The sequence below is a fragment of the Bacillus cereus group sp. MYBK195-1 genome, from assembly GCF_051916605.1.
GTDB classification, from domain to species: Bacteria; Bacillota; Bacilli; order Bacillales; family Bacillaceae_G; genus Bacillus_A; species Bacillus_A cereus.
Map to the genome: position 1 here is coordinate 807,402 of NZ_JBQAGZ010000002.1, position 57,671 is coordinate 865,072.

A 57,671-nucleotide genomic window follows, 5' to 3' on the forward strand; every position below is an offset into this window, starting at 1 on the left:
TTGATATAATTTTGTAAGGTGAGTATGTACGGGTTTTAGAATGGGGATTTATCCCGCATTAACGGGCAGTAACACCCCTACCTCAAAATTCAGCGAAAGCAAAGAAGTTAGGTGGGGATCAACTGCCCGTAAAAGCCCGATTGGTGAAGGCTAATAATCAGTGGGGATGAACAAAATCCTCACTGATTAAAGTTTCACTTTATATATGAACCGTTGATTTATAAACTGGAGAAATGACAAAATAGGTAAATTGAGTGGCAGTTGCATAATGCTATTGTGAAATATAATAAAAAATTATTTTGAAAATAGTTAGTAAAAATAGGCTTGCTTTTTAAAAATTTGATAACTATAATAAGTTAACAAATAGACATGAACGAAAAAGTAATGATAAGGACACGAAATCATTTTTACGGTTTACAGAGAGGGAAGCCAAGGGTGTGAGCTTCCTAACACGAGAAATGATTTTACCACCTTTGAACTTCAATAGTGAACGAGTAATCTAGTAATTATTGGCGGTATCAGCCGTTATCTGAACTTGAGCAATCTAGAAGGAGATACGTCTAGATTGGAACAAGGGTGGAACCACGAAAACACATTCGTCCCTTTCCTAGGGATGAGTGTGTTTTTTATGGTATAAGAGATTGAAAATTTAAAATAATTAAAAAATAGTATTGATTTTGTTTTTTATGCGAGTATAATGAGTTAACAAATAAACATGAACGAAAAAGTAACGATAAGGACACGAAATCATTTTTACGGTTTACAGAGAGGGAAGCCAAGGGTGTGAGCTTCCTAACACGAGAAATGATTTTACCACCTTTGAACTTCAATAGTGAACGAGTAATCTAGTAATTATTGGCGGTATCAGCCGTTATCTGAACTTGAGCAATCTAGGAGGAAATACGTCTAGATTGGAACAAGGGTGGAACCACGAAAACACATTCGTCCCTTTCCTAGGGATGGGTGTGTTTTTTTACTTTGAAAGGAGGTGCGGTAATATGAAACGATTTATAAGTACGGAAATAACCACCACCTGCATGACAAAAAAGCAGAGTAAGGTGATTTATAGATGTAACAATTAAACTTTTAGGAGGAGATTAGAAGATGAATAACGTTATAAATGTTGGGGTATTAGGTTTAGGTACGGTCGGAAGTGGTGTTGTTCATATTTTGAAAGAACATTATAAAAAAATCGCACTTGATACAGGATACGAAGTGAAAGTGAAAACAGTCGTTGTACGTGATTTGGAAAAAGAACGCGATGTTTGTATTGATGGAATTGCAGTAACAAGTCATGCAGATGAAGTTCTAAATGATTCAAATATTGATATTGTAGTAGAGGTAATGGGCGGAATTGAAGAAGCAAAACAGCATATTGTTAAGGCTTTACGAAATAAAAAACATGTCGTAACAGCAAATAAAGATTTAATGGCTGTATATGGTGCAGAGCTTCTTCAACTGGCGAACGATAATGATTGTGATTTATGTTACGAAGCGAGTGTAGCGGGCGGTATTCCAGTGTTAAGAGGACTAACTGATGGGTTAGCATCAGATCAAATTGAAAAAATAATGGGAATTGTAAATGGTACAACAAATTATATGTTAACAAAAATGAGTCAAAATGGATGGTCTTATGAAGAGGCTTTACAGGAAGCACAAAAATTAGGCTTTGCAGAGTCGGATCCGACAGCAGATGTAGATGGACTAGATGCGGCGAGAAAGGTAGCAATACTTGCAAACTTAGGTTTTTCGATGAATGTTTCATTAGATGATGTGCAAGTAAGAGGGATTCGAAAGGTCGAAAAAGAAGATTTACAAATGGCTGAAAAGTTAGGATTTACTATGAAGTTAATTGGTAAAGCTGAAAAACAAGGACCAGCCATTCATTTAAGTGTAGAACCGACGCTTTTACCGAGCCAGCATCCATTATCAAATGTGAATAATGAATTTAATGCGGTGTATGTCCATGGCCAAGCGGTAGGAGAAGTGATGTTTTATGGACCCGGAGCTGGGAAGTTACCGACTGGTTCTGCTGTAGTAAGTGATATTATTTCAATCGTTAAAAATATGAATCAAGTTCCGAAAAATAAAAGTGCGTTAAAAGAAGCAGTTCCTTATGAATTACAAGGTGATGAAGAAGTAGTTTCGAAATATTTCTTACGCATTTCATTACGAGATGAGCCTGGGATGTTGCAAAAAATAACAGAATGTTTCGTTAATTATTCTGTAAGTTTAAAAGAGGTTATTCAATTACCTTTAAACCGTGAACTGGCAGAAGTCGTTGTTGTGACACATCGAACTTCCAAGTATCAATTTGAACGAGTTTTAGAAGCGATAGAAGCTGTCGCAAGTGAAATAAACAGTTACTACATTATTGAGGAGGAAAAACAATATGTATAAAGGACTATTAAAACAATATGCGTCTTATTTACCGGTGAATGAAAATACACCTGATGTCAGCTTAATGGAAGGAAACACGCCACTTATTCCATTATTAAATATATCAAAACAATTAGGGATTCAGCTATATGGTAAGTACGAAGGAGCGAATCCGACAGGTTCTTTTAAAGATCGTGGTATGGTCATGGCAGTTGCTAAGGCGAAAGAAGAAGGTTCAGAAGCAATCATTTGTGCATCAACAGGTAATACATCAGCGTCAGCTGCAGCATATGCGGCACGTCTTGGGATGAAATGCATTATCGTAATACCAGAAGGAAAGATTGCACATGGAAAATTAGCGCAAGCGGTCGCTTATGGAGCTGAAATTATTTCAATAGAAGGGAATTTCGATGATGCGCTTAAGGCTGTAAGAAATATTGCTGCAGAAGAGCCGATTACGTTAGTAAACTCAGTAAATCCTTATCGAATTGAAGGGCAAAAAACAGCAGCGTTTGAAATTTGTGACCAATTGCAAAATGCACCAGATGTTCTAGCTATCCCTGTTGGGAATGCAGGGAATATTACAGCGTATTGGAAAGGCTTCTGTGAATATGAGAAAGAAAAAGGTTATAAAAAGCCAAGAATTCATGGCTTTGAAGCGGAAGGAGCAGCTGCAATTGTAAAAGGGCATGTAATTGAAGAGCCTGAAACAATTGCAACAGCGATTCGCATCGGTAACCCGGCAAGTTGGTCGTATGCAGTAGAGGCTGCCGAGCAGTCTCGTGGTGAAATAGATATGGTATCAGATGAAGAAATTTTACATGCGTATAGGTTATTGGCAAAAACTGAAGGAGTTTTCGCTGAACCAGGATCAAATGCTTCATTAGCCGGCGTAATTAAACATGTTCAATCTGGGAAAATCAAAAAGGGAGAAACAGTTGTTGCGGTATTAACTGGAAATGGTTTGAAGGATCCTGATATCGCTATTTCTTCAAATCAACTAGACATCGCAAGTGTGTCAAATGATATAGAACAAATTAAAGATCATATTAAAGGGGTGATTATGTCGTGATACCATTTAGCGTTCGTGTCCCTGCTAGTACGGCGAATGTTGGTCCTGGATTTGATTCAGTTGGAATAGCTTTGTCATTGTATTTAGGTGTGGTGGTTAAAGAAAAAGCTGATAAATGGCAAGTAATCCATTCCTTTGAAGAATCAATTCCGACAGACGATAAAAATTTAATCGTTAGCACGGCATGTAAAGTATGTCCTTCTATATCACCCCATATAATAGAAGTTACTAGTAATATCCCATTAACGAGAGGGCTAGGAAGTAGTGCATCAGCGATTGTAGCTGGGATAGAGCTTGCGAATCAACTAGGCAATTTGAACTTAACTGCTGATCAAAAAGTTCAAATTGCTACAAATTTTGAAGGACATCCTGATAATGTTGCTGCTTCTATATTAGGTGGAACTGTAATTGGAGCACTTGATGGAAAGGATGTTTCCGTCGTAAGAATTGAGAGCAAGGAATTGGGTGTAATTTCTCTCATTCCGAATGCAGAATTAAATACAGATGAAAGTCGATCTGTATTACCAAAGATGTTTCCGTTTCATGAGGCAGTTAAAGCTAGTGCGATAAGTAACGTATTAGTAGCTGCATTATGTCAAAAGCGGTGGGAAGTTGTAGGTGAAATGATGGAGAGAGACCATTTTCACGAACCATATCGTTTAGAACTCGTACCATTATTACCATCTATTCGTAAATGCGCAAAAGAATTTGGTGCGTACGGCACAGCACTTAGTGGTGCGGGGCCATCTATTTTTATATTAACGCCATATGAGAAGCGTCAAGAAATCGCTGAGCAATTAGCGAGAGTATTTACAGATATGAAAGTATGTGAGCTTGAAATCGACCATAAAGGTATTATTGTAAATAAGGAAGAGCATATTGGATCGTAAAGAAAGCTGGCATGGCTAGCTTTCTTTACGTTGCAAACCTATTTTAAATTAGGTTTTTTCGGAAAAATATAAAACAAATGTTGATTTTGAATAATGTAAGTAAAGAGTGCATTCATTTTGGAGGTGATTAAATGAATAAAGAGTCACCAGAAGAAAAAAGAGAGCGTATGAGACAAAGTGAATTAAAAAGTAATCCTACGGGTTCTTTACGTGACGGACTCAATAGAGCGGAAACGGGTAGTCCAGTTGATATAGCAGGCGGTATGAATTGGAAAGGTACAGGAATAATCATTTTAGTACTACTTTTAGGATACATTGTATACACTTATTTTTTCAGTTGAAGAATGCTTGTTAAAATTTTGATTTGTTTAGTTTCATAATTGTTGAGAAAAAATGTAGTTACTGTATTACATATCTTCTAAGCGAATTATAGTTGTTCATATCAACTTTTAATACTCCAAACAGAGCTAGCAAAATGCTAGCTCTATTATTTTTTGCCACATTCCTGTAACAAAGCATCTGTATATTCATTGGTGGAGGTGCAGAGGATGAAAAAAATGATAGCGATATGTCTTCTTACAACTATGTCGTTTTCGACTTTAGTCGGTTGTGACGTAAAAGGTAGTAATGCTGTACAAGAGTCTAAAATAAAGAAAGCGACGTATAAAGATTTTACTTATGATGTAAATCCAGAAACATTCACATTAACTGTAGAACATGAGGGGGCAAAGGAACAGGCATCACAACCCCTACCGAAAATGAAGGTATCGAATGTAAAAAAAGAAAAGGATCGTACATCGTGGGAATATCCAGATCAAAAAGTAAAAATAAAATTAGAAAAGAAAAAAGACCACTTAAACATTGAAGTGGAATCGACTGGTGCAGAAAGCTTTACATGGCCGAAAGTAGAAGCTGAGAATTATACACTTCCGTTATGGGAGGGTAAGCAAATTCCGAGCAATGATGAGAATTGGAAGAAGTTTTTAAAGGATGATGCATATTCATTTGCTGAATCATTTTCTATGAAGTTTTTCGCATTAAATGGTTCGAAATATTCAATTGTATATATTGCAAAGAATATGTTTAATAATGAATTGAAATTTCATTCGGATCCGAAAATAGGGTTTGATTTTACACATGAATTTCCGAGCATAAATAAAAATAAAACATATGGATTTCAATTATATGTGACAAATAATGATGCGGTAAGTATTGCTAAACTATATAAGGATGATATTGTTCGAAAAGGTGAATTTAAAACATTACAAGAAAAGGCTAGAAAAAATAAAGAAATCGAAAAGTTATATGGAGCGGCGCATTTTTATTTTTGGAATCAAAATGGTTTATCAGAAAATAATATAAATTGGCCAAAACTAAGGGAGCAAATAAATAGCCCGCTGTTTAGTCATATAAAAGAACTTATTCAAAAGAATAGTTCAGAGCCTGGGGAACTGAATGTATTAGATCAAGTAAGTAAACAAGATTTCATTGATAAGTATCAAAAAAATGTTATTTTACGTTATATAAACGAAGTATTATCGATGAAGGAATTTTATAAAGAGGATATTTTCCAAAACGTTGATCAGGAAGCTGGTGCGCTAATAAAGAAAGGTGTAGGTCACTTAACGAAGACAGAATTGTATAGCTTAAATAAGCATTTATTAAAGTCGCTACTTGGTGATGCGGTTGAAGAGGTAAGTAAATGGGGTAATGCAGATGGAACGGACATATTAAAGGAAATGAAAGAGACAGGAATAGAAAAAGCGTGGATTGGTCTGCCGAACTGGGAACAAGGATTTATGCAACCTAATTTTGTGACAAAAGCTAAGGAAATGGGATATTTAGTTGGTCCGTATGACTCATATCATTCCATTCACGAAAAAAGTGATAAAAATTGGAACACAGCATTCTTTAATGACCCATCATTATACGAAGAGGCTACTGTAACGAAGAAAAACGGAGAAAAGGTGCAAGGCTTTTTAGGTAGAGGTCGCAAGTTAAACCCGACTTTATCGCTACCTAGTGTAAAGGAACGCATGAATGATATATTACAAAATGGCCCTAAATATAATTCATGGTTTATTGATTGTGATGCGACAGGTGAAATTTACGATGACTATTCAGCGAAACATATAACGACACAAGAGCAAGATTTAAAAGCACGTTTAAAACGAATGGACTACATTGCGCAAGAAAAGGGTATGGTCGTTGGTTCTGAAGGCGGAAATGATTTTGCTAGTAGTACGATTGCATTTGCACATGGAATTGAAACACCTGTTATTAAATGGGACGATGAAGATATGCGGAAAAATAAAACAAGTCCGTATTATGTCGGTGGATATTGGTCACCAAATCAAAATGTGCCTGAAAAATATGCAAAACAAGTACCATTGAAAGAAGAATATAAACAAGTATATTTAAACCCAGTATATTCGGTACCATTATATAAATTAGTATACAATGATTCCGTTATTACAACGCATCATTGGGAATGGGGAAGTTTAAAGGTAAAAGATGAAGTTGGAAATCGAATGCTGTCTGAATTATTGTATAATGTTCCTCCGTTATACCATTTAGATGAAGTAGAGTGGAATAAGCATAAAAAAGAAATTACAGAGCATCTAAAAGTTTGGAATGAAGTTCATGAAAAAGCAGTAAAAGAAGAGATGACGAATTTTGCGTATTTGTCAGAAGATAAGCTAGTACAATCTGTTTCTTATGGAAAAGATATTAAAATCATTGTGAACTTCTCAAATGAAGACATGGAAGTAGAAAAAACGAAAATAAAAGCAAAGTCGGCTTACATTGATAATCAGGGGAAGAAAAGCGTGTATACGCCGTTTGAGAAATAATAAAGTCAAATATACTGTATTCATAGAGATTTTATAATTAGCTGGATTCTTTATTCATATCGTTTGTTAAGAAAAAGACATCCTAATTTAAAATGAAAGAGTTAATAAATTTGTAAATTCATATGTTGCGAAGTGCTAAATTTTTGAAATTGGTAAATAGTGACTTGCCAAAAATAAGTACGAGAGTATAATGTGAAATGGAATACGTATTGGGTTTAAGTAGTAACCTTACAAAATTGTAAGGTTAGTGAAAGGAAATTCAATATGAAGATAAATAGACTTACATTATACTTGGTAAAGAGAAAGAGAGGCGAATGGGTATGAGCTCTGAATTAGAACAAAATACGAGAAGTAATAAAAAGCGTTCTAAAAGAAAGTCAATAAAATGGTTCATATTAATTCCATTTTTCCTACTTATTTTTGGAGGAGTAGGATATGGTTCGTTTATATATAATAAAGCAAAAGCTGTTGTAAATGATGCGTATGCAAAAATTGATAAGTCATCAAAGCGTGATAAAGAAGTCGAACCTTTAAAGGATAATATTTCAATATTAATCATGGGTGTAGATGGAAGTGAAATGAGAAAAAGCCAATATGGCGAAGCAGTTCGAACAGATGCACTTTTATTAGCAACAATTAATAAAGATGATAAGTCTGTTAAGCTAGTAAGTATTCCACGTGATTCACGTGTTTACATTCCAACTAGAAAAAAATTAGATAAAATTACTCATGCTCACGTATTTGGTGGCGTAGAAAGCACACGCGATACGGTGGAAAGATTTTTGAATGTACCTGTTGATTATTATGTGAAGTTTAACTTTGAATCATTCGTACAAATTGTCGATTCAATTGGTGGTATTGATATTGATGTACCAGTTACTTTCACTGAACAAGATAGTAAAGACCAAGCTGGTATGATCCATTTAGAAAAAGGTTACCAACATTTAAATGGAGAACAAGCTCTTGCACTTGCAAGAACGCGTAAAATTGATAGTGACGCAATGCGTGGACAGAGACAGCAACTTGTAATAGAAGCAATTGCTAAAAAAGCGATGTCTGTTCAATCAATTAGCAAAATGGGCTCTTTACTAGATGCGGTTGATAAAAATATGAAAACGAACTTAACATTTGACGATATGCTTGCCATTACAAAAAATATGGCAGGATCTAATTTGGAAATGGAAAAATTGCAAATAGAAGGTACAGATAAACGTATCGGTGGTATTTATTATTACATTCCAAATGAAAAAAATGTAAAAGATATTTCAAAAAAATTAAATGATCATTTAGGTGTAACGCCAAAATCAGTCCGAAACGAATAATAAAAAAAGATTGGCTTTTGCCAATCTTTTTTTTTGGAATGTATTTGTAACTTTTCTGTAACGATTTTTTAGTTTAGAAAAATTATACTCATATGTATGAGTATAATGGATAGGTAAAAAAGTAAAAGGACATATTCAAAATTTGTGGTAAGGAAAGATATCATATGCAGAAATGGTTAAGCATGATGGGAATTATCTTTATATTGACTGGATGTAAAATGTCTGAAGCTCCAACAAGTCTAATGGAAGCTCCTACAAATGAAAAATGGATTAATGAATTAAAGGAACAAATTGATAAAGATTTACCTGTTAATTATCGCTTACTTACTCCAATGTCTAATAGAGATAAACAGACGACATGGTCAATGAATTTCGAACGAGATAATAAAAAAGAAGCTGTCATCGTATATAAAATACCTAATGAAGATTATCATATATATTTAGCCGTATATGAGAAGAAAAATAATGGATGGAATATGAAGTCAACCTATACATTTGATGGGGAAGAAGTAGATATTGTTGAGGTAGGAGATTTCACAGGGAGTGGGAAAAGGGAACTATTGATAGGAATAACTACCAATCGTGATTTATTAGAAAACACAATGTATGTTTTTTCCGATGAGAGTGACGATATAAAGGAATTTTATAGACAGAAGTATACAAAGTTATTTATAGATGATTTAAACAAAAATGGTTTTAAAGACATAAGCCTTGTTTCGTATATGAAAGATGAACAGTTGAAGGTTCAGTTCATTGAAAAGTTTAAGGTATTGTCAGAGGTTACATTTGATCCGTATATAAATAGTATTCAAAGAATACAAATGGGCCGTATTTCTAAATCATTAAAGGCAGTTGTAATCGATGCGGGAACAGGGGCTCATTCAGGTATAACTTATGTAGCAAAATTTGATCAGGATCATTATGAAGTATTACCTATAGATGGGAAAGAAGATTTATTTAATGAATATGTTGTAGAAAGTAAAGATGTTAATGAAGACGGCATTATTGAATTTGTTCGTACTGTACGTCCAAAAGGTTGGGAGGATAAATCACATGGTGATAGTCCGCTTTTTGAACGTTACATACAGTGGAGTGAATCTGGAATTAAACCAATTGAAGAACGATATATAGATATAGAAAAAGGGTATTATGTGAAAATTCCTAAAGAGTTAATAGGGAAAATTACAATACCAGATCAGCAAAAAGAATCAAATTCTCAAAAGTTTTTGGATACAAGAACAAATAAAATATGGCTTGAAGTTCATATTTTTAAGCGGAAAGAATGGTTCAATATAAAAGGCTACAGCGCAGCAATTAAAACGGCTTCTCACGTATATGCAGTACCGAAGCAATCGGAATTTGAAAAAGTGAAAGCATATATAAAACCGCTAGCGGATTATCAACAAGAGTAGGAGGTGGGAATTATGTCAAAAATTTTAGTTTTAGAAGATGAATTAACGATCCGTAGCTTTATTGTTTTAAATTTAAAACGTGCTGGATTTTATGTAATAGAAGCTACTACTGGAGAAGAAGCGTTACAGATTTTGAGTGAACAAACTGTTGATATAGCACTGCTGGATGTAATGTTACCGGGGATTGATGGTTTAGAAGTTTGTAAGGCTATCAGGAAAGAAAATAAAAAAATGGGTATTATTATGTTAACCGCACGTGTACAAGATGAAGATAAGGTGCAAGGACTAGGAATAGGTGCAGATGATTATATTGCAAAACCGTTTAGTCCAGTAGTATTAACTGCACGTATACAGTCTTTATTAAGAAGAATAGAAGTACATGAAGAAAAAACGAATATTGTTACGTCAGGTCCATTTTCGTTAAATATTATAGAAGAAAGATTGTATAAAGATGGACAATTAGTCGATTTAACACCTACAGAGTATATGATATTACAGTATTTAATGAATCAGGCTTCAAAGCCAGTTTCGCGTGATGAAATTTTAAATATGATTTGGGGAACCAATTACGTAGGTGAGACGAAAGTAGTAGATGTAAATATGAGACGGTTACGTCAAAAAATAGAATGTAATCCATCAGAACCTGAATTTATTCTTACGGTGTGGGGAAAAGGATATGTGTGGAAGGAAAGTATGAGATGAAACGGAAAGTGACTTTATATTTTATGACGGTCATTACACTTATGCTTGTATTATTTGAAGTTGTATTTTCAGTCTCAATTTATCGATACTATTATAATGGGATTGTGCAATATATAGAGTCTCATGCGAAAACGAGTACACGTTTTTTTTCAGAATACAATTCACTATACTTTATTCGATTACAAGAATATAGTGGTGACATAATTAGTAGCTTTCAATTAGAAGGAACAGAATTACAGTTAATTGATCGTCACGGCTCGGTTATACAATCTTCAAGTGGTGAAAAGGTAGAAGGTAAAGTGAATATTCCACAATCATTATTAGAAGGTGAAATGTATAATCAAGTTACTACGAAAGGTAATAAAAAACAACTAGAGGTGCTAAGCCCACTTATACATCAAGGACAAACTATTGGTGTTTTAAAATATACGACTGTTTTAACAAATGTAAATAAAAAGATTATTGAAATTATTACGTTTACTATTTCTGTAGGTATTGTTATTTCGGGAGTCGCCTTCTTAATTAGTAGACGTTTGGCAAATTCATTTGTTGAGCCAATTGAATCCATTATTCAAGCCTCTTCACAAATTGCAGAAGGCACATTAAAGCAAAAAATTAAAGAAGATTATCCTGGAGAATTAGGTGACTTGGCACATAGTTTAAATTATATGGCCTATAAAATAGATAAGGCTGAGCAGATGAAAAATGAATTCATTGCTTCTATTTCGCACGAAATACGAACGCCTTTAACAGGAATTAAAGGTTGGAGTGAGACGTTAAAAACAGTAGATCATTTAACAGAAGAAGAAATAAAGCAAGGTATGGGCATTATTTCAGGTGAGACAGATAGGTTGATTCATTTAGTAGAAGAATTGCTAGATTTTTCAAGATTACAATCAAATCATTTTAATTTATATAAACAAAAGGTGCAATTGTACGATATACTAGAGGAGACGATTTGGCAATTAACTCCTAAATCGGAAGAGAAGGAAATTCAATTTATTACTACTATAGACCGAATTGAATTGATGGGAGATCGAAATAGGCTAAAGCAAGTTTTCTTGAATATTGTTCAAAATGCAATTAAGTATTCACATGAAAAAAGCACAATACACATTGAAGCAACTAAAATAGAAGGACAAGCAGTGATTAAGGTAAGAGACGAAGGGATTGGAATTGCTAAAGAACATTTACCATATATTGAGCAATCATTTTACCAAATTAATAATCATGCTGCAGGTGCAGGTATTGGTTTAGCTATCGTTAAAAAAATGGTAGAGCTTCATGGCGGTGCGCTTAGTGTTACAAGCAAAGAAGGAATAGGAACAACAATTTTGATAAAACTCCCATTATAATACAAATAAAATCTATTTATATGGTGAAATAAAAATAAATAGATGTATAATTATATTGGGCGATTTATATATAAGATTAATAGGGAGAGGAATTCGATAGAATGGAAAAAGCTTTAAAAATTAAACAAATAGTAGTCGTTTTAATAGCGATTGCCGCAGTAGCTATTGGGTATTACATGTTTCAATCAATTACTTCACCAGCAAAAGCTGTTGCGAAACAAGAAAATGTAGTGCAGCTTGCAAGTGAACAGCCGAAAGTTGAAATGAATAAAACGGCACCAAGTCGTTTTAATGGAAAAGAAAGAAAAGTTGCTTATCTTACATTTGACGATGGGCCAGGGAAATATACGGCTGAATTATTAAATACGCTAAAACAACATGATGCGAAGGCGACGTTCTTTTTAATTGGAGCGAATGTAAAAGAATTTCCTGATTTAGTGAAACGTGAAAATGCTGAGGGTCATTATGTAGGCATGCATAGTATGACACATAATTTCGCAAAGTTATATAAAAATGGCGAGTATGTAAATGAGATGAAAGAAGATCAAGGTTTAATCGCTAATATTATTGGGAAATCACCTAAATTAACACGTCCTCCATATGGTTCGATGCCTGGATTGAATGAAGGTCTTCGAAATAAAGTGGTAGAAGGCGGATTTAAAGTATGGGATTGGACAATTGATTCATTAGATTGGAGATACAATAAAATGCCAGTTGATGCAGCTGCAGCACAAATTGCTCAAAACGTATTAACAAACGCAACAAAACCACAAGAAGTAATTTTAATGCATGATATTCACCCGCAATCAGTTGCTGCTGTGCCAGCAATTTTAAAGGGGCTAAAAGAAAAAGGTTATGAGTTTGAAGCTTATCATGAAGAGAGTCACTTCCCAGTGAACTTCTGGCATGATAACCGTATGTAATGGAGGAATTGACGTTGAAGTATGGAAAAGTAGCAGTAGTTGGAGCGTTATCAGTAGGGTTGTTAACAGGTTGTTTCGGTGAAAAGCCAGAAGAAAATTTATATACAGCTTTTGAAACAGCAGCAACACAAGAAAAATCTTTAGTGGATGAAGCAAAAAAATTAGAGCAGTTAGAGAAACAAGGCCAAGAATTATATTCTCAAATTTTGCAAGAAGGCAAAGATCATAATGAAGCAGTTGTGAAGAAACTAGAGCAAGCTACTGCAAATGTAGATGATCGTGAAAAAGTATTGAAAAATGAAAAAGAAATGCTAGAAAAAGCTCAGAAAGAAACAAAATCTGTACAAGGAAATATAGAGAAGCTTGAAGATAAAAAGTTACAAAAACAAGCAAAAGCAGTAGAAGAGTCGTATAAGAATCGTTATGATGCATTCCAAAAGATGAATGAAAATTACACGAAAGTGTTAGCGACTGAAAAAGAACTGTATGAAAAATTAAAAGTAAAAGAAACGAAATTAAAAGAAATCGGTGAAAAAGTTAAAACTGTTAATGAATTAAATGTGGAAGCACAAAAGTCGAAAGAGCAGTTTAACAAATTTACAAAAGAGTATAATGACAGTAAATTAGCATTCTACAAAGATGCAGAAATTAAGATTAAAGATCAGAAATAAAGAAGAATCTAAAGTGTAATAAAAAGCCGGAGAAACATCGTTATAAATGTTTTTTCGGTTTTTTACGTTAAATGAATAGAAAAGACTGGAATTGATATCATAAAAGAGTTATAGTGAGTTATTCTAAGGGAAACATTGTAAAGTAAGGAGAATGGGAATATGTCATATGAATTTTTACTCAAATTAGGTTTAGCACTCTTTTTAGGATTATTCATCGGGATAGATAGGCAGCTAAAGAATAAACCACTTGGTGTGAAAACAAGTATGGTTATTTCTGTAGCAAGTTGTTTAATTACGATGGTTTCAATTGAATCTGTGCATGTATATTCTGTTCCAGGACATACAAATATGGATCCGATGCGACTGGCCGCTCAAATTGTTAGTGGAATTGGTTTTCTTGGCGCAGGTGTCATTTTACGAAGAAGTAATGACGTTATTTCTGGATTAACAACAGCTTCTATGGTGTGGGCTGCTTCAGCTTTAGGAATCGCAATTGGTGCAGGATTTTATTTACAAGCGACAGTTGCTATGGTTTTAATTATTTTAGCGATTAATGTACTTCCGCAACTTGTGAAAATTGCAGGACCGTATTCATTAAGACAAAAGGATTTATCTATAAAAATTACTGTTAAAGAGCATCATGAATTAGATGGTATATTTAAGCAAATTAAAAATTTAGGCATGCATGTGAAACGCGTGAAAATTAAAGATATAGATAGTGGAGCATTTCAGCAACTGGAGATGGTTATTTTAGCTCCAGAAGATTTATATACAACAGAGTTATATAGTTCCCTGAAAGAGATTGATCGAGTAGTTTCAGTTGAAGTGGAAAGTAGATAATTGTGATAAAAAAGAGTGAAGTGAATTCACTCTTTTTTATTTGGATTTTTAAGGAATGAAATTGATATAATGATGAGTAATAAGGGGAGAGAAATGATGGGAATACATATTAGAAGAGCAATAAAGGATGATATACAAGGTATAGCAAAGGTGCATGTCGATAGTTGGAAGACAGCGTATAAAGGGATATTTGCTGACGAAATTCTAGATAATATAGCATATGAGAAACGAGAAAAACAATGGGAAGATATTTTTCAAAAAGAAGGTAATCATCAATTTAGATTTGTAGCAGAGAATTTAAATGGAGAAATAGTTGGATTCATCGATGGGGGGATAGAAAGAACTGATACATATAATTGTGATGGAGAATTATATGCAATCTACCTTTTACAACAGTATCAAGGAATGAAAATAGGACAAAAGTTATTTCAAGCGTTACTATCAGAATGTGTAAAGAATGATATGCAATCACTTTTAGTTTGGGTTGTTACGAATAATCCTTCTAAAAAGTTTTATGAAAAATTTAACCCAGAAAAAATTGATACAAAATTTTTAGAGCGATTACAGGTAGAAGAGACAGCATATTGCTGGAGAGATATAAATAATATTATTATGTAAACTTTATGTTTGAAAGAGGTATACCAATTAAGGTATACCTCTTTTGTTTAACCATTTTGGATAGATTACTAATGAAAAATAGTAAGTATGTAGTTTGAAGCTGAGTATTTTTTTTGTGTATTTTTAACTAGATTAAAGAAAAGGGGGAAAACAAGGAAAATTAAATCAGATAAAAAAATTCTGAAATATACTCTTGAATTGAATATTATTATCAATTAGAATCATAATTGATAACGACATTCAATTATCGTTTATTATATAAAATTTCGATAGCTTTAATATAAAGAGGAGGACCAACATGCAGCTTGCGAAACAAATCGCAGAACATGCAACATTACAAAGCTTTTTAAACTGTTATTTAAGAGAAACAGGGAGTGGAGAATGGATTACAGAGGATGAAAGAATGAAAAGTATCTTCAGTAATACGTTGAATAGAGATACAGTCCCCACATATTTATGTTGTCGGCTATCGGCACAGAACGTTACTTTGTATGGAGAAGTTATATATAAATCACCAACAGATCGCCATTTGTTTGGAGAACAATTTTATTATCAAATTGGAGATAGTAATTCTGTTATTACAGCAGATTACGTTACAGTTATTACGTTTTTAATAAAAGAGATGTCGATCAACTACGGAGAAGGAACGAATCCTGCGGAACTTATGCTTCGAGTTATCCGTAGTTGTCAAAATATTGAGGAATTTACAAAAGAGAGAATAGAAGATACATCCGCATTATACGGTTTCCATACAACTTTTATAGAAGCGGAGCAGTCTTTATTATTTGGGCATTTAACTCATCCTACACCAAAGAGTAGACAGGGGATATTGGATTGGAAAAGTGCAATGTATTCTCCAGAATTAAAAGGGGAATGTCAGCTTCATTATTTTCGGGCACATAAAAGTATAGTAAATGAAAAATCATTATTATCAGATTCTACAACAACGATTATAAAAGAAGAATTAAGTAATGATGAGATGGTTAGTAAGGAATTTATAGCGAAGTACTGTAAGGAAGATCAATATGCATTAATTCCAATTCATCCGCTTCAGGCAGAATGGCTCTTGCATCAAGCTTACGTACAAGATTGGATAATTCAAGAATTGCTTGAGTATATTGGTCCTGTAGGTAAGTATTATATGGCAACATCATCACTAAGGACGCTATATCATCCCAATTCGAAGTATATGCTTAAGTTTTCATTTCCGGTGAAAGTAACGAATTCAATGCGTATTAATAAACTGAAAGAACTTGAGAGTGGTCTTGAAGGGAAGGAAATGTTAAATACGGCTATTGGTGAAGTACGAGAAAGATTTCCAGGATTTGATTTTATTTGTGATCCAGCCTTTATTACATTAAATTATGGAACACAAGAATCTGGATTTGAAGTGATTATTCGTGAGAATCCTTTTTATAGCGAACATGCAAACGACGCAACATTAATTGCTGGGCTAGTTCAAGACGCTATACCTGGGGAGCGTACGCGGTTATCGAATATTATTCATCGCCTAGCAGATTTAGAAAGTAAAAGCTGTGAAGAAGTAAGCTTAGAGTGGTTTAGACGATATATGAATATTTCTTTAAAGCCAATGGTATGGATGTATTTACAGTATGGTGTTGCATTAGAAGCTCATCAGCAAAATAGCGTTGTTCAGCTAAAAGATGGTTATCCGGTCAAATATTATTTCCGTGATAATCAAGGATTTTATTTCTGTAATTCAATGAAAGAGATGCTTAATAATGAATTAGCTGGTATTGGAGAACGTACTGGAAATTTATATGACGACTATATTGTGGATGAGAGATTTCGTTACTACTTAATTTTCAATCATATGTTTGGCCTCATTAATGGTTTTGGCACAGCAGGATTAATTAAGGAGGAAATTCTTCTCTCGGAATTAAGGTCTGTACTTGAATCATTCCTTCCATATAACCGGGAACCTTCTACATTTTTAAGAGAATTATTGGACGAAGATAAGTTAGTGTGTAAAGCAAATTTACTAACGAGATTTTTCGATGTCGATGAGTTAAGTAATCCATTGGAGCAAGCTATTTATGTGCAAGTACATAATCCACTCGTTAGAGAAGTGGCTGTTCGTTCATAAATAACGTTAAAATTTCACGTAATACAAATAATGGTATTTTGTCATAAGGTGGAGGGTTTTATGAGAGTGGACATGTATCATACGAAAGTATTGAAGGCGCTCGAATCAGAAGATTACATTTCAGTACGAAGAAGAGTGCTACGTCAATTAGTAGAATCGTTAATTTATGAGGGGATTATTACACCGGTTCGCATAGAAAAAGAAGAACAACTTCTTTTTCTAATACAAGGACTTGATGAAGAAGGCAAAAGTGTCACGTACAAATGCTATGGCAGGGAACGGATGACATTTGGACGTATTTCGTTAGGCTCATTAATAGTAAGAGTTCAAGATGAACAGCAAGAAATACAATCTGTCTCGCAATTTCTAGAAGAAGTTTTTCGGGTTACTAGTGTAGAACAAGCTAAATTAGATTCTTTTATACACGAATTAGAACAAACAATATTTAAAGACACGATTGCACAATATGAAAGAAATAATAAGAGAGAATATACTCAAAAATCTTACGATGAGTTTGAAAGCCATTTAATAGACGGCCATCCATATCATCCTAGTTATAAAGCACGTGTTGGATTTCAATATCGTGACAATTTTCAATATGGTTATGAATTTATGCAGCCAATAAAACTCATATGGATTGCAGCGCATAAGAATTATGCGACTGTAGGTTATGAGAATGAAGTGATGTATAACAACCTTTTAAAAGAGGAGATTGGCGATCGTAAATTAGAAGAGTTTATGGAACGAATTCGTAATAAGGGATGTAATCCAAAACAGTACGTGTTTATACCTGTTCACCCATGGCAGTGGGAGAATTTCATCATTTCAAATTATGCGGATCATATACAGGGTAAATTTATTGTTTATTTAGGAACATCAGAGGACGATTATTGCGCGCAACAGTCAATGAGAACGTTAAGAAATATTACGAGTCCAAAGAAACCGTACGTTAAATTATCGATGAATTTACTCAACACTTCAACACTTCGTACGCTGAAACCATACTCTGTTGTGAGTGCACCAGCAATATCAAATTGGTTAAATGATGTTGTAAGTAATGACGCCTATTTAATGGATGAAGCACGTTTAATCTTGTTAAATGAGTTTTCAAGTGTAACGTATGACACGAATAAGAAAGCTATATATGGTTCATTAGGATGTATTTGGCGCGAAAGCATTCATAAGTATTTAGATGCAAAAGAGGATGCAATTCCTTTTAATGGTTTATACGCTAAAGAGAAAGATGGTACACCAATTATTGATGCGTGGTTGAACAAATATGGAATGAAGGATTGGCTACAATTACTTATTCAAAAAGCGATAATACCAGTTATACATCTTGTTGTAGAGCATGGTATCGCACTGGAATCACATGGACAAAATATGATTCTAGTCCATAAAGAAGGGGTGCCTGTTCGTATTGCGTTAAAGGATTTTCATGAAGGGCTTGAGTTTTATCGTCCATATTTGAGAGAAGTTGACAAATGTCCCGACTTTACTAAAATGCATAAAACATATGCGAATGGAAAAATGAATGATTTCTTTGAAATGGATCGCATCGAATGTTTGCAAGAGATGGTGTTAGATGCACTATTCCTGTTTAATTTAGGAGAATTAGCATTCGTACTTGCGGATGAATATGGATTGAAAGAAGAACATTTTTGGATGATGGTTGTTGAAGAAATTGAAGATCATTTAAGAATATATCCACATTTGAAAGGTAGATTTGAAAATATTCAATTATATGCACCTACATTCTATGCTGAACAATTAACGAAACGTCGATTATATATGGATCTGGAATCGCTTGTTCATGAAGTTCCAAATCCATTGTATAGAGTAAGACAACTTATGAAACAAAAATCAGCTGTTACAGGGGGAAATTATGCTAATCGTTAATAAACAAGAGTATAGCAAAAGTGATTTTGAATTGAGATTACAAGTTTATGAGGAAATGGAAAAATTTAAAGAAGCAGAAGGAAATAGATTTGCACTTTGTCTGAAAGATCCATTCGATATTATTACGATTGTGTTTTTCTTAAAAGAAAAGAAATCATCAGTATTACTTATACATGAAGATACACCAAAAGAAACAGCTATTGAAATGGCAAAGCGTGCAAATTGTGTAGGAATTTTATATGGAGAATATGGCGATTTTACAAAATTAGAAGTAGGGAACTTTTTACTAGAAGAGCCTTCTTTATTGCAATATAGTTCTGGAACTACAGGGGAACCGAAACTAATTCGTAGAGCATGGACGGAAGTTGATACGGAAATTACCGCTTATAATGAAGCTTTAAACTGTGAAGTAGATGAAGTGCCAATCGTTATGGCTCCTGTTTCACATTCATACGGACTAATATGTGGTACTTTATCAGCAATTAAGAGGGGGAGCCAGCCTGTAATCATTACGAATAAAAATCCTAAATTCGCATTAAATATAGTTCGCAATACAGAAAAACATATTATATATGCAGTACCACTTATGTTACACATTATGGGGAGTTTTCCATTAGGGACGTTCCAGTTTCATAAAATTATGACATCAGGATCGCCTTTGCCAGAAGCACTATTTTATAAACTAAAAGAAATGACAACATATATGATGCAGCAATACGGTTGTTCTGAAGCAGGTTGTATTAGTATATGTCATGATATGAAGAGCCATTTAGATTTAGGAAACCCTCTACCTCATGCGAGTATAAGCATAGGTTCAGATGAAAATGCACCGGAAGAAATCGTCGTGAAAATGAATGATAAGGAAATCTTCACGAAAGATTTAGGGTATAAATCTGAGCGTGGCATTCATTTTATGGGGCGTATGGACGATGTAATTAATGTTTCGGGATTAAAAGTCTTTCCTATAGAGGTAGAAGAAACGATGCTTCGATTGGAAGGTGTTCAAGAGGCAATTGTATATCGAGGGAAACATCCTGTCATGGGCGAAATAGTTAAAGCGAAAGTGATCTCTCATGTTGATCCAGTACAAATAAGAGAATGGTGTATTCAGCACTTACCTTCTTATAAAGTTCCCCATGAAATTGAAAGTGTAAATGAAATTCCTAAAAATAAAACTGGAAAAGTAAGTAGAAAGTTACTAGAGATGGGAGAGGTTACAACATGAGACGGGAAGCGTTAAAGAATGCCGTGTTAAAAATTATGATTGAAAAAATGGAACTGAAAAATGTAACGCATTTAGAAGAAACGATGCGCTTAAATCAAGATTTATATATAGATTCGGTAATGATGTTACAGCTTATTGTATACATAGAAATGGATGTAAAGCTATGCGTTCCAGAGGATGAGGTAGATCCAAAGGCATTTCTTACTGTAGGATCTTTGCTTGATTTTATGGAGGAGTTACAAGAAGTAAATGTGAATAACTAACCTTTAGGAAAGTGGATGAGAGTATGACTTCAATTAAAGTGCACTGTTTAGTGAGTTGTTTTTGTGAAATTATAAAAAGGCGTAGCGACATTGATTTTCGTCCATTTTATTTTGGACTATGGGATGGAGATTTTGATATAACAGAAGGCGGAATTATTTCATATCACTCTGAAAACATTAACCATGATCATTATTTACTTTGGTTTGAAAAATTGTACGGTATTAAAGTAAACGAATGGTATGATCATGCAAAAGATAAAGATAGCAATGTAGAAACGTTTTTAGAATTAGTAGAAAACAAGCCGGAAAATCGTTATGTCATTGTAATGGTTGATATGTCTCTATTACCAGAGAGGGAAAATAAATTTCATCAAAAACCGTTTCCACATTATTTAATGATATCAAAAACAGAGAAAGAAGAAGAGTGGTTCATGCTAGATCCTGATTTTCGTTGGGAAGGAAATATGGAAAGAGAAAAAGTACTTCACTCTATTCAAGATAACCCATTTGGTGGAGGGTATTTTATTGATATAGAAGGAATTGGGGAGCCAACGCAAGAAACAGTAGCTAGTTATTTCACAAAAACATTCAAAAAGAACGACAATGAACTGACTATGGAGCTGAAAAATTTAATTGTAAAAATGGCAAATGAGGAAGAAGGATATGCGCTTTCTGGACTTGTAGCAGCAGTAAAACAAATACCAGTACTTGCAATTCGTAAATATAGTTATGAGCATGCCTTTGCATACTTCCGTGAAACGTTGCAATATTCGGAGCAAGAATTTGATTATTGGTGTGATCGGGTAGAGGATATTGTACAAGGATTTACAAATGTACAGTATCGTGCAATTAAAATGGCAATGACGAATAATAAAGGTATGCTAGTATCGATTATTGAAAAACTGGATGAAATGAATGCAATTGAACTGCAAATTAAGAAGGAATTAGAGAGACAGTTTCTATCATGGAAAGGTATGAAAACAAATCAGTCTGTCGCAACTTTTTAATAAGCTAACTGAATTTAAGATAGGGGAGTTTAATGCTATGAAATATTCGCTATGTACCATTTCATTTCGTCATCAATTAATTTCATTTACTGATATTGTTCAATTTGCATATGAAAACGGTTTTGAAGGAATTGAATTGTGGGGGACTCATGCACAAAATTTGTATATACAAGAACGCGAAACGACAGAACGAGAATTGACTTTTCTAAAGGATAAAAACTTAGAAATTACGATGATAAGTGATTACTTAGATATATCATTATCAGCAGATTTTGAAAAAACGATAGAGAAAAGTGAACAACTTGTAGTACTAGCTAATTGGTTTAATACGAATAAAATTCGCACGTTTGCTGGGCAAAAAGGGAGCAAGGACTTCTCGGAACAAGGGAGAAAAGAGTATGTGAAGCGAATACGTAAGATTTGTGATGTGTTTGCTCAGCACAATATGTATGTGCTGTTAGAAACACATCCCAATACACTAACGGACACATTGCCTTCTACTATAGAACTATTAGAAGAAGTAAATCATCCGAATTTAAAAATAAATCTTGATTTTCTTCATATATGGGAGTCTGGCGCAGATCCAATAGACAGTTTCCATCGATTAAAGCCGTGGACACTACATTACCATTTTAAGAATATATCTTCAGCGGATTATTTGCATGTGTTTGAACCTAACAATGTATATGCTGCAGCAGGAAGTCGTATTGGTATGGTTCCGTTATTTGAAGGTATTGTAAATTATGATGAGATTATTCAGGAAGTGAGAGGTACGGATCTTTTTGCTTCCTTAGAATGGTTTGGACATAATTCAAAAGAGATATTAAAAGAAGAAATGAAAGTATTAATAAATAGAAAATTAGAAGTAGTAACTTCGTAATGTGAAATGATGTGAGAGTCTCGTTTTAGAGGCTCTTTTTTTATGGTAAAAAATAACCAAAAATTTCCATGTATTTTAATTTGAATTTAACACAATTTATATATAAATAAGGAGGTGATTGGTAATGGCTAGAAATCGTAATTCTAATCAATTAGCATCACATGGAGCACAAGCAGCTTTAGATCAAATGAAATATGAAATTGCACAAGAGTTTGGTGTACAACTTGGCGCTGATACTTCTTCACGTGCAAACGGTTCTGTAGGCGGTGAAATTACAAAACGCCTTGTAGCGATGGCAGAACAACAACTTGGTGGCGGATATACTCGCTAATTGTAGAAGGTTATAGGAGAAAGGAAGGATTCTTCCTTTCTTTTTTTTTCAATTAATTGGTATGGATATATTGTGAACTGGATTCAAAGAATAGGAATAATACTATAATTTCCCCAATTTCTTTTGTTGTGAATGGGAAGTAGTAAAGATGTAATAGCCCTGGTGGAATGAAAAGTTACGTTCCAGCGGGGCTATTATATGGTAAGAAATATATGATGAAAGGTTTCGAAGCCAACATGTTAAAAAAAGAAAACTGTTGTTTAATTGCGCTTGCATCAGTTCCACTTGTTATGACATTAGGGAATTCAATGCTCATCCCAATTCTGCCGACTATTGAAAAGAAATTACATATTTCATCGTTTCAAGTATCCATGATTATTACAATTTACTCTATCGTAGCTATTCTACTTATACCGATTGCTGGTTATTTATCAGATAGATGGGGACGAAAGATGGTAATGGTTCCGAGTTTGCTGATTGCAGCTATAGGAGGAGCGATAACTGGTTGGGTATCTTGGAAAGTTGATAATCCCTACAATTGGATATTGATTGGTAGAGCGATTCAAGGTATTGGTGCTGCTGGTGCAATGCCAGTTGTTATACCGTGTGTTGGTGATTTATACAAAGACGAAAAACAAGTTAGTACAGGTTTAGGAATCATAGAAACATCCAATACATTTGGGAAAGTACTGAGCCCTATTTTAGGGTCTGCTCTTGCTGCCGTTGTATGGTTCTTACCATTTTGGGCGATTCCAATTTTATGCGTAGTATCAATTGTTTTATTACTTGTTCTAGTAAAGGCAAAGAAACAAGAAGGAGAAGTCCCACCACTTAAAGAGTTTATAAAATCTATTCTGTCTACGTTTCGAGAAAAAGGAAGATGGTTAATTGCCATTTTTGCATTAGGTGCAATTATTATGCTTATTTTATTCGGAATTCTCTTTTATTTGTCGACTATACTGGAATCAAAGTATGACATTCATGGTATATGGAAAGGGTGTGTGCTTGCTATTCCGTTACTTGTACTGTCACTTAGTTCATATATGGCCGGTAAAAAAATTGGAGATAATCAAAATGTTATGAAGAAGTGTATTTATATTGGTTTTTTAATGGCAGCTGCATCAGTCATCATTCCTTTATTTATAAAAGGGATTTATTTACTACTTCTTTGTCTCGTTATTATGGGGATAGGGATTGGTATGGCACTCCCATGTTTAGATGCCCTCATTACACAAGGAATTGAAAAGGAGCAAAGGGGAACGGTTACGTCATTTTACAGTTCAATGCGATTTATCGGTGTAGCAGCTGGACCACCTTTATATTCTTTTTTCATGAAAGGGGCGGACCATGAAGTGTTTTATTTGACAAGTATTTTCGCTGCCATTGGTGCTGTCATAGCAATCATTTGGATTAAACCAGCAAAGGATGCAAAGGCGGTAAAACAGAAACCGGAACCTACTTCATAATTTGTAAGAGAATTGCATGATGTTTTGAGAAACATGCAATTCTCTTTCGTTCATTAAGAATAAATAACTTGTTTTAACATATAAAGTGCGACACCCCATATGATGAGGCCAGAAAATTTATTTAATAATAAAATTGTCTTTCCGGTTGAGTCTAGTCTTTTTAGAAATTTCCCCGCTAAAGCTAAGCTTATAAACCAAATCCAAGAAACGATAATAGTTGCAAGTGTGAAAGCCCATTTTTCACTTCCTATGTATTGAATAGAATTTGTTCCAATTACACCGATTGTGTCTAAAATAGCATGTGGATTTAATAACGAAACTGATGCTGCGAAAAGGATTTGCTTTTTTAAGGGCATACTTTTTTCTTGTTTTACATCGTTGGAAGGATTACTTCTCCAAATAACAAAGCCCATATATAGGAGAAAGAAAAATCCAATTATATATAATGAGTTAGTTAGCCAAGAAAAAGTAAGGAGTACAAGGGAGACACCTTGCACTGCAATCAATATGAGTAACGTATCACATATAGAGGCAGTTAATACTACAGGGGCTGCCCTCCAAATGTTTGGTTGGCTCGCACCTTGGTTAAAGACAAAAACATTTTGTACACCTAATGGAATGATAAGTCCAAATGCAAGAATGATACCATGAATAATTGCTTCACTCATCATATTACCTCCTATTTTAATTCATTATGATAGTGTATATTGTATAGAAGAAATGAAAATTTGTATCCATCCATATGGTTGGGGAGGTTACCAACCAAAAAGAATATAAGGTGATATGATGGAAAGATTCGTTTGGAAACCGGATATGTCTCTAGCGACGCCGCTGTATAAACAAATAGAAACGTATATAAAAGAAAAGATCGTTAATGGAGAATGGACCGTTGGAACGAAATTACCTTCACAAAGAGATTTGGCCCATACATTTGGTGTGAATCGAAGCACAATTGTAATGGCTTTCGATGAACTAGTTGCAAAGGGATACATTGAAGGGAATGGCAGGAAAGGAACAATTGTTGTAAATAATAATGAGAATGTTTCAACTTACGCACCCCCGCCTAATTGGCAGTCTTATGTAGAAACAGGACTTCATTATCCGAATCTCCCAGCTATTCAAGAGATTAATCAAGCTGAATTTTACCCACATGTAATTCGGTTAGGAACAGGTGAGCTCGCGCCGAGTCTCTTACCTGAGAAAAAGATGAAAGAAATTATGAATAATCTTTTAAAGTCAAATGTGACGCTTGGGTATGAAGAGCCGAAAGGAAATTTTTATTTAAGGGAAAAGATTTCCGAATACTTAAAGGAGCATGGCGTATATGTATCTCCTGACTCTATATTAATTGTTTCAGGAGCAATTCAAGCGCTGCAACTTATTTCTATGGGGCTTCTTTCGAAAGGGGCATCAATCTTATTAGAGAAACCATCCTATTTATATTCGCTTAATGTTTTTCAATCAGCAGGAGTACGTTTAATTGGAATCCCAATGGATGAAAGCGGGTTACATACATCATATATTAAGAAATATAAGAAGCAATTTAATGCCTCTATTTTATATACAATCCCGTCTTTTCATAATCCAACGAACTTTAGTATGAATGCGAAGAAACGAATAGAAGTGATGGAAATATGTAATGAAATTGGATTACCTATTATAGAGGACGCAGTGTATCAAGACTTATGGTTTGATGCACCTAGTTCGAAACCTTTAAAAGCCTATGATAAAAATGGAATCGTACTACATATTGGAAGCATGTCCAAAGTAATTAGTCCAGGTTTAAGAATTGGATGGATTGTTGGACCTGAGCCAGTAATTCAAAGATTGTCAGACATAAAGATGCAAACAGATTATGGTTCAAGCACTATATCCCAGCAAATTGCAGCAGAGTGGTTTACAAATGGTCTATATGATAAGCATTTGCGATTTGTAAGAAGTGAATTGAAAAAACGAAGAGATTTTATGCTACTAATGTTAGATAAATATCTTCGTGAAATAGCAACTTGGCATGAGCCAACAGGCGGATTTTATATATGGGTACATATAAAAGTACCCATTTCATATCGCAGTTTATTTGATAAAGCTCTGCAAGAAAAGGTTTTATTAAACCCAGGTACTTTATATGATAGAAGTGCAAATCAATTTTTGCGCCTATCGTATTCATACGCAACGTTAGAAGAAATTGAAATAGGTATAAAAAAACTTGCACAACTAATGAAAAAGTAAGAGGAGAAAGTAATGAAACAATATGTAATTTGCCAAATGATCAATGGAGAAAAATATTTAGCTACTTATGCGGAGACGAAGCAAGAGGCGATTGAAAAAGCAGAACTGTTAGGATTAAGAACGGGAAATCGTTACATAGTTATAACTGCAGAAGAAGCCGAAGGCTTAACGTATCCTTAAACAATGTATGAGATTATATAGGAAGTAAATAAGTCTAGTAATATAAGAAATTACTAGGCTTATTTACTATTAAGTTGTTAAACGTTCTCGTATTTATACGCAAAGTAATAATATTATGAGTCAAGTTGACGAAAAAATCGATTTGTCTTTCGGTCTTGATTTCCTTTTCTATATTCATCAATATATTGCCTAAAGTTCCAAGCTTGTAAAAATTTATTAGCAGAGTTATAACCAGAATTGTAAAGCCAGTCTTTTTCTTCCTTCGTCAGTTCAAAATTAGTACTTGTAATCGTTCCTGTTGGAATTGTAATCGTTCTTGCTTTTGACTCCTTATCTAAATGACGTAAATCATGAGCTTGCATCATTGTTTTAAATAGTCCTTTGAACATGGAAATAGGCTCGTTATAGTGAGCGGGATCAGCTTGAATCTCATCTTTTACAAAATGAAATCCGAAAGTCGGCCAGCGAGGAGCGGTAGGTGAATCGAAGATCCAAATTGGATAATTACTTAGAATTCCTCCGTCAACCATATAACAAGGCTGCTTCCATTTTGGAGTTCTCCATTTTACGGGTTCAAAGAAGAAGGGGATTGTACTACTCATTCTTACCGCTTTAGCGATAGAGAAGCGATAATTTAAAAATCCGTAGTTTGGTAAGTCGTCAGGAAAGACAACCATTTTACCATTACTAATATCAGAAGCGATGATTTTGAGTTTGTTTAGATCCGGTAAATCAGTAAATAAATGAACACCTTTTTTTCGAAGTAATTCTTCAATCCATTCTTCTATAAATACATTAGAGTATATACCTAGAGTAGTCCATGCACTTAGTCCTTTTCCGATAAAGGGGATTTTGTCAATAAAGGTTTTCTTCGTAAATTTGTTATAATCGATATCAGTTATAATGGTTTTTAGCTCTGAACAAGAATATCCTACAGCTAAAAGTGCCGCGATAATTGCACCAGCTGATGTTCCAGCTACACGTTCCCATTCATAACCTTTTTCGGCTAACGCGCAAATTGCCCCAACATGCGCAATACCGCGCACACCGCCTCCTTCAAAAACACCATCAATCTTCATTAAACATACTTCCTTTCAAATAAAAGATTTGGAAATGGAAAAAAAGCACGTATTGTACGTGCTTTTTTACAATGGTTTTTAAGTTTACTAGCAGCCTACAAAGCCGCCCCAACAGCTAGCTCCGATGATGATTAGAAGGATGAATAAAACGATTAATAAAGCGAAACCTCCGTAACCACAACCACCACAGCTACCGCCGTAACCGTAACCGCCGCAACTATATCCGTAACCCATGTGGAATTCCTCCTTATATTAAAAATAAAAATGAACGAGGGGAAAATGTACTGGAAGAACTAAAGAACTATCGTGTTTGTAGGAACAATGTATAGTATGCTTTTTTAAACTTGTTCGCGTACGAAGGATAAGCCCGTTTTTGAAGGCTTGTTGATTTTGTAAAGAATGAAGTATAATCTTTGTACTATGATATAAATAAGTATGTAAATGTAAGGAGAATTTATGAATAAAAAAATTGAAGTATTAATTGATAAATATGAACTAACACACTTGAAAGAGGAACTTATTAATACTGTATTTCCTTGTATAAAAGTTGTGCCAAAGCAGCAGGAAACTGTTGCGATAGGTAGTTCGAAAATGGGAGGAGTTCCTGATTTACCAGCTTTATTTGAATATCCAAAGCATAAAGGAAATCCACTACAATTTATCGCGCAATTTAACTTAAGTGATTTACAAAACGTTGGTATGGATCACAATCTTCCTAAAACGGGGATGCTGTATTTCTTTTGCATTGAAAATTATTTTGAAGAAAATGTGAAGCTAACAGAGGCTGGGCGTGTACTTTATTATGATGTTCCTGTAGAGCAATTACGAAGAGGAAATGAAGTACAAGCGAAATATAACCAGTGTGCAATTACTTTTGAACTGACATACAAATTACCAGAACTTTTCATTGAAGATGAGGCTGATTCAGATCGTTTCTTGCAATTACTTGAAGAGCTAATTCCGGATAACTACGATAACCATCAAATGTTTGGTGAGCCATTCTCTGTACAAGAAGAAGTGTTATATGAGACGGGAGAATATATGGGAGTAGACCCGCAGCAAATGACTCTTTTATTCCAAATTGATTCAGATCATAAAAATTGTAATATGGTTTGGGGAGAACTAGGGATGCTATATTTCTGTATTAGTAATGAAGATTTGAAAAATCAACGTTTTGAAAATACATGCTGCGTATTACAAACATGCTAATGAAAAAAAGGTTGTTCTTTTAAAAAGAACAACTTTTTATGTGAATTAGTTAATATGCATAATCTCATATGACCTATACGAAAAAGTATTGTATACTCTGAAACTATACGATACTTTTTCGTATAGTTATAGAATATAAGGAGTGACAAGATGGGAAAGACAAGTAAGTATGTGACAGCTGCCGCACTTTGTTCAACTATAGTAATGGGAGGCTTACAAGCGTCATCTGTATCTTATGCAGCTACAAATCCGACTACAGTGACAGCACAATCAGATGTAAAGTTATTAGATGATTTCAGAAAAGAATTAAAAAAACAGATTGATAATCGAGAAGAAAATATTACAATCACATATAAAACAAAAGATAGAAATGCTAGAAATATTATGGATCAATTGTATGGTGAGTTTAATAAAATTGTAGATGCTGATGAGTATGTAAAATATAATGTAGCGTCTACTAGATATTCCATTAAAGGAATGCCAGGGGACTATACGTTTACACTGCAAGTAAAATACCGTGAATCAAAAGAACAAACTCAATATGTAAAAGCTCAGGCGAAATCAATTGTTGGATCAATTGTAAAACCAGGGATGGATGAGCATGAGAAAGTAAAAGTTATTCACGATTACGTTGTTAAGCATGTGTCTTATGATACGTCTTATCAAGCGTATACAGCATATGAAGCATTAGCGAATCGTTCTGCCGTTTGCCAAGGATATACATTATTAACGTATGAGTTGTTAAAAGAGGCAGGTATTCAAAATCATATTGTAACAGGCACAGGAAATGGACAAGCTCACGCGTGGAATTTAGTGAACATTGAAAACAAATGGTATCACCTAGATACTACATTTGATGATCCAGTACCAGATAAAGCAGGGCGTGCAACTTACTCATATTTTAATATGTCTGACGAACAGTTAAGTAAAGATCATGAATGGGATCGTAGCAAATATCCAGCGGCAACTACAAGTTATTTTGGTGAATTAACAAATAAAATAAAAGCTGGTAGCTCAAAAACTGTCGTATATGAGCAGATGTTAAAAGAAACAAATTTACAATACTTATCTGCAGAATACGGAGCAGAAAATTATAATGAATTTAAGCAAAAGTTGCAGCAACAGTTTGCAGCTAAACCAGAAAAAGTAGAAGTACGATATAAGCAGTCCATGGATGGGACGATGCAAGATATAAAGAAAGTATTAAATGAAATAAATTGGCCAAAAGGTGCAAAGCGTGTGTCTTATCAAGTAGCGCCTTACAGTGCATTGGCGGGTTATTCATTAGCGACAATTACATTTACGTATTAAGCAATGAGAAAGAGCATCTGTAAAAGATGCTCTTTTTATATTTATCGATCACTTTAAAATTTTGGGAATTATGTGATAAAATAAAAAGGAGAGGATGTGAATGCTGAATGAACTTGTTCGAAAGTAATATTTTTACATTGATATATACTTGTTTAGTAATCGGACTTATTGTTTTGTTTTTCATATCATTTACTTTGTTTATTAGAAGAGTATTACAAAGCAGTGCTGCAAAGAAACACCACGTGATTAATATGAACCAGAAGCTAGATCGAATCATTGAATTGCTTGAAAAAGATAAGAAATAGCGATAGAAGAGGTATGAAAAGGGGAAAGAGAATGGCCAATTATATAAAAGAATTACGTGAAAAAGTAGGACATGATTATGTTTTCTTAAACTTTGCCGGTGGTTGTGTATTTAATAAAGAAGGAGAAGTATTACTGCAAAAAAGAGGAGACTTTAACGCTTGGGGATTTCCAGGTGGTGCAATGGAGATAGGAGAATCAGCTGCGGAAACTGCAATCCGAGAAATAAAAGAAGAAACCGGGTATGATGTAGAAATAAATGAGCTTATTGGAGTGTATACAAAATATTTTCAATCATATCCAAATGGAGACAAGGCCCAGTCAATTGTGATGTTCTTTTCATTCTCAATAGTTGGAGGTGACAAAAAAGTAGATGGTGATGAAACGTTGGATTTGAAGTTTTTCCCGTTAGACGACATGCCACCGTTATTTTGTAAACAACATGAAGATTGCCTGCAAGATTTATTGGAGAAAAGAGTAGGGGTATATCGTTAACATATAAAAAAGAAGCTAAATGAAGATTAGCTTCTTTTTTATGTTTCATTTATTTCCACCAATCATCAAACATTGACGCTGGTACTTGTCTTTTATGCTCACTCACTGTGTAACGTTTTTCAATTTTCTCTGCAACGTCAGCTGGAACTGCTTTACCTTCTAAATAATCATCTAATTGATCATAAGTAATACCTAACTCTGTTTCATCAGCTTGACCTGGTTTTTCATCTAATAAATCAGCTGTTGGCATTTTTAAGTACAGTCGCTCGTCTGCACCTAACTCTTGTAATAATGCACGTCCTTGACGCTTCGTTAATCCCGTTAATGGTAATAAATCTGCACCACCATCTCCGAATTTTGTAAAGAACCCTGTTACAGCTTCTGCAGCGTGATCTGTTCCGATAACAAGTAGCCCTTTTTGTCCACCAATTGCATATTGAGTAACCATACGGATACGTGCTTTCACGTTACCTTTATTGAAATCTGTTAATGATTCACCCAATAAGTTTTCATATTGATTTGAAAAAGCATCAACAGTTGAAGCAATATCAAATGCAACAGATTGATCTGCTTGAATGAATTGTAATGCTAATTGTGCATCATCTTCATCTTTTTGTACTTTATAAGGAAGACGCACGGCGATAAACGTTGCATTACCACCTTCGTTACGAATTTCTTCAACTGCAAGTTGTGCTAAGCGTCCTGCTAATGTAGAGTCTTGTCCGCCGCTAATACCAAGTACAAATCCTTTTGCACCTGTTTTTTTTACATAATCCTTTAAGAAATCAACTCGTTTACGAATTTCAATTTTTGGATCAATTACAGGCTGAACATGTAATGCTTTCATAATCTGTTCTTGTAATGTCATTATGTTTCCTCCTATTCATATTAAAGCGGTAATTAAGTTTATATGTATAATGGTACATACTTCTATCCTTTATTATTTCGCAAAATTAACGAATATACAATAGGATGTGTGTATGAATATGAATGTAGTCATTATAAATAAAGTACTACGTATAAGCAATTTTTTTAAACCTTTCAAAAATGTAAGGTTTTTGTCATTTGAATCGATGGAAGGTATTTCCGCACTTTACTAATATAAAAACATAGATAGTAGAAGGGCGGAGAAGTAATATGAACATTAGAGAACTAGCATATCGGAATGTAACCCGAAATAGACGGACATACTCAGCCTATTTTTTGAGTAGTGCATTTGCAATTATGGCCTTTTTTGTGTATTCATTTTTTGCGTTTCATCCGGCATTAAGTGCAGGAGAATTAGGTCAGTACGTATTCGTAAGTATGTCTTTTGCACAGTCTATTATTTACTTATTTACATTCTTCTTTATTTTATATTCGATGGGAATGTTTTTAAAAACGAGAAAGCGTGAACTAGGGATTTTAATGATGTTAGGTATGACGAAATATCAATTAAAGCGTCTAATCTTTTTTGAAAATATTATGATTGGAATAGGGGCAATTATTTTTGGTATTCTTTCAGGTATGTTATTTTCAGGGGTATTACTATTTTTCGCTCCGATGATATTGAAACTAGATATCTCCTTATCCTATTACATACCGATGAAAGCAATTGTTGTAACGAGTATTATGTTTTTTATTTTATTTATGATCATATCATTGTTTAGTGCAGGAATGATTCGTAAAAATAAGATTATGAAGTTGTTTAGAGGATCGGCAGAGGCGAAACCGGAACCGAAAGCATCAATCATTTCTTCCATATTAGCAGTAGTATTGCTTAGTGCTGGCTATGTAGGAGCTCTTCTATCACATGGAGCAATGGTATTTATTATGATGATTCCTGTTACAACGGTAGTTATTATTGGGACGTATTTGTTGTACAAGCAGCTGAGTGTCTTTATTATTCGATTATGTAAAAAAAGTAAACGTTTCTATTGGACACAGACTAATATTATTACGTTATCAGATTTAGCGTATCGCATGAGAGATAACGCAAGAATGTTCTTTATTGTAACCATTATTTCTACTGTAGCATTTTCCGCAATAGGGACATTAGTTGGCTTCGCATCCATGACGAAAGGGATAATGGAGAGACCGATTTCGTTTTATTACCATTCTAAGCAAGGGAATAGTAACGAATCACAGCATATACAAATGATTGACAAAGGATTAAAGAAACATAGTATAGCAGCTTCAAAAACTAATATTTCGACAAAGAAAACGGAGGAACAGTCGTTAAGAAGCGCCATTTTTATAAAAGAATCAGACTATAAGAAATATGCAAAGTTAACAGAAGAACCATTTAATACTGTAGCAAATAAAGAAGTTGTATTTTTGTCAGCTAATATACCAGGGCCAACGATGAAAGAAAGAAAAGAAATTACTTTACCTAATATGAATGAAAATTTAAAAGTGAAAAAAGTTACTTCATCTTCATTGGGGAAAATATTAAGAGGAAATGTTTATGTAATCTCCAATAGTCAATATGATTCATTACAAGATGGGTTTATAGAGACAAAAGATTATATGTATAAAACTGAAAGAACGAAAGATGAGATTGAAATTGGTAAAGAGCTTACGCATCAAATTAAACCGTATCAAGAATATTCAACGTTTAGTGCGGAAGAGTACGAGCAAAACCAAAGTTTACAAATTGCAGGACCGATTTTATTTGTAGGTTTCTTTATTGGTATAGTATTTTTCGTTTGCGCAGGAAGTTTCCTTTACTTCCGTTTATTCTCCGATTTGGAGGATGATGTTCGCTTGTTCGAAATGATTCGTAAAGTTGGATTGACAAGTAGGGAATTATCGAAGGTAGTTACAATTCGATTGGCCCTTTTATTCTTCGTTCCAATTGGTGTTGCAACATTACATGGAGCAGTAGCCTTAACGGCGTTAGGGCAAATGTTTGAGTACTCATTGTTTAAAGAAAATACAGTTGTATTAAGTATTTTCATAGGTATTCAAGTTGTATACTTCTTACTTATAAGATCCCGTTATGTAAAACAATTGAAAGAGAGATTACGTATGCATTAAATGTGTTTTTTTAACTCGAGTACAAAATTTTCTAAAAAGAGGCAAGTATTGTCAAAAAGTGATAAAATGGAAAAAGCGAGGTGAAAAAATTAATAGAGAGTAAGGGGGGAGAAATATGAAAGCAACAGGAGTTATTCGAAAAGTAGACGAATTAGGACGAATTGTTATCCCTAAAGAATTACGCGATGTATTGGGAATACAAATCAAATCACCGCTTGAAATTTTTGTAGAAGCAGATAAAATCATTTTACAAAAATATCAACCTTACAATGCTTGCCAAATCACAGGTGATGTTTCAGGGCAGAATATTACATTAGCAAATGGAAATATTACAGTTGGTATAGAGGGAGCGGAATATTTAGTAAAAGAAATAGAAAAGTTTTTAAACAAGAGTGAGGTTTAGTCTTAATTTATATTATTTTTCAAATTACATATCATTCTTTTAAAAGACTGTAAGAGGACCATTAATTGGTCCTCTTATTTTGGTTATTAGTTGAACGACTCGGGTTGTTACTTCCTACAAATCATAGGGAAAATAAAGAAGTATTATAGAGGTAGTAAATGATGTTGAGAAATATTTGAAAAGAAGGAAAACAAAAAGAATAAAACGAATGTTACATTTACACGTATTCAAAAGTGGTCTGAAATGAAAATAATACATTTTCAGGAGGGATTACGATGAGTAGTACAGTGAATAAACAAAAAGGTATACAATTGATTCCGTTTACCGTAAATAAGGTGGTAGAACAAGTAAATGAAATTCCACCAGGTGTACAATTGATTCACGCTCCGCAAGTATGGGAAAAGAGTGTGAGGGGGCAAGATGTAGTCGTTGCCGTATTAGATACAGGGTGTGATACTAATCATATAGATTTAAAAGATCGTATTATCGGCGGAAGAAATTTCACAAAAGATTATGAAGCAGATCCAAATGTGTATCTTGATAATAACGGACATGGTACTCATGTTGCGGGAACGATTGCCGCGACTGAAAATGGTGTCGGGGTATTAGGAGTTGCACCACTTGCTAAAATGTTAGTATTAAAAGTTTTAGCGGGAGATGGTTCTGGAAGTTATGAGCAAATTATTGAGGCAATTCATTATGCTGTAAATTGGAGAGGGCCGAATCAAGAGAAAGTGAGAATTATTTCAATGTCACTTGGTGGTCCGCAAGATGTGCCAGAATTACATGAAGCAATTCAAAATGCGGTAAAGCAGGATGTTCTCGTTGTATGTGCTGCTGGAAATAATGGAGATTGCGATGATGAAACAGAGGAACTAGACTTTCCGGGTGCGTACTCCGAGGTAATTGAAGTTGGTGCCGTTAATTTAGAGCGGAAGATTGCATGTTTTAGTAATTCAAATCAAGAAATTGATCTAGTAGCGCCAGGTGATGAAATATTATCTACGTATCCAGAAGGAAAATATGCTGTGTTAAGTGGAACTTCCATGGCGACGCCGCATGTTGCTGGAGCGCTCGCCTTGCTCATTAAACAGTGTGAGAAAGAATACGGTCGAAAGTTATCGGAGCCGGAAATATATGCACAACTCATTAAAAGAACTGTACCTTTAGGGTACGAACGTACATCTGAAGGGAATGGATTAATAGATTTATTAAAAGAATAGCCATATTAAAAAAACATCTCATATGAATATGAGATGTTTTTTTAATATGGCTCTGTCGCATGTAATACAACTTGTAATAAACCTGGGAATCTAGCATTTAAATCTTCTTCACGAATTGAAATGAAACGTTGTGTTCCTTCAAGGCGCGTGTACATAACACCTGACTCACGTAAAACTTTGAAATGGTGAGATAAAGTTGATTTTGCAACAGGGATGTTTAAAGCACCACAAGATTGTTCATTTTTCTCTAGTAACATATTTACAATTTGTAAACGAATTTGATCGCTAAGTGCATATAAGACAGAAGAAAATTGAATTTCTTCTCGATTTGGATGATAGAGTGTACGCATATTTCACCTACTTGTATAAGTTAAGATATTTGCACTATAACATATAAAGTGGTATATTTCTATTGTTCGAATATATTCGAACAATAGAAATATAGGGGGAGAAGAAATGAAGTATACAAAATTGCAAAAGGCAGGATTAAATATTTCAAAGTTGGGTTTAGGTACAAATGCAGTAGGGGGACATAATTTATATGCTGATGTGAATGAAGAAGAAGGAAAGCGATTAGTAGAAGAAGCTATTCAGCAAGGGATTACATTTTTTGATACAGCAGATTCATATGGTTTCGGTAGATCAGAGGAATTAGTAGGAGAAGTATTAAAGGGAAAACGTCATGAGTTTATACTTGCTACAAAAGGTGGAATTCAACCGTTGTTAAATGGAGAAACTTATATTAACAATGAACCAAGTTATTTAAGGAATGCTGTGGAAAATAGCTTAAGAAGATTACAGACTGATTATATTGATTTATATTATTTACATTTTACAAATCCTGAAACAAGTTACATAGATTCAATCGGAGAGCTTACTCATTTAAAAGAAGAAGGGAAAATTCGTTCAATTGGAATATCGAACGTAAACATAGAACAATTAAAAGAGGCGAATCAACATGGTCATATAGATGTTGTACAATCTCCATACAATATGTTAGAACGTACAGCTGAGGAAGAACTGTTGCCGTATTGTATAGAAGCGGGTATTGCATTTATTCCATATGGGCCTCTTGCTTTTGGAATATTAGGTGGAAAATATACAGGAGATTTTAAATTGAATGAAGTCGATTGGCGTCAAAATGTAAATCTATTTGAAAAAAATACATATAAGAGTAATTTTAAGAAAGTGAATAAGTTAAAAGGGCTAGCTAAAGAAAATGATATTGAAGTGTCTCATTTAGCGTTAGCATGGTTATTAAATAAAGAAGGAATTGATACTGTTATACCTGGTGGAAAGCGGGCAGAGCAGGTAAGAGAAAGTGTGAAAGCGGTAGACGTTGCATTGAATGAAAGAGTCATGAAAGAAATCCAATCTATTTTAGAAGATTAGTTAAACAGAGGGAGAGTACCCTCTGTTTATATAAGGAGAAGGTCTAAATGAACAGAGTACTAGCTGTATTTTTTATGATAATGTTTATGATCGGTACAGATACTTTCTTAATTTCACCACTGTTGCCGACATTGCAACAGGTGTATCATGTTTCAACTGAGTTGTCAGGATGGATGGTGAGTTCGTATGCTTTAGGGTATGCTGGATTTGCGCTTGTGGCTGGTCCTATATCAGATGGATTAAACAGAAAAAAAGTAATGGTACTAGGTATGAGTTTTTTTGCAATAAGTACGTTTTTTTGTGGAATTGCACCGAGTTTTTTATGGATGCTAACATTTAGATTTTTAGCAGGTGTAAGTGCAGCTTTTGTATCTCCACAAGTGTGGGCATCTATTCCGCTCCTTATAGAGAAGAAGCAAATTGTGAAAGCAATTGGGGTTGCAACAGCAGGGGTATCAATCTCTCAAATTTTAGGGCTGCCACTGGGAGCTTATTTAGCAACGATACATTATACAATTCCATTCTATTTCATTGGTATATTATCAGCACTACTTGTCATTCTTATTTATGTTGTATTACCAGAAATACAGTCGGTTCATATAGGTGGAAATAAAAAAGCGATTTTACAGCGTTATAAACAATTACTTACAGATTCAAAGGTTTCACTTTCTTATTTTGCATACTTTGTTTTTCAAACCGGAAATTTTGCTGCATTTTCATTTTTTGGTGTATGGCTTTCCATTCAATTTGGCTTACAAGTTCATGAAGTAGGTACAGCTATGCTCGTATTAGGATTAGGAAATTTAATTGGTAATATTTTTGGTCCTAGAATCGTAAATAAAATTGGTTATAACCTTTCTTTCTATGGTGGAATTATATTTACAGCAGTGCTATATGTATTACTTCCTCATGTAAAGAACATTGTATTGGTGGAGTTATTGTTCTTTGCTTTATTTTTTGTGACAGGAATTTTGTTTGTATTAATGATGAGGCACTTACAAAACATGTCTAGTGTAGCAAGAGGAACAGGAGCCGCGCTTGCAAATGCTTCTATGTACATTGGTCAAATGATTGGTGTGGCAATAGCTGGAATGTTATTTGCAATATCTCACAATTTTATCCTTATAGGTAGTTTTACTGCGTTACTATATATAGGAGCTTTATTTTTGTTTAGAAAAAGTGAAAAACTTACTGAAAATAGTGAAACAGGAATTGCATCATAAAGCTTGTATAAATATTTCACAAATCAGAATTAATAAGAGTGTGAATACATGAATGTGCTTTTAATTAAAGTGGTTACTAAAAGTATAGAGATAGTAGAAGAAATGTATTGTAACAAAGTTATGAGGAATCAAAAAATAAAAATCCCTATAAAGATAGGGATTTATATATCGGCATATAGTTCCTTGGAAAAGGATATACTTAGTTTAGCATATCGGACTACTTATATTTGTGAAATAGATGTGAAAGTAATGTGAAAAGTATTGTAATAAAAAGCACTGTTTTAGCTACATTAGCTAAAACAGTGCTTTTCTCTTTGATTGAACAGTTGCAGCATTTTCATCATGTATACCTGCATCTTTTATAATTCGTTGTTTTGCTTTATTTAATAGATGGTTTACTGCTTCGCCAAAATAGTTAGCTTCGCTTTTTGTGCGGGCTTCTCGTAAACATTTATAGTTTTCTAGCAGTTCCTCTTTTTCGGAGTTTGTTAAGAAATCTTCTATTTTCTTTTTTGTCATACGAAACACCCTTTCTCCTGACAAACGACGCAATAGAAAATATTTATTTCTCATTATAACAATAATTTTAAAAGAAAGTATACACTAACGTCGCAATAATTTGTCAATTTCTTGAATCTTCTCATCAGCTTTCCCAATTTGCGTATTTTTAGCCTGTTCGCCACCAAGAGCTTGATGTAGTAAAAAAGTTTGACCGGAAATAGCAGTTACAATGGATACTTTTATAATTTCTTTTATTGCGGTGACATCGAATAAAACGAGCCCAAGAAGTGCGGCTAGGCTACCAGTAAAAATATCAGTTAAAAATCCAAAATGAAAAAATGTTTTCAAACGGCGTGGAAGCAATAACTTACCTTGGTTATTGATTAGATGGGAAACGAAGCCGGTAATGCCACCAACGAGAACAGCGGTTAGCCATTGATACATCTCCATCGAATCCACTCCTTTTAGTGAATAAGATTCGATTATTTTATATTGATTCCTTTTAATATTTCATATAAGCATATTGAGAAAGTTTGTTTGGGTATATTTTGTATTCAAATTAATTATAACAGAAAATTTAGATAGATTTCAGTCTATTATATGAATCATTTTTACAATAATATGAATGCAGAAAGGGGTGCGTGATATGAATATAGATTATCGAATAAGAAGTGTAGATGGTTATACAAAAAAATAGGGGAATTAGTAAGCCTGCTTGAGCATACGAGAGCTGTAACATTAGGCGAAGTAAAAATTTATCAGTTGAGCAATTAGATTTAATTATGCAAAGCAGCGGAAATTCAATTGGCGCCTTATTAAAGCATATAGCAGCTATTGAAAAAGTTCATCAGCTTATTTCATTTCAAGATCGTGACTTTACAAAAGAAGAATTAGAAATATGGGAAGATGCACTGTATTTAGGGGAAGCGGGTAGAGCAATCCGTGGTCATGAAATACAATATTATGTACAACTTCTACAAAGTGTTCGAGAAGAATCTCTGAAGTATTTAAGTGAACAAGGTGATGAGTGGCTCATGTCAGAAAGAAAGTGGCCTAACGGTGTAGCATATAACCAGCACTATCTATGGTTTCATGTGCTAGAAGATGAAATTAGTCATCGAGGACAAATTAGAATGCTCAAAAAAAAGTTATTTGAAAATTACGTAAAATAATGTAGCTTTTTATAGGAGAATTCCATATAATGAGAATAATTAAAATAAGAACGGGGTGATGTATTATGGCGAAAATAACTTATATGAATAATCAACCAAATACAAAGGTGGATGGAAAGGGCGATATTATATAAGGTAATTCGCAATCCTTCCACTTAGTACAAACTAGGGAGGATATTTATTTGAATCAAAATATTTTAGAATCTTTCGGCTGGGATTCATTTTTTGAAGAACAAGTTACAGAGAAAAATTATGAAGTAGGTCGTATTTTACTTGAGCATAAGCATATATATCGCATTATTTGTAATGATGGTGAATATATGGCAGAACTGTCTGGGAAGTTTCGGCATGAAGCGGTTACGAAAGGCGATTATCCAGCAGTTGGTGATTGGGTGTATATAAAGAAATTAGAAGATGAAAAGAAAGCGATTATTCATCGTATTTTCCAGCGAAGAAGCTCTTTCTCAAGACAAGAGGCTGGAACAAGAACAGAAGAACAGATTATAGCAGCAAATGTAGATTATTTATTTTTAGTGAATGCACTTAATCATGATTTTAATGTTAGAAGGATGGAACGTTATTTATTATTAGCGTATGAAAGCGGCGCTATGCCAGTTATTGTTTTAACAAAGAGTAGTATATGTAATGATGTGGAAGAGAAAATTGTAGAAACGGAAGCTATAGCAATTGGTGTTCCTATTTTCGTTGTTGATAGTTTAGAGCATACAGGTATAGATTCGTTGAAACAATTCGTTTCTTCAGGGAAAACAATTGCTTTAGTTGGATCATCAGGGGTAGGAAAGTCAACTTTGTTAAATGCTTTAATAGGAATTGATGTAGCAAAAACGGGAGATATACGTGAAGAGGATAGTAGGGGGAGGCATACGACAACGCATCGAGAATTATTCCAATTGCCTAGTGGCGCTCTCGTTATTGATACGCCTGGCATGAGGGAATTGCAACTTTGGGAAGGCAGCGAAGCGATTCAAACAGCATTCTCTGATATTGAAGAACTTGCGACAACATGTCGTTTCCGTGATTGTAAGCATGAGAATGAACCAGGATGCGCGGTGTATAGTGCAATTGAAAACGGACTTATTACGATAGATCGTTTGAAAAGCTATAAAAAATTACAAAGAGAACTGGCGTATTTTATGAGGAAACAAGATGCCATCCTTGCCAGAGCAGAGCGTGATAAATGGAAGAAAATTTCTAAACAACATAAAAAAATGTAAAAACCAAAGGGGCCCCTTTGGTTTTTTCTATTTGTAAATTTTATAATAATATTATTCATATATATAGACAAAGGGAAATTAATTGTTTAAACTTTACAAAGTATTCACCATAATAGGTTATGAAAATAATAATTAAGGAATGGGAAATATTCATAATTAACTCAATTTAACTTTTAAATTTGAAAATTAGGAGGTTCATAATGGGTAAACTATTAAATTTGTTTCGTGATATGAAAGTAGCAAAAAAGCTATTAATTTCATTCTTTGTAATTTTAATTGCAGCCGTTTCTATAATCGGGGGCATGTCTTATCAAACTGCTAAAAAGAATTTTGAATCACAAATTACGAGTAGTGCTAACGATAATATAAAAATATTAGATAATTTAATCAATCAAATGATTGAAGCAAAATTTAACGATGTGAATAACTTTGCACGAGTAATTCAAGGGAATATGTATCAAGGGGATAATCAGGATGAGCTAAGAAAGACATTATCTCAGTATATCAATTTGAATATAGATGTTGAACAAGTGTATGTTGCCGGTAATGATAAGAAATTTGTACAGGAACCAAATATACAAATGGCAGCAGATTATGATCCAACAACACGACCTTGGTATAAAGATGCAGTGGCAAAACAAGGTGGTATTGTTGTTAGCGAGCCATATAAGGCAAAAGGAAATGGACATATTGTCGTAACGATTGCAAAACAAACAGAAGATAAAAATGGGGTTGTTGCGCTAGATTTAAGTTTAGACAATTTATTAAAAACAACAAAGTTAATCAATATTGGTAAAAAAGGATATGCCTTCATTTTAGATGGAAAGCAAAAAATCATTGCTCATCCACAAGAAAAATCAGGGGATAAAGCAGCTGATTCTTGGGCAAAGAAAATTTATGAAGATAATCATGGTGCTTTTACATATTCTTATGGTGGTAGTGAAAAGAATATGGTATTTGCTACAAACGTAAAAACAGGTTGGAAAATTGGTGGGACGATGTACGCAACTGAAGTAATTGAAGCTGCTCAACCTGTATTTTATAATATGTTAATTGTTATGCTTATTTCGTTAGTAGTAGGTGGAGTACTTATTTATTTTGTGACACTTTCAATTACGAAGCCTTTAAAGAGATTAGTTATCACTTCTAAAGAAATAAGTGAAGGGGATTTAACGCAAACAATTGAAATTCATTCTAATGATGAAATTGGTCAACTTGCGAAAGGTTTTAACGAGATGACAAATTCATTACGGACGTTAATTGGAAGGATTAACACTTCGGCAGGACATGTTGCAGCAGCATCAGAAGAACTAACTGCAAGTGTAAGACAAGCGAGTGAAGCAACTGAGCAAATTACAACAGCAATGGATGAAATATCAAGTGGGGCAACGACGCAAACAACAAGTGTAGAAAATGGTGCTATGTTACTGTTTGATGTAACGGAAGGAATTCAGCATGTAGCAAATAGTTCATCATCTATTAATATCGCTTCTGCTCATACTCGTGAAAAAGCAGAAGATGGTGGGAAACTAGTAGGAAGAACAGTAAACCAGATGCAGTCTATTGCAGAATCGGTTTCACAATCAGATGCTGTTATACAGTTATTAAATAATAAATCAAAACAAATTGGTGATATATTAGAAGTAATTCAAAACATTGCAGATCAAACAAATCTTCTAGCTTTAAATGCGGCAATTGAAGCTGCAAGAGCTGGTGAACATGGAAGAGGTTTTGCAATTGTTGCAGATGAAGTACGTAAATTGGCAGAGCAGTCTAGCATATCTTCCAGTGAAATTAGTAAATTAATAGGCGAAATACAAGACGATATGGGTAAGACAGTCAAATCAATGAATCATGTAAATGAAGAAGTTCAATCTGGACTTGTTATTGCAAATGAAACGAAGCAAAATTTTGCTGAAATTTTACAATCTACAAATGAAATAGCTAATCAAATTAAGACGATGGTTGAAACGGCTAATGGAATGTCAAAAGGGGCAAATGAAGTATCTATTTCAGTAGGACAAATTGCAATGACAGCACAAAATAATGCGACAAGCACACAAAATGTTGCGGCTTCAGCTGAAGAACAGCTAGCTTCGATGGAGGAAATTGGATCAGCGGCGGGTACGCTATCTCAAATGGCTGAAGAGTTGCAAGTATTAATTGAGAGATTTAAAGTTTAATAAAGAACAGACTACCCCTAGTAGCATTATGACACTAGAGGGTAGTCTGTTTTATTATGTAAAATCAAATGGAGATGTAAACTTCCTTTATGACGTTTAAAATGGTATTTTGTATAATATTTGTCGAAAAATAGAGGTATTTGTTAGCTTTGTGTATAATTATTAACCTATAGAATACAAATAAAAGGAGAGTATTATGGGAGTGTATTGGGGGACAAAAAGACATTCTTGGCTTAGTTACGTCTCATTTTGGCTAAGTATTTCATTTTTTATTGTTTTTCTAATTGAAGTGTTTATATTAAAAACACTTTCGAATAGCTCGGTGCAAATTGTTAAATATTTTTATTTTATACTTGTACCAGTAAATATTTTTCTTAGTTTAAAGTTACTATTTAAGAAAAATGAAAAGAAAGCGTTACCTATTTTTAGTTTCATTGTCTCATTATTATTTGCAATTTTAATAATCGTATTAGTTTTAGTAGCTATAGGGAAGTTCTTTTAAGGGGAGTGGTATAAGTCACTCTCCTTTTTTATTTGTGGTAGTCTTACTATATGTAAAAGTTGTGAATGCTGTGAGCTAATAAAAGCGGAGAGTAGACAATATTTGCATGGATTAAAGTCTGTCGTTATTTGAACTTATAAGAGTGTATGGAGTAATGAGGTAATATACATAATAATGGAGATAGAATTAGTTATTTTATAAGTGTGTATGAAGCAAATGAATACGGTAAGAACGGTGATATATGGTACAATAGCTATGGATAGTGATAGAGATAAAGGGTATATAAAATACTCATCGTTTTTTAGTAAGAGAGGGGTTATCTTATGCTATACGAGGATTTGGAGACATTATTTCAAACAGCTCCGAAAGAAGATAGAGGCGGATGGAAATATATAATCCAAGAACAAAATGATACATTTAAAATTGGTGATGAAATACTGAAAAATCAAATGAGTGTCGAATTGTATTTTAATGAATACGATGAGGTGAAAATCACTTTATATAAAGATGGAATTCCCATTACGACTATGCAAAAAATTACGATTTCAAAAGTTGAATTAGACGAAGATGAAGAAGGTATTCAATTTGTTTTAGAACGCATGCCTAGTCGAATGATTCGGTTGCAGTTAAAGCCGTATTTAGCATTAGAAATGGGACTGTACTGGGAAGTATGTGATGATTGTGAATGAACATAAAAAAGCATCCAATAACATGGATGCTTTTTTATGTTTTTTGAAGTTGTTTAAACGCAATGATTGGAAGTATAACAATACTTACCCATCCGATGATAGGATATAGAATGTGAAGTAAGTCACTGTAACCGATGTAACTAAAGCAATAACTAATTAGTAAAATGAAGAAAATAATATTGTGATTCTTCCACCCAGTAATAGATTGCATCTGTTTTGTCATTCCGAACACATTACCAACTAAAGTTGTGAAAACTTCACCGAAAATAATGAGGACGAAGAAGAAGTGAAAAGTTGCATTAAATCTTCTTATGACTTCAGCCATTGGGATGTTATATTGATAAAATTGATCGACTGATAAGATTGCTAAATGGCTGCATAATAAAATTAAAGAAAGTCCAGCACCACCTAAAATCCCACCCCAAAAAATGGCTTTTCGATCCTTTACTTCACTGGCTAATGGGACGAGAACACTTTGGGCGAGAGAAAGGTTTAAGGCGACATATGTAATAGGGCTAGTAATCCATTTCATATTCCAGCTCTCTGCAGGAATAGTGTTATTAATAGGAGGTGTACCGTGAAAAAAGGTTGTAATAGCAAGTCCTATAATAAAAATCATCATAATAGGTACGACAAGTGTATTTACTTCAAAAACACCTTGTAACCCGCGGCTACTTATAATGAGACAAGCGATAACTGTAATGAGAATACCGAGTTGTCTTGGTAAGCGAAGTTGCTCTTCAAATACTGCACCAGCCCCTGATAACATAACGCTCGTTACGCCGAATAAAACGAGTAATAATAATGTGTTTACAACATTCCCAAATACATCCCCAAATAAATATTTGTTAAATTCTTGCGCTGAAAATGCCCCGATTTGTGATGAAAGTAACATCATCTTTGTGCCAAGCCAAATAAAAAAAAATCCACTTACACATATGCCAATTGTCCCGTATAATCCATTCACTGTGAAAAATTCAACAATTTCTCGTCCAGTAGCAAATCCAGCTCCAACGACAGTTCCGATATAAGTAGCAGCTACTTTCTTTGCTACTTGCCATTGTTGATTGTCCATGTTATCCCTCTTTCTACTATGATGAGCTTGATGTACTATTATGCATATGTATGAGCTTGGACAATTAGACGTATGAAGTGTTTGAAAAAATACATGAATTAAATGATATTAGGGAAGCATTAAAGGTGTTAAAACTTTGTTACATATAAGCCAATTGTTCGAAAGGAAAGGGAATGTATGGTAAAATGTAATTAAGTTATTAAAAGATAAACATTACAAAATGATAAGAGGAGTGATTGTATGAGTACGAAAACAAATGTTGTTGAAGTATTAAACAAGCAGGTAGCAAACTGGAATGTGTTATATGTTAAACTACATAATTATCACTGGTATGTGACAGGGCCACACTTCTTTACATTACATGAGAAATTTGAAGAGTTTTATAATGAGGCTGGAACGTATATTGATGAGTTAGCAGAACGTATTTTAGCTTTAGAAGGTAAACCATTAGCGACAATGAAAGAATATCTCGCAACATCTAGTGTCAGCGAAGGGACAAGCAAAGAATCTGCAGAAGAAATGGTGCAAACATTAGTGAATGATTATTCTGCACTTATTCAAGAATTAAAAGAAGGTATGGAAGTTGCGGGTGAAGCTGGCGATGAAACATCAGCTGACATGCTGTTAGCAATTCATACAACATTAGAACAGCATGTATGGATGCTAAGTGCATTCTTAAAATAACGATAAATATATAGAAACCCATTGAAAAATTATTTCAATGGGTTTTTTTATGATTTTTCAGTTTTCTTTTATGCTATAATATAGTAAAAAGGAGGCGATGCGATGTTTCGCTTTTTCAGAACTGGAAAAGAAGAGCGGGAAATTACGAAAGATGAATTAGAACAAGCGATGGCTCAGTTTTTAGAAACGAATGCTAATATCGTTTATACAGTATTAGTAAATGATGATTATACAGTAAATTATGATTTGTTAAAACCATATTTACCTGCATTTCCAACAAATGTTTTTCTCATAACGAAGGAAACGCTTGAGGTATTTGAACATACAGCAGAAAATTTAAACCTAGTGAAAGAAATTGATGTCGTACAAAAAGCAGTAGATCAATACGTAACAGAAAAAGAAATGTTCCCAATTGTTGAAGGTAGCGAAGATCGCCTCATATGTGGAATGAAATTAGGACCTTACTTAAATCGTAGCTTAAAAAGAGACTTATATATTTCAGAAAAACATTATTTAGTTTCAAGTAAACCAGATAGAAAAAAACAAAAGAGTGGGTAGACGTAATGAAAACAACAATACATATATTGTTGTCTTTTTTTGTTTGTTAAAATATTGATTTTTCAGTCTATTCTTATTTATACTAAATGTATTGGACAGGGAAGAGCAACTATTAAGCATCATTCTGAGAATAAGGTATTGTTAGCGTGGGTTATACAAAGTGGTATAAAGATTCGCAAAATAAATATTATAAAAAGTTGCGGGGGAATTGGTACATGAAAAATAGTATGACTTACATTCAATTATTAAATGAAACGTTACGTTGTTATGCAAATAAAGGAAGTTTTGAAGCGTACAATTATATAATGGAAAACGCTACAGGTGTAATAGGGAATGAGGCGCAAATATATAATTTTAAGTATGCACTCGCAAGTGCATCGGGACTTGAAAAAGAAGCATTACATTTAATGAGAGAGGCCATTATAGAAAAGGGATTCTGGTATGGAAATGAGTATTTAATTTCCGACGAAGATTTAAAATCACTACATAAATTTGAAGAATTTCATACAATGGTGCAATTATGTAAAGAAAGAGAAGAATTAGCACATAAAAAGGAAAGACCAGATGTGAAATATATATACAGCAAGAAAGAAGGAAATCTACTACTTACATTGCACGGTGACCAAGAAAATATTCAAATAGTAGAGCCATATTGGAAATCAGTTTTGACACAAGATTACACGTTAGCTTTACCACAGTCTTCACAAATTCAGTTTTCAGATGGATTTGTTTGGGATGATATAGAGAGAGGGAACGAGGAATTAAAAGGGCATTACAATAAGTTTATAGAAAATCATACAGTAGAAAGTGTAATCATTGGTGGTTTTTCTGCAGGGGCGAGAGTAGCTTTATATACGATTTTACAACAAGATATAAATGTAGATGGTTTTGTTTTTATGGCACCATGGCTTCCGGAGATTGAAGAATGGGATGAGTTGCTAAGAGTGCTGAAGGATAAACATATAAAAGGATATATAGTATGCGGGGATCAAGATGAAGATTGTTTCGAATCCACGCAGCAATTTGTACAACTATTAAGAGAGAAAAATATAGAACATAAGTATAAAGTTGTGCCTGACTTAGATCATGATTATCCTATTAACTTTGAAGAGCTATTAAAAGAAGCTATTGAATATATAGGAAATGAAAACAATAAGTAGTAAGAAAAAGAGATGCATCACATGTGATGCATCTCTTTTTAGAATTATAAATTAAAAGCATTTGCTAGTAAGCGATAAGAATTTAATTTATGTTCAAATTGATGAGTAATCGTGACAATCATAAATTCGTCAGTATTGTATGCTTTGCTTAAGTTTATTATTTTTTCTTTTACAGAAGACGAATCACCAACAATCATACGTTGACGATTTTCTTTTATACGGAATAAATCATAAGCGCTGTATGAATAATTTTGAGCAGTTTCAATAGAAGGTGTACCAGTAGTTCGTTTTCCTTGCTCTAATAATAAGATTGATAAATCTAAACTAGAAGCAATTTTTTCCGCTTCTTCATTTGTTTCTCCGCATATAACAAAGATGGCAACGATTGAATTAGGCTTATCTCCTAAAAATGAAGGCTCATATTGTTCTTGGTAAGCCCTCATAACTTCAGGGCCTCCGAAGCCGTTAATAAATTGTGCAAATGCGAAAGAAGCTCCGTTGTTTGCAGCAATTTTAGCGCTCTCTCCGCTAGAACCGAGCATCCACATTTCAGGAGACGTTGGGATAACTGGAGTGGCTTTTAAGTTTGCATAGTGATGGTTTTCTGGTACTTGATCATGTAAGTACATTGCAACGTCTGCAATTTGTTCTGGGTATTGATCAAGTGAGACCATTTTCCCTTCTTGAAGTGCGCGAGTTGCTATTGGCATACCACCAGGCGCTCTACCAACACCGAGATCGATGCGGTTCGGATACAATGCTTCTAGAACACGGAAATTCTCAGCAACTTTATATGGGCTATAATGCGGTAACATAACACCACCTGAACCGACTCTAATACGGTCCGTTTTTGCGGCAATATGAGAAATAAGTATTTCTGGACTTGAACCAGCTAAGCTTACGGAATTATGATGTTCGGATACCCAAAAACGTGTGAATCCGAGTTTTTCAACTTCTTGTGCAAGCGTAACTGTATGTGAAAAAGCTTGGGCTGCTGTGCTACCATCTGAAATAGGTGATTGGTCTAATACACTTAACTTGATCATAGAATATACCTCTCAATCTTAATGTACATCCTATTATATATTTACTTATGAAAAATGCGTAGTGAAATGCTCAAAATGAAAAGCGGATAATCTTATTTCCGCTTTTAACGAGAAAATCCGCGTTCATAATGATTCATTTCGACTAGATTTAAAATATATTCATAGTTGTCAATTTCACGCTTTAGTTGTTCACGTTCTTTTTCAGATAGTGTCATATTGCTAAGTTTTTTACATAAGTTTTGTTTCTTTAATTCTAAATGTTTTTTTGTAGCATCGTAGTCATAAGTATGTTTCATTTTTAACCACTCCTTCTTTGTAGTTGCTATATTATACGAAGTATAAAGAAAAGTGAGATCTGTCTCTTATGTACTTTTAGTGAATATTCAAATTGCAATGGTGTTATGTTTATGGGGATTTATGAATAAAATGCACTAAACCACTAACGTCCATTTGATGAAGTAAGGGGTGGAATTGTGCAGAAAGATATAATGTATAACACTGAAATGGATGAAGCGTTAAAAGTTATAGATAAAGGATTGAAGAAGACGATAAGCCCAAAACAGATTATTGTAGTGGGAGCTGGTATGGCTGGGTTAGTTTCAGCATCTTTATTAAAGGCTGCAGGACATGATGTGAAAATTTTTGAAGCAAATAACCGGGTAGGTGGCCGTATAGAAACAGTGAGAATGGAAGATACCGGATTATATTTAGATGTTGGAGCAATGAGGATTCCGTATTCGCATACATTAACGATGGCATATATAAGAAAATTTGGGCTACAGGTGAGACCTTTTATTAATAGGAATGAGACGGATATTATATACGTAAATGGACGGAAAACGACGTTAAAACAATATGAAAAAGATCCAAGTATTCTAAGATATCCTGTGGAAATGAATGAAGTTGGAAAAACGTCAGAGGAATTATTAATGTTAGCGGTACAGCCCATTATAAATTTTATAAAAAAGAACCCAGAAAAAAATTGGGATATTGTTGTAAAGGATTTTGGAAGATACTCTACTGGGCAATTTTTAAAGTATCATCCTTATCAGTATAATACTTACTTTTCGCCAGTAACAATTGAGATGATTGGTGTTCTATTAGATTTAGAAGGTTTTTTGGAACGATCGTTTGTAGAGACTTTACGCTTTCTATACATTATGCAAGAGGAGAGCGGATTTTGTGAAATTGTGGGCGGGAATGATAGATTGCCAAAGTCATTTTTACCGCAATTAGAAGAAAATATTATATATAATCAAAAATTAATGAAGTTACATCAACACGATAATGGTGTGACAGCTTTCTATCGGAACGAGGAAACTTTTGAATATAGTAGTATTACAGGAGATTTAGTTATTGTTACCATTCCGTTTTCGACAATGCGTTTTGTAGAAGTAGATCCGTTTGATTCTATATCTCATGAAAAATGGAAAGCAATTCGTGAATTACATTATATGCCTGCAACGAAAATAGGAATTCAATTTAAAAGCCGATTTTGGGAAGAACAAGGACAATTAGGTGGCAGAATTATAACAGATTTGCCAATTCGTTATGCCTATTATCCAAGTTATGGAATTGGGGAGAAAGGACCGGCTATGATGTTAGGTAGCTATACATGGTCTTATGACGCGTTGTTATGGGATGGTTTATCAAAAGGGGATCGTATTTATTACGCATTACACAACTTAGCAACAATATTAGGTGGTCAAGTGTATGATGAGTTCATATCTGGAATTTCAAAAAGCTGGACATTGGATCCGTATGCGCTTGGAGGATTTGCACTTTTTCAAGCAGGTCAAGAATCTGAGCTGCAACCAGCGATTGTCAAACCAGAGGGGAGAATATTCTTCGCTGGAGATCATACAACGCTATATCACGGATGGATTCAAGGTGCGATTGAATCTGGAATTCGTGTAGCGGTGGAAGTGAATGAGTAAAAGGTTTTTAATTCAGAAAATTCTTTACTATATAACTTGAGATGGATATTATTATATATAAAAGAAATATAGGGAGTGTTTACAGTGAATCCGTTATTATTCGATTTTCCTTCTGAATTTTATACTGACAGGCTTTTTATTCGAATGCCGAAACCAGGAGATGGTAAAGTTGTATATGATGCAATTCAGGCTTCAATACAAGAACTAAAACCTTGGATGATGTTTGCACAAAAAGAGCAAACAGAGCAAGAAGTAGAAGAAAGTATTAGAAAATCACATATTCAATTTTTGCAACGTGAGGATTTAAGATTACTAGTATTTTCGAAAGAAACAGGTGAATTTATTGCTTCAGCCGGATTACATCGTATTAATTGGGATATACCTCAATTTGAAATCGGATATTGGATTGATACAAGGTTTAGCGGAAAAGGCTATATGGTAGAGGCTGCGAAAGGTATAACGGATTACGCTTTTTCTGAATTAAAAGCAAACCGTGTAGAAATTCGTTGTGATTCTTTAAATAAGAAGAGTAGAGCGATACCTGAGAAATTAGGGTTTAAGTTAGAAGGTACGTTAGAAAGTGCGAGTGTTGCGGTAGATGGAAACGGATTAAGGGATATGTGTGTATTTGCCATGACTAGAAATACATATGAAAAAGAAGAGCTGTAAAAAAACAGCTCTTCTTTTTATGCATTATGGTACAGGATGTCCATTAGAGCTTTCGAAAATTGTAAACCATTGTTGACGGTCTAAGTTAACTTTTGTAGCAAGAGCGGCAGTTTTTACGCGATCTAATTTACCAGAGCCAACGATTGGCATCATATTAGCTGGATGAGCAAGTAACCAAGCATACATAACCGTATCGATACTAGAAACACCTAGCTCAGTAGCAACTTTTTGCACAGTTTCACGTACACGTACGGCGCGTTCTGATTGACCAGTAAAAATCTCCCCACCAGCAAGAGGTGACCAAATCATTGGATTGATTCGTTTTTCTTGGCATAAATCAATTGTCCCTTTTTCAAAATGCTCAAGCTGTAATGCAGAAACTTCAATCTGGTTCGTAATAAGTGGGAAATCTAAGTACGAACTTAACATATTAAATTGTGAAGGTAAGAAGTTAGATACACCGAAGTAACGAACTTTTCCTTCTTGTTTTAATTGTGAAAATGCTTTTGCCACTTCATTTGGATCCATAAAAGGATCGGGACGATGAATAAGTAATACGTCAATATAATCTGTATGTAAATTTTTAAGTGATGCTTCTACACTTTGCATAATATGCTCTGTACTAGTATTGTAGTGAGCAACATATCGCTCTGGAAATTTCGGTGATGGGGGAGCGATTCCACACTTTGTAATAATTTGCATGTTTTCTCGTAAGGAAGGCTTTAATTGTAAAGCTTCGCCAAATAACCCTTCACACGTATATGCGCCGTAAATATCAGCGTGATCAAAAGTAGTAATTCCCATATCCATACAATCTTCAATGAAAGAAAGTAATTCTTGTTTCGTCATATTCCATTCTGCTAAACGCCAAAATCCTTGAATAATACGAGAAAATTCTAGCGTCTCAGCCATTTGAACTCGCTCCATTATAAGTACCCCCTTGATGAATAATAATGTTTTGAAAAGGCTTTCTTACTACATATTATTATATAGTTAATTAGGTGTACAGACAATAAATATGTTTTGCTATAAAAACGATTTTTTCTATCATGCCTTTCGAGAGGACTCCCATCTCTAAACGTAAATGAAGGTGGTGAGGTGAATCGAAAGAAATATTTTATTTTTGAGAAAAAAACGGAAACGTATGTTCTTTTTTGCTATAATATCCTTAACAAGGAGGTGAATAAAATGACAAAGGAAAATCCGTCAAACTATAAAACTCTTCAAATTTGGATTAAAAAAGGGCATGGTATGTATTCTTATTTTCAAGAATGTTGTCATAACGCTAAGAACATGTACAACACCACAAACTTTTATATACGCCAGGTGTACACTGGATTAACACAAGAAAAAGAGTTGCAGCCTTTGCAAAAAGAAGTTCTGGATAATATTCATAAAAATATTGGTAAGATGAATGACACACAACGTCTTGCCTATCAGAAGAAATTGGAAAAAGAGAAATTAAAGCCTAAAGAAGAACAGAAAGAGATTACATGTAATTTGTTTTCAGAACCTAATTTTGAAAAACCTTATGTAGATTACAACTTTCTAGATGCACTATTTAAGGCTATGATTCAAAATGATTATCGAGCTTTGCCTACGCAATGTAGCCAGTCAATCATGAAAGGTTTGTTCCAAAATTGGAAATCTTTTTTTGCTAGTTTAAAAGACTATAAAAAGAATCCAAACAAATATGCTGGAATGCCTAGGATTCCAAAGTATATTCGTTCTTCTGAAAAAGAGATTCTGTATACAAACCAAGATTGCATCATTAAAAACGATAGATTTTTAAAGTTTCCAAAGACGAAATTGCAATTAAATATTGGGAAATTAGGTTTCACTGAAGGTAAACTGAAACAAGTTCGTGTGATTCCAAAATACAATGAATATGTAGTGGAATTGGTAATTGATGTTCCTTCTGAACAACAAATGATTGAAGAGAATGCTCGTTATATGAGTATTGATTTAGGTATTGATAACCTTGCAACCATCGTAACAAACACAGGTATGAAACCTGTCCTTGTTAAGGGCAAACATGTCAAAAGCATAAATCAATATTACAACAAAATGAAGAGTCATTTTACAAGCATTCTTAGAAATGGAAAACAAACGAATGAAGGACCTTTTACTTCTAAAAGGATAGAAAAACTTCATCAAAAACGTTACTTGAAAATAAAAGACGTCTTCCATAAAGTTAGTCACCACATCGTAAAACTAGCTCAAGAAGAAGAAGTTTGTAAAATCGTTATTGGTCAAAACAAAAGTTGGAAACAAGAAACGAATATGGGAAAAAGAAATAACCAATCGTTTTGTCATATCCCGCATAATTTACTGATTCAAATGATTACATACAAAGCAAATGCTGTAGGCATTCAAGTTGTTGTAACTGAAGAATCATATACATCGAAAGCAAGTTTTCTGGATAACGACTTCATTCCAACGTATGGAGAAAATGACCAAAATACAACTTTTTCAGGAAAACGAATAAAGCGCGGTATATATCGTTCAGCAAATAAAACTTTAATTAATGCAGATGTAAATGCTGCGGCTAACATTTTACGAAAAGTAATCCCAAATGCATGGACAAATGGGATAGAGGGGTTAGGCGTGAAACAGCTCGCTAATGTGTTAACTCCCCTGACGTTAATCGTTCGTTAGGTCGAAACGTTAGAAACCCCCACTTCAAGCTTTGTTAAGTGGGGGAGTGTTCATATGCTATAATGTAGAAACATATAGGTATAAGGAGAGGTACGAAATGATTCCAGTAACAATATTAACTGGTTTTCTTGGATCAGGGAAAACGACTTTATTAAATCGTATTTTATCAGAAAATCACGGTAAGAAATTAGCGGTGATTGTAAATGAAATAGGGCAAATTGGCATTGATAATCAGTTGATTATGAATGTGGAAGAAGAAATTATGGAAATGACAAATGGCTGTTTATGTTGTACTGTACGTGAAGATTTACTCGTCGCTTTAAAACAATTACTGGACGTAAAAGCAGAAGGGAAAATGGATTTTGATGGTTTAGTAATTGAAACGACTGGCCTTGCAAATCCAGGGCCGATTATTCAAACATTCTTTTTAGATCCAGTCATCCAATCTGCTTACCAAATTAACGGTGTTGTAACGGTGGTAGATAGTTATCATATACATAAACATTTTGAAAAAGGATTAGAAGCAAAAGAGCAAATTGCGTTTGCTGATGTCGTTTTAGTAAATAAATTAGATTTAATTGAAGAGAATGAGAAAGAACATCTCTTGCATGAAATTCAAGGGATTAACCCGACTGCAAAGTTAATTGAGGCGACTAACTGTGAGGTAGATATACCATCTTTATTACAAATCCAAACATTTAAAACGAAAGATACGTTGCAAATTTACCCTCATAAAGAACATAACCACTTAGAAGGTGTGAAATCATTTGTATTACGTGAAGAACGTCCGCTGGATTTACAAAAGCTTAATGAGTGGATGTCAGCTGTCGTTCAAGAGCTAGGGGAATATTTATATCGTTACAAAGGAATTTTATCAATAGATGGAGTAGATAAACGTATCGTTTTCCAAGGTGTACATACGTTATTTGCTGCTTCGTACGATAGAGAGTGGCAAGAGGGCGAAGAGCGAGTAAGTGAAGTAGTTTTTATCGGAAGAGATATTAATAAAGAGTGGTTCCAAGAACATTTCGAGGAGTGTGTGAAATAAGTCTGCGTAAATTGCAGGCTTATTTTTTATGAGCATTCTATTAGATTGCAAAACAGAATTAAATAAGGGGGAGAAACTAAAAATTGATAAATGTATAATAAAAAGCCTGTTTTCACAGGCTTGTATTTTCGTCTATTAGTAACTCCATTACAACACCTACAACTGGACCTTCATCATCAATATCCCCATTTAAGCGGAAACCAAATGATTCATACAGTCCCATTGCAAGTTTGTTGTCTGGATGTAAACTTAAGTAAATTATTTTGCATTCAAATTTTTCTTGTAATAATTGAATGAGTAAGCGAAGGAAACGTTTTGCGTATCCTTTTCCTTGATATTGTTGGTCAATCATAAAGCGATCGAGCCATACACTTTTATGTTTTACTGAATACCATCCATACATTGCGTATCCTACAAGTGTTTCTCCATCATATAAACCTACTGACGTTCCGTTTCCTTCATATAATGATTCTGCTAAAGAAAACGCGTTACTTTCAATAAATTGTTGCTGATCTTTTGCGACGTCTAAAGCAACTACTGAACGCCAATTTTTTGCTGTTACTTCACAAATGTGAAGATTCATAATTCCAACTCACCTTCTAAATTAATATAGCTTTAAAGCTAATATGGATAATTTTACTTGTTATTTTGGTCAAGTCAAGGATAAATACATAAAAAGGCAGCTGAATAACAGATTCAGCTGCCTAGAAAGTATAATGGATTAGTTTGTTGCTTCTTTCAATGTATTTACGTTTTCTTCCATTAAAGTGAAGTAATCTTTATTATTTTTTGCATCATCTTCAGAAATAGTAGCTAAGTGATTTAAGCGTAAAACTTTTGTACCAGTTTCTTTTTGAATTACGGATGCTACTTTTGGAGTAGAGAATGTTTCGAATAAAATATATTTTAGATTATGTTCTTTTACTGTTTTTGTAATGTCAGCAAGCTGCTTTTGAGATGGTTCATCAGAAGCTGAAATTCCAGCGATAGGAATTTGTTTTAGGCCGTATCGTTGTTCCCAGTAACCATAGGCAGCATGAGAAACTAAAATTTCTTTCGTTTTTGCGTTCGCTACAGCTGCCTTAAATCCATCGTCTAAATCAGTAAATTTAGTTTGAAGTGCTGCAAAGTTTTTTTCGAATTCTTGTTTATGTTCAGGTTGTAATTCTACAAGTGCATTTTTAATTTTTTCTGCCTGTTTCATCGCTAGAGTAGGATCTAACCAAACATGCGGGTCTTTATCGTGATGATGTTCATCTTCTTTATGGCCATCTCCATGATCATGATGCTCTTCTTCAGTAGAAGCACGAAGCTCAATACCTTTAGATGCATTTACAATTTTAACATTTTCTTTTTGTAATGTTTTTTCCATTTTTTCAGCAAATGGTTCTAATTCAGCGCCGTTATAAACAAATAAATCGGCTTTTGCAACTTGTACTGTTTGTTTTTGACTTGGTTCAAATGTATGTGAATCTGCACCAGGTGGGTAAATCGCTTCAACATTTACATAGTCGCCACCGATTTTCTTTGTGAAATCAGCAAGTGGGAAAATCGTTGTATAAACTGTTAGCTTTCCATCTTTCTTGGCATTACTTTCTTTTTTATTTGAGCAGCCAGCGAAAATTAAGGTAAAAATAAGTAAGAATGAAAATATAGTCAATCTTTTAGGCATGAAGTTCTCCTCTTTTCTTTTTTACGGATATATTTTCCCCAATAATAGAAGAAAAATATCATTTTAATGCAAAACGGAATAATTACGTTTTAGTTTGCGAACTTAGTATAATACATCTTTAATAAAGTTGCAATAAATAATAATCATTCCGATTTGTTTTTGTTATAAAGTTGTCAAATATAGGTGTATTATTTTTGCAAATGCATGCATATGTGACAACGCTGTTTTCATATATTGAAAAGGAGGTAAAGAGGGGGATGAGCGCTTGGGTTACTTAATGGAAGCTATTTTATTAATATTAGCGGTAGTATTGCCATTATCTTTCGTATTAATTTTTTTAAGAAGATTAATAAGTAATTTAGGGGACGCTACAACAATAACGAAATTACAAGAGAGAGATGAGAAAAAAGAGTGAGTAAAGCACTATGCGTACGCATAGTGTTTTACTTGTGGTAAAATAAGAGCAGGAAACTCCTAAAGGTTGTATTTTACTGAAGGAGAGAAAAGTAAAATAAGAGGTATATGCATATATGAATAAGCGAACAGCGTTAATACTCGGTGCAAGTGGTTTAGTTGGACAAGAGATAACGCGTCTATTACTTG

Annotated in this window: 59 protein-coding genes, 2 pseudogenes and 2 other annotated features (1 of these 63 only partly in view); of the genes and pseudogenes, 48 read left to right on the top strand and 13 right to left on the bottom strand. The window is 34.0% G+C overall.

What is annotated here, in order from left to right:
* Nucleotides 1-375: 375 nt before the first annotated feature.
* Nucleotides 376-607 (top strand) — a binding site (T-box leader).
* Nucleotides 608-721: 114 nt separating this feature from the next.
* Nucleotides 722-953, top strand: a binding site (T-box leader).
* A gap of 151 nt (nt 954-1,104) precedes the next feature.
* From ACTFRY_RS13825 to ACTFRY_RS13925, 21 genes are all read left to right on the top strand, one after another.
* Nucleotides 1,105-2,400, top strand: coding sequence for a homoserine dehydrogenase (locus tag ACTFRY_RS13825; protein WP_044795759.1), 1,296 nt, complete (start codon nt 1,105-1,107; stop codon nt 2,398-2,400).
* On the top strand, nt 2,393-3,451 hold the full coding sequence (thrC, locus tag ACTFRY_RS13830) for a threonine synthase (protein WP_000276439.1): 1,059 nt from the start codon (nt 2,393-2,395) through the stop codon (nt 3,449-3,451). The genes ACTFRY_RS13825 and thrC overlap by 8 nt, the downstream gene beginning before the upstream one ends.
* Entirely contained in the window at nt 3,448-4,341 is an 894-nt protein-coding gene (thrB, locus tag ACTFRY_RS13835) for a homoserine kinase (protein ID WP_000612105.1), read from the top strand. The genes thrC and thrB overlap by 4 nt, the downstream gene beginning before the upstream one ends.
* Before the next feature lie 131 nt (nt 4,342-4,472).
* Entirely contained in the window at nt 4,473-4,682 is a 210-nt protein-coding gene (locus ACTFRY_RS13840) for a DUF6366 family protein (RefSeq protein WP_001031483.1), read from the top strand.
* 207 nt (nt 4,683-4,889) lie between these two features.
* Nucleotides 4,890-7,193, top strand: a complete 2,304-nt coding sequence (locus tag ACTFRY_RS13845; protein WP_044795760.1) for a glycoside hydrolase — start codon at nt 4,890-4,892, stop codon at nt 7,191-7,193.
* A 320-nt stretch (nt 7,194-7,513) separates the two neighbouring features.
* Entirely contained in the window at nt 7,514-8,515 is a 1,002-nt protein-coding gene (locus ACTFRY_RS13850; protein WP_002163948.1) for an LCP family protein, read from the top strand.
* A 164-nt stretch (nt 8,516-8,679) separates the two neighbouring features.
* Nucleotides 8,680-9,927, top strand: coding sequence for a hypothetical protein (locus ACTFRY_RS13855; RefSeq protein WP_001174875.1), 1,248 nt, complete (start codon nt 8,680-8,682; stop codon nt 9,925-9,927).
* A gap of 12 nt (nt 9,928-9,939) precedes the next feature.
* Nucleotides 9,940-10,629: a response regulator transcription factor gene (locus tag ACTFRY_RS13860; protein ID WP_000036071.1), complete on the top strand. Its 690-nt coding sequence runs from the start codon at nt 9,940-9,942 to the stop codon at nt 10,627-10,629.
* Entirely contained in the window at nt 10,626-11,984 is a 1,359-nt protein-coding gene (locus ACTFRY_RS13865) for a sensor histidine kinase (RefSeq protein ID WP_000824531.1), read from the top strand. Before ACTFRY_RS13860 ends, ACTFRY_RS13865 begins: the two co-directional genes overlap by 4 nt.
* 101 nt (nt 11,985-12,085) lie before the next feature.
* The gene (locus ACTFRY_RS13870) at nt 12,086-12,907 is read left to right on the top strand and encodes a peptidoglycan-N-acetylglucosamine deacetylase (RefSeq protein ID WP_000409484.1); all 822 of its coding nucleotides are present in this window, start codon (nt 12,086-12,088) and stop codon (nt 12,905-12,907) included.
* 14 nt (nt 12,908-12,921) lie between these two features.
* Entirely contained in the window at nt 12,922-13,578 is a 657-nt protein-coding gene (locus ACTFRY_RS13875; protein ID WP_000873574.1) for a YkyA family protein, read from the top strand.
* A gap of 159 nt (nt 13,579-13,737) precedes the next feature.
* Nucleotides 13,738-14,418: an MgtC/SapB family protein gene (locus ACTFRY_RS13880; protein ID WP_000119510.1), complete on the top strand. Its 681-nt coding sequence runs from the start codon at nt 13,738-13,740 to the stop codon at nt 14,416-14,418.
* Nucleotides 14,419-14,511: 93 nt separating this feature from the next.
* Nucleotides 14,512-15,036 (top strand): GNAT family N-acetyltransferase, encoded by a 525-nt coding sequence (locus tag ACTFRY_RS13885; protein WP_033682813.1) that lies wholly within the window; start codon nt 14,512-14,514, stop codon nt 15,034-15,036.
* 298 nt (nt 15,037-15,334) lie between these two features.
* Complete coding sequence (locus ACTFRY_RS13890) at nt 15,335-17,143, top strand: IucA/IucC family protein (protein ID WP_098616397.1); 1,809 nt, start codon at nt 15,335-15,337, stop codon at nt 17,141-17,143.
* A gap of 60 nt (nt 17,144-17,203) precedes the next feature.
* A complete protein-coding gene (locus ACTFRY_RS13895; protein WP_016117630.1) occupies nt 17,204-19,042 on the top strand; it encodes an IucA/IucC family protein in 1,839 nt (612 codons plus the stop codon).
* Nucleotides 19,029-20,267 (top strand): AMP-binding protein, encoded by a 1,239-nt coding sequence (locus tag ACTFRY_RS13900; RefSeq protein WP_098616396.1) that lies wholly within the window; start codon nt 19,029-19,031, stop codon nt 20,265-20,267. The genes ACTFRY_RS13895 and ACTFRY_RS13900 overlap by 14 nt, the downstream gene beginning before the upstream one ends.
* A complete protein-coding gene (asbD, locus tag ACTFRY_RS13905; protein ID WP_086409199.1) occupies nt 20,264-20,530 on the top strand; it encodes a petrobactin biosynthesis protein AsbD in 267 nt (88 codons plus the stop codon). The genes ACTFRY_RS13900 and asbD overlap by 4 nt, the downstream gene beginning before the upstream one ends.
* 23 nt (nt 20,531-20,553) lie before the next feature.
* Nucleotides 20,554-21,537: a DUF6005 family protein gene (locus ACTFRY_RS13910; RefSeq protein WP_000200706.1), complete on the top strand. Its 984-nt coding sequence runs from the start codon at nt 20,554-20,556 to the stop codon at nt 21,535-21,537.
* 37 nt (nt 21,538-21,574) lie between these two features.
* Nucleotides 21,575-22,417, top strand: a complete 843-nt coding sequence (locus tag ACTFRY_RS13915; RefSeq protein WP_098616395.1) for a sugar phosphate isomerase/epimerase family protein — start codon at nt 21,575-21,577, stop codon at nt 22,415-22,417.
* Between the two features lie 124 nt (nt 22,418-22,541).
* Nucleotides 22,542-22,748, top strand: a complete 207-nt coding sequence (locus tag ACTFRY_RS13920) for an alpha/beta-type small acid-soluble spore protein (RefSeq protein WP_000113545.1) — start codon at nt 22,542-22,544, stop codon at nt 22,746-22,748.
* Between the two features lie 236 nt (nt 22,749-22,984).
* On the top strand, nt 22,985-24,214 hold the full coding sequence (locus tag ACTFRY_RS13925; RefSeq protein WP_033667350.1) for an MFS transporter: 1,230 nt from the start codon (nt 22,985-22,987) through the stop codon (nt 24,212-24,214).
* Nucleotides 24,215-24,267: 53 nt separating this feature from the next.
* Here ACTFRY_RS13925 and ACTFRY_RS13930 read toward each other — a convergent pair whose 3' ends face one another.
* Nucleotides 24,268-24,882 (bottom strand): LysE/ArgO family amino acid transporter, encoded by a 615-nt coding sequence (locus ACTFRY_RS13930; protein WP_001287303.1) that lies wholly within the window; start codon nt 24,880-24,882, stop codon nt 24,268-24,270.
* A 118-nt stretch (nt 24,883-25,000) separates the two neighbouring features.
* On the opposite strand from ACTFRY_RS13930, the gene pdxR reads away from it, so the two are divergent.
* Together pdxR and ACTFRY_RS13940 are read left to right on the top strand one after the other, a co-directional pair.
* Nucleotides 25,001-26,443, top strand: coding sequence for a MocR-like pyridoxine biosynthesis transcription factor PdxR (gene pdxR / locus ACTFRY_RS13935; RefSeq protein WP_098616394.1), 1,443 nt, complete (start codon nt 25,001-25,003; stop codon nt 26,441-26,443).
* Nucleotides 26,444-26,455: 12 nt separating this feature from the next.
* Nucleotides 26,456-26,623 carry a DUF3933 family protein gene (locus ACTFRY_RS13940; RefSeq protein WP_098616393.1) on the top strand — a complete coding sequence of 56 codons (168 nt, stop codon included), beginning with the start codon at nt 26,456-26,458 and terminating at the stop codon, nt 26,621-26,623.
* A 113-nt stretch (nt 26,624-26,736) separates the two neighbouring features.
* Here ACTFRY_RS13940 and ACTFRY_RS13945 read toward each other — a convergent pair whose 3' ends face one another.
* Both ACTFRY_RS13945 and ACTFRY_RS13950 read right to left on the bottom strand, forming a co-directional pair.
* The gene (locus ACTFRY_RS13945; protein WP_098616392.1) at nt 26,737-27,702 is read right to left on the bottom strand and encodes a patatin-like phospholipase family protein; all 966 of its coding nucleotides are present in this window, start codon (nt 27,700-27,702) and stop codon (nt 26,737-26,739) included.
* 87 nt (nt 27,703-27,789) lie between these two features.
* Nucleotides 27,790-27,936: a YjcZ family sporulation protein gene (locus ACTFRY_RS13950; RefSeq protein WP_000540425.1), complete on the bottom strand. Its 147-nt coding sequence runs from the start codon at nt 27,934-27,936 to the stop codon at nt 27,790-27,792.
* 222 nt (nt 27,937-28,158) lie between these two features.
* On the opposite strand from ACTFRY_RS13950, the gene ACTFRY_RS13955 reads away from it, so the two are divergent.
* The 4 genes from ACTFRY_RS13955 to ACTFRY_RS13970 all read left to right on the top strand — a co-directional run bounded on the left by ACTFRY_RS13955 (nt 28,159) and on the right by ACTFRY_RS13970 (nt 31,020).
* The gene (locus ACTFRY_RS13955; RefSeq protein ID WP_001034836.1) at nt 28,159-28,911 is read left to right on the top strand and encodes a YwqG family protein; all 753 of its coding nucleotides are present in this window, start codon (nt 28,159-28,161) and stop codon (nt 28,909-28,911) included.
* A gap of 150 nt (nt 28,912-29,061) precedes the next feature.
* Nucleotides 29,062-30,222, top strand: coding sequence for a transglutaminase domain-containing protein (locus ACTFRY_RS13960; protein ID WP_098616391.1), 1,161 nt, complete (start codon nt 29,062-29,064; stop codon nt 30,220-30,222).
* A gap of 107 nt (nt 30,223-30,329) precedes the next feature.
* Entirely contained in the window at nt 30,330-30,527 is a 198-nt protein-coding gene (locus ACTFRY_RS13965; RefSeq protein WP_001048102.1) for a DUF4083 domain-containing protein, read from the top strand.
* 31 nt (nt 30,528-30,558) lie between these two features.
* Nucleotides 30,559-31,020, top strand: a complete 462-nt coding sequence (locus ACTFRY_RS13970; protein ID WP_000024999.1) for an NUDIX hydrolase — start codon at nt 30,559-30,561, stop codon at nt 31,018-31,020.
* Nucleotides 31,021-31,069: 49 nt separating this feature from the next.
* Here the strand turns inward: ACTFRY_RS13970 and nadE are convergent, their stop codons facing one another.
* Nucleotides 31,070-31,888 (bottom strand): ammonia-dependent NAD(+) synthetase, encoded by an 819-nt coding sequence (nadE, locus tag ACTFRY_RS13975; protein ID WP_000174891.1) that lies wholly within the window; start codon nt 31,886-31,888, stop codon nt 31,070-31,072.
* Between the two features lie 269 nt (nt 31,889-32,157).
* Between nadE and ACTFRY_RS13980 the strand changes: the two genes are divergently transcribed.
* The 3 genes from ACTFRY_RS13980 (at nt 32,158) to ACTFRY_RS13990 (ending at nt 35,664) form a co-directional block, all read left to right on the top strand.
* Nucleotides 32,158-34,038 carry an ABC transporter permease gene (locus ACTFRY_RS13980; protein WP_098616390.1) on the top strand — a complete coding sequence of 627 codons (1,881 nt, stop codon included), beginning with the start codon at nt 32,158-32,160 and terminating at the stop codon, nt 34,036-34,038.
* Nucleotides 34,039-34,153: 115 nt separating this feature from the next.
* Nucleotides 34,154-34,441: an AbrB/MazE/SpoVT family DNA-binding domain-containing protein gene (locus tag ACTFRY_RS13985; protein WP_000648325.1), complete on the top strand. Its 288-nt coding sequence runs from the start codon at nt 34,154-34,156 to the stop codon at nt 34,439-34,441.
* Between the two features lie 275 nt (nt 34,442-34,716).
* A complete protein-coding gene (locus ACTFRY_RS13990) occupies nt 34,717-35,664 on the top strand; it encodes a serine protease (RefSeq protein ID WP_098616389.1) in 948 nt (315 codons plus the stop codon).
* A gap of 41 nt (nt 35,665-35,705) precedes the next feature.
* On the opposite strand, the gene ACTFRY_RS13995 is transcribed toward ACTFRY_RS13990, so the two are convergent.
* A complete protein-coding gene (locus tag ACTFRY_RS13995) occupies nt 35,706-36,014 on the bottom strand; it encodes an ArsR/SmtB family transcription factor (protein ID WP_001259906.1) in 309 nt (102 codons plus the stop codon).
* A 106-nt stretch (nt 36,015-36,120) separates the two neighbouring features.
* Between ACTFRY_RS13995 and ACTFRY_RS14000 the strand changes: the two genes are divergently transcribed.
* The 3 genes from ACTFRY_RS14000 to ACTFRY_RS14010 are packed head-to-tail and all read left to right on the top strand — an operon-like array spanning nt 36,121 to nt 38,534.
* Nucleotides 36,121-37,056, top strand: coding sequence for an aldo/keto reductase (locus ACTFRY_RS14000; protein ID WP_098595337.1), 936 nt, complete (start codon nt 36,121-36,123; stop codon nt 37,054-37,056).
* Between the two features lie 47 nt (nt 37,057-37,103).
* Nucleotides 37,104-38,279, top strand: coding sequence for an MFS transporter (locus ACTFRY_RS14005; protein WP_098616388.1), 1,176 nt, complete (start codon nt 37,104-37,106; stop codon nt 38,277-38,279).
* 48 nt (nt 38,280-38,327) lie between these two features.
* Nucleotides 38,328-38,534, top strand: a complete 207-nt coding sequence (locus tag ACTFRY_RS14010; RefSeq protein ID WP_001101741.1) for a hypothetical protein — start codon at nt 38,328-38,330, stop codon at nt 38,532-38,534.
* 39 nt (nt 38,535-38,573) lie between these two features.
* Here ACTFRY_RS14010 and ACTFRY_RS14015 read toward each other — a convergent pair whose 3' ends face one another.
* Together ACTFRY_RS14015 and ACTFRY_RS14020 are read right to left on the bottom strand one after the other, a co-directional pair.
* The gene (locus ACTFRY_RS14015; protein ID WP_000162602.1) at nt 38,574-38,798 is read right to left on the bottom strand and encodes a hypothetical protein; all 225 of its coding nucleotides are present in this window, start codon (nt 38,796-38,798) and stop codon (nt 38,574-38,576) included.
* Nucleotides 38,799-38,882: 84 nt separating this feature from the next.
* Entirely contained in the window at nt 38,883-39,230 is a 348-nt protein-coding gene (locus ACTFRY_RS14020) for a DUF4257 domain-containing protein (protein WP_000426317.1), read from the bottom strand.
* A 196-nt stretch (nt 39,231-39,426) separates the two neighbouring features.
* Between ACTFRY_RS14020 and ACTFRY_RS14025 the strand changes: the two are divergent.
* The 6 genes and pseudogenes from ACTFRY_RS14025 to ACTFRY_RS14050 all read left to right on the top strand — a co-directional run bounded on the left by ACTFRY_RS14025 (nt 39,427) and on the right by ACTFRY_RS14050 (nt 44,561).
* A pseudogene (locus ACTFRY_RS14025) lies at nt 39,427-39,952 on the top strand (DinB family protein).
* Nucleotides 39,953-40,134: 182 nt separating this feature from the next.
* On the top strand, nt 40,135-41,187 hold the full coding sequence (rsgA, locus tag ACTFRY_RS14030; protein WP_001073077.1) for a ribosome small subunit-dependent GTPase A: 1,053 nt from the start codon (nt 40,135-40,137) through the stop codon (nt 41,185-41,187).
* A 302-nt stretch (nt 41,188-41,489) separates the two neighbouring features.
* Nucleotides 41,490-42,428 (top strand): annotated as a pseudogene (locus ACTFRY_RS14035) (HAMP domain-containing protein); the annotation flags it as partial.
* Between the two features lie 123 nt (nt 42,429-42,551).
* The gene (locus ACTFRY_RS14040; protein ID WP_408732993.1) at nt 42,552-43,370 is read left to right on the top strand and encodes a methyl-accepting chemotaxis protein; all 819 of its coding nucleotides are present in this window, start codon (nt 42,552-42,554) and stop codon (nt 43,368-43,370) included.
* A gap of 196 nt (nt 43,371-43,566) precedes the next feature.
* Nucleotides 43,567-43,872: a hypothetical protein gene (locus tag ACTFRY_RS14045; protein ID WP_098616387.1), complete on the top strand. Its 306-nt coding sequence runs from the start codon at nt 43,567-43,569 to the stop codon at nt 43,870-43,872.
* A gap of 323 nt (nt 43,873-44,195) precedes the next feature.
* Nucleotides 44,196-44,561 carry a DUF3979 family protein gene (locus tag ACTFRY_RS14050; RefSeq protein ID WP_016117642.1) on the top strand — a complete coding sequence of 122 codons (366 nt, stop codon included), beginning with the start codon at nt 44,196-44,198 and terminating at the stop codon, nt 44,559-44,561.
* A gap of 34 nt (nt 44,562-44,595) precedes the next feature.
* Here ACTFRY_RS14050 and ACTFRY_RS14055 read toward each other — a convergent pair whose 3' ends face one another.
* The gene (locus ACTFRY_RS14055) at nt 44,596-45,636 is read right to left on the bottom strand and encodes a YkvI family membrane protein (RefSeq protein WP_000370203.1); all 1,041 of its coding nucleotides are present in this window, start codon (nt 45,634-45,636) and stop codon (nt 44,596-44,598) included.
* A 240-nt stretch (nt 45,637-45,876) separates the two neighbouring features.
* Between ACTFRY_RS14055 and ACTFRY_RS14060 the strand changes: the two genes are divergently transcribed.
* From ACTFRY_RS14060 to ACTFRY_RS14070, 3 genes are all read left to right on the top strand, one after another.
* Nucleotides 45,877-46,320 (top strand): Dps family protein, encoded by a 444-nt coding sequence (locus ACTFRY_RS14060; protein ID WP_000105199.1) that lies wholly within the window; start codon nt 45,877-45,879, stop codon nt 46,318-46,320.
* Nucleotides 46,321-46,422: 102 nt separating this feature from the next.
* The gene (locus ACTFRY_RS14065; protein ID WP_000488206.1) at nt 46,423-46,878 is read left to right on the top strand and encodes a DUF3939 domain-containing protein; all 456 of its coding nucleotides are present in this window, start codon (nt 46,423-46,425) and stop codon (nt 46,876-46,878) included.
* A gap of 215 nt (nt 46,879-47,093) precedes the next feature.
* Nucleotides 47,094-48,038: an alpha/beta hydrolase gene (locus tag ACTFRY_RS14070; RefSeq protein ID WP_098616386.1), complete on the top strand. Its 945-nt coding sequence runs from the start codon at nt 47,094-47,096 to the stop codon at nt 48,036-48,038.
* A gap of 44 nt (nt 48,039-48,082) precedes the next feature.
* On the opposite strand, the gene ACTFRY_RS14075 is transcribed toward ACTFRY_RS14070, so the two are convergent.
* Nucleotides 48,083-49,084, bottom strand: coding sequence for an LLM class flavin-dependent oxidoreductase (locus ACTFRY_RS14075; RefSeq protein ID WP_016117644.1), 1,002 nt, complete (start codon nt 49,082-49,084; stop codon nt 48,083-48,085).
* Between the two features lie 104 nt (nt 49,085-49,188).
* Nucleotides 49,189-49,380, bottom strand: a complete 192-nt coding sequence (locus ACTFRY_RS14080) for a DUF3896 family protein (protein ID WP_000683359.1) — start codon at nt 49,378-49,380, stop codon at nt 49,189-49,191.
* A gap of 177 nt (nt 49,381-49,557) precedes the next feature.
* On the opposite strand from ACTFRY_RS14080, the gene ACTFRY_RS14085 reads away from it, so the two are divergent.
* Nucleotides 49,558-51,021, top strand: coding sequence for a flavin monoamine oxidase family protein (locus ACTFRY_RS14085; RefSeq protein ID WP_001168113.1), 1,464 nt, complete (start codon nt 49,558-49,560; stop codon nt 51,019-51,021).
* An 84-nt stretch (nt 51,022-51,105) separates the two neighbouring features.
* Entirely contained in the window at nt 51,106-51,690 is a 585-nt protein-coding gene (locus ACTFRY_RS14090) for a GNAT family N-acetyltransferase (RefSeq protein WP_001068740.1), read from the top strand.
* Between the two features lie 24 nt (nt 51,691-51,714).
* Here ACTFRY_RS14090 and ACTFRY_RS14095 read toward each other — a convergent pair whose 3' ends face one another.
* Nucleotides 51,715-52,617 carry an aldo/keto reductase gene (locus ACTFRY_RS14095; protein ID WP_044795773.1) on the bottom strand — a complete coding sequence of 301 codons (903 nt, stop codon included), beginning with the start codon at nt 52,615-52,617 and terminating at the stop codon, nt 51,715-51,717.
* Nucleotides 52,618-52,878: 261 nt separating this feature from the next.
* Here ACTFRY_RS14095 and ACTFRY_RS14100 point away from each other — a divergent pair, with 261 nt between their 5' ends.
* Together ACTFRY_RS14100 and ACTFRY_RS14105 are read left to right on the top strand one after the other, a co-directional pair.
* Complete coding sequence (locus ACTFRY_RS14100; RefSeq protein WP_098616385.1) at nt 52,879-54,348, top strand: RNA-guided endonuclease InsQ/TnpB family protein; 1,470 nt, start codon at nt 52,879-52,881, stop codon at nt 54,346-54,348.
* Nucleotides 54,349-54,445: 97 nt separating this feature from the next.
* Nucleotides 54,446-55,396, top strand: a complete 951-nt coding sequence (locus ACTFRY_RS14105) for a CobW family GTP-binding protein (protein WP_000613419.1) — start codon at nt 54,446-54,448, stop codon at nt 55,394-55,396.
* Between the two features lie 112 nt (nt 55,397-55,508).
* On the opposite strand, the gene ACTFRY_RS14110 is transcribed toward ACTFRY_RS14105, so the two are convergent.
* Both ACTFRY_RS14110 and ACTFRY_RS14115 read right to left on the bottom strand, forming a co-directional pair.
* Entirely contained in the window at nt 55,509-55,979 is a 471-nt protein-coding gene (locus tag ACTFRY_RS14110; protein ID WP_001048681.1) for a GNAT family N-acetyltransferase, read from the bottom strand.
* 138 nt (nt 55,980-56,117) lie between these two features.
* Nucleotides 56,118-57,068, bottom strand: a complete 951-nt coding sequence (locus ACTFRY_RS14115; RefSeq protein ID WP_098616384.1) for a metal ABC transporter substrate-binding protein — start codon at nt 57,066-57,068, stop codon at nt 56,118-56,120.
* A gap of 265 nt (nt 57,069-57,333) precedes the next feature.
* On the opposite strand from ACTFRY_RS14115, the gene ACTFRY_RS14120 reads away from it, so the two are divergent.
* Complete coding sequence (locus ACTFRY_RS14120; RefSeq protein ID WP_000540932.1) at nt 57,334-57,483, top strand: hypothetical protein; 150 nt, start codon at nt 57,334-57,336, stop codon at nt 57,481-57,483.
* A 115-nt stretch (nt 57,484-57,598) separates the two neighbouring features.
* Nucleotides 57,599-57,671 carry the beginning of an oxidoreductase gene (locus ACTFRY_RS14125; protein WP_001042738.1) on the top strand. It continues 587 nt past the right edge of the window, so 73 of the gene's 660 nt are visible here — the first part of the coding sequence; the start codon lies at nt 57,599-57,601; its stop codon lies off the right edge, out of view.

What these genes read in the sequence shown, in the direction of transcription:
- ACTFRY_RS13995 (WP_001259906.1), bottom strand. Translation starts at nt 36,014, where the DNA reads ATGCGTACACTCTATCATCCAAATCGAGAAGAAATTCAATTTTCTTCT.
- ACTFRY_RS13990 (WP_098616389.1), top strand. Translation starts at nt 34,717, where the DNA reads ATGAGTAGTACAGTGAATAAACAAAAAGGTATACAATTGATTCCGTTT.
- ACTFRY_RS13960 (WP_098616391.1), top strand. Translation starts at nt 29,062, where the DNA reads ATGGGAAAGACAAGTAAGTATGTGACAGCTGCCGCACTTTGTTCAACT.
- ACTFRY_RS13870 (WP_000409484.1), top strand. Translation starts at nt 12,086, where the DNA reads ATGGAAAAAGCTTTAAAAATTAAACAAATAGTAGTCGTTTTAATAGCG.
- ACTFRY_RS13900 (WP_098616396.1), top strand. Translation starts at nt 19,029, where the DNA reads ATGCTAATCGTTAATAAACAAGAGTATAGCAAAAGTGATTTTGAATTG.
- ACTFRY_RS13845 (WP_044795760.1), top strand. Translation starts at nt 4,890, where the DNA reads ATGAAAAAAATGATAGCGATATGTCTTCTTACAACTATGTCGTTTTCG.
- ACTFRY_RS14000 (WP_098595337.1), top strand. Translation starts at nt 36,121, where the DNA reads ATGAAGTATACAAAATTGCAAAAGGCAGGATTAAATATTTCAAAGTTG.
- ACTFRY_RS13980 (WP_098616390.1), top strand. Translation starts at nt 32,158, where the DNA reads ATGAACATTAGAGAACTAGCATATCGGAATGTAACCCGAAATAGACGG.
- pdxR (WP_098616394.1), top strand. Translation starts at nt 25,001, where the DNA reads ATGGAAAGATTCGTTTGGAAACCGGATATGTCTCTAGCGACGCCGCTG.
- ACTFRY_RS13915 (WP_098616395.1), top strand. Translation starts at nt 21,575, where the DNA reads ATGAAATATTCGCTATGTACCATTTCATTTCGTCATCAATTAATTTCA.
- ACTFRY_RS14015 (WP_000162602.1), bottom strand. Translation starts at nt 38,798, where the DNA reads ATGACAAAAAAGAAAATAGAAGATTTCTTAACAAACTCCGAAAAAGAG.
- ACTFRY_RS14055 (WP_000370203.1), bottom strand. Translation starts at nt 45,636, where the DNA reads ATGGACAATCAACAATGGCAAGTAGCAAAGAAAGTAGCTGCTACTTAT.
- ACTFRY_RS14070 (WP_098616386.1), top strand. Translation starts at nt 47,094, where the DNA reads ATGAAAAATAGTATGACTTACATTCAATTATTAAATGAAACGTTACGT.
- ACTFRY_RS13920 (WP_000113545.1), top strand. Translation starts at nt 22,542, where the DNA reads ATGGCTAGAAATCGTAATTCTAATCAATTAGCATCACATGGAGCACAA.
- ACTFRY_RS14060 (WP_000105199.1), top strand. Translation starts at nt 45,877, where the DNA reads ATGAGTACGAAAACAAATGTTGTTGAAGTATTAAACAAGCAGGTAGCA.
- ACTFRY_RS14100 (WP_098616385.1), top strand. Translation starts at nt 52,879, where the DNA reads ATGACAAAGGAAAATCCGTCAAACTATAAAACTCTTCAAATTTGGATT.
- ACTFRY_RS14045 (WP_098616387.1), top strand. Translation starts at nt 43,567, where the DNA reads ATGGGAGTGTATTGGGGGACAAAAAGACATTCTTGGCTTAGTTACGTC.
- ACTFRY_RS14020 (WP_000426317.1), bottom strand. Translation starts at nt 39,230, where the DNA reads ATGGAGATGTATCAATGGCTAACCGCTGTTCTCGTTGGTGGCATTACC.
- ACTFRY_RS13855 (WP_001174875.1), top strand. Translation starts at nt 8,680, where the DNA reads ATGCAGAAATGGTTAAGCATGATGGGAATTATCTTTATATTGACTGGA.
- ACTFRY_RS13945 (WP_098616392.1), bottom strand. Translation starts at nt 27,702, where the DNA reads ATGAAGATTGATGGTGTTTTTGAAGGAGGCGGTGTGCGCGGTATTGCG.
- ACTFRY_RS13930 (WP_001287303.1), bottom strand. Translation starts at nt 24,882, where the DNA reads ATGAGTGAAGCAATTATTCATGGTATCATTCTTGCATTTGGACTTATC.
- ACTFRY_RS13895 (WP_016117630.1), top strand. Translation starts at nt 17,204, where the DNA reads ATGAGAGTGGACATGTATCATACGAAAGTATTGAAGGCGCTCGAATCA.
- ACTFRY_RS14110 (WP_001048681.1), bottom strand. Translation starts at nt 55,979, where the DNA reads ATGAATCTTCACATTTGTGAAGTAACAGCAAAAAATTGGCGTTCAGTA.
- ACTFRY_RS14050 (WP_016117642.1), top strand. Translation starts at nt 44,196, where the DNA reads ATGCTATACGAGGATTTGGAGACATTATTTCAAACAGCTCCGAAAGAA.
- ACTFRY_RS13885 (WP_033682813.1), top strand. Translation starts at nt 14,512, where the DNA reads ATGATGGGAATACATATTAGAAGAGCAATAAAGGATGATATACAAGGT.
- ACTFRY_RS13910 (WP_000200706.1), top strand. Translation starts at nt 20,554, where the DNA reads ATGACTTCAATTAAAGTGCACTGTTTAGTGAGTTGTTTTTGTGAAATT.
- ACTFRY_RS14005 (WP_098616388.1), top strand. Translation starts at nt 37,104, where the DNA reads ATGAACAGAGTACTAGCTGTATTTTTTATGATAATGTTTATGATCGGT.
- ACTFRY_RS13985 (WP_000648325.1), top strand. Translation starts at nt 34,154, where the DNA reads ATGAAAGCAACAGGAGTTATTCGAAAAGTAGACGAATTAGGACGAATT.
- ACTFRY_RS13860 (WP_000036071.1), top strand. Translation starts at nt 9,940, where the DNA reads ATGTCAAAAATTTTAGTTTTAGAAGATGAATTAACGATCCGTAGCTTT.
- ACTFRY_RS13925 (WP_033667350.1), top strand. Translation starts at nt 22,985, where the DNA reads ATGTTAAAAAAAGAAAACTGTTGTTTAATTGCGCTTGCATCAGTTCCA.
- ACTFRY_RS14065 (WP_000488206.1), top strand. Translation starts at nt 46,423, where the DNA reads ATGTTTCGCTTTTTCAGAACTGGAAAAGAAGAGCGGGAAATTACGAAA.
- ACTFRY_RS13965 (WP_001048102.1), top strand. Translation starts at nt 30,330, where the DNA reads ATGAACTTGTTCGAAAGTAATATTTTTACATTGATATATACTTGTTTA.
- thrC (WP_000276439.1), top strand. Translation starts at nt 2,393, where the DNA reads ATGTATAAAGGACTATTAAAACAATATGCGTCTTATTTACCGGTGAAT.
- ACTFRY_RS13825 (WP_044795759.1), top strand. Translation starts at nt 1,105, where the DNA reads ATGAATAACGTTATAAATGTTGGGGTATTAGGTTTAGGTACGGTCGGA.
- ACTFRY_RS14040 (WP_408732993.1), top strand. Translation starts at nt 42,552, where the DNA reads ATGGATGAAATATCAAGTGGGGCAACGACGCAAACAACAAGTGTAGAA.
- ACTFRY_RS14105 (WP_000613419.1), top strand. Translation starts at nt 54,446, where the DNA reads ATGATTCCAGTAACAATATTAACTGGTTTTCTTGGATCAGGGAAAACG.
- ACTFRY_RS13950 (WP_000540425.1), bottom strand. Translation starts at nt 27,936, where the DNA reads ATGGGTTACGGATATAGTTGCGGCGGTTACGGTTACGGCGGTAGCTGT.
- asbD (WP_086409199.1), top strand. Translation starts at nt 20,264, where the DNA reads ATGAGACGGGAAGCGTTAAAGAATGCCGTGTTAAAAATTATGATTGAA.
- ACTFRY_RS13890 (WP_098616397.1), top strand. Translation starts at nt 15,335, where the DNA reads ATGCAGCTTGCGAAACAAATCGCAGAACATGCAACATTACAAAGCTTT.
- nadE (WP_000174891.1), bottom strand. Translation starts at nt 31,888, where the DNA reads ATGACATTACAAGAACAGATTATGAAAGCATTACATGTTCAGCCTGTA.
- ACTFRY_RS13850 (WP_002163948.1), top strand. Translation starts at nt 7,514, where the DNA reads ATGAGCTCTGAATTAGAACAAAATACGAGAAGTAATAAAAAGCGTTCT.
- ACTFRY_RS13880 (WP_000119510.1), top strand. Translation starts at nt 13,738, where the DNA reads ATGTCATATGAATTTTTACTCAAATTAGGTTTAGCACTCTTTTTAGGA.
- ACTFRY_RS14010 (WP_001101741.1), top strand. Translation starts at nt 38,328, where the DNA reads ATGAATGTGCTTTTAATTAAAGTGGTTACTAAAAGTATAGAGATAGTA.
- ACTFRY_RS13865 (WP_000824531.1), top strand. Translation starts at nt 10,626, where the DNA reads ATGAAACGGAAAGTGACTTTATATTTTATGACGGTCATTACACTTATG.
- ACTFRY_RS13940 (WP_098616393.1), top strand. Translation starts at nt 26,456, where the DNA reads ATGAAACAATATGTAATTTGCCAAATGATCAATGGAGAAAAATATTTA.
- ACTFRY_RS13970 (WP_000024999.1), top strand. Translation starts at nt 30,559, where the DNA reads ATGGCCAATTATATAAAAGAATTACGTGAAAAAGTAGGACATGATTAT.
- ACTFRY_RS14080 (WP_000683359.1), bottom strand. Translation starts at nt 49,380, where the DNA reads ATGAAACATACTTATGACTACGATGCTACAAAAAAACATTTAGAATTA.
- ACTFRY_RS13840 (WP_001031483.1), top strand. Translation starts at nt 4,473, where the DNA reads ATGAATAAAGAGTCACCAGAAGAAAAAAGAGAGCGTATGAGACAAAGT.
- ACTFRY_RS14075 (WP_016117644.1), bottom strand. Translation starts at nt 49,084, where the DNA reads ATGATCAAGTTAAGTGTATTAGACCAATCACCTATTTCAGATGGTAGC.
- ACTFRY_RS13955 (WP_001034836.1), top strand. Translation starts at nt 28,159, where the DNA reads ATGAATAAAAAAATTGAAGTATTAATTGATAAATATGAACTAACACAC.
- ACTFRY_RS14115 (WP_098616384.1), bottom strand. Translation starts at nt 57,068, where the DNA reads ATGCCTAAAAGATTGACTATATTTTCATTCTTACTTATTTTTACCTTA.
- ACTFRY_RS14095 (WP_044795773.1), bottom strand. Translation starts at nt 52,617, where the DNA reads ATGGAGCGAGTTCAAATGGCTGAGACGCTAGAATTTTCTCGTATTATT.